The following is a 55,222-nucleotide window of genomic DNA, read 5'->3' as shown; positions in this document are numbered from 1 at the left end:
GGATCACGCCACGCAAGACGTGCTCTGGCGGCATGCGCGGATCGGAACCTTCGACAGCGTGTCGTCCGACCATGCGCCCTACCGGTTCGACGCGAGCGGCAAGTTCGCCAAGGGAGAGGCGCCGCCCTATCCCGCCATCGCCAACGGGATGCCGGGGATCGCTGCGCGGTTGCCTTACCTGTTTTCCGAAGGGGTCGTTGCGGGCCGGATCACGCTTCAGCATTTCGTGGCGCTGTCCTCGACGAATGCGGCGCGGGTGTTCGGGATGGACCGCAAGGGCGCGATCCTGCCGGGATACGATGCCGATATCGCGATCTGGGATGCCGAGGAGACGCGGGTCGTCACCGCCGCAGATCAGCATGACGCGATGGATTACACACCCTTCGAGGGGATGCGCCTGACCGGTTGGCCGGTGCATGTGATGAGCCGGGGCGACACGGTGATCGAGGGGCGCACCCTCAAGGCGGAGCGGGGCAGGGGCCGGTTTGTCGCCCGCGCGCCCTATGCCGTGCCACCGACGGCCCCAGTCGTCCCGGAAATGGACCCTGCGACGAATTTCGGCGCGGCGATCCGGCCATGACGCGGATCCTCGTCATCAATCCCAATTCCTCGGCAGGGGTGACGGAGGGTTTGCGCGACGCTTTGGCGGGGTTTTCCGGCGCGACCTTTGACTGCATCGACATCCCGGAGGGGCCCGCCACGATCATGACGGAGGAGGATGTGAGCCGCGCGGGCCTGCATGTGGCCGAGCGGATCAAGGCCGATCCGGGGGCGGATGCCTATGTGATCGCCTGTTTCTCGGATCCCGGTCTAGACCTTGCGCGCAGCCTGACGGCCAAGCCCGTGATCGGGATACAGGAGGCGGGGATCCTGACTGCGCTGGCGCGCGCGGACCGTTTCGGGATCATCGCGCTTGGGCCGAAATCCATCCCCCGGCACATGCGCAAGATGCGGGCCATGGGGGTTCTGGGGCGGCTGGCGGGGGAGTTGGACCTTGGCGGGGTCGGTGCGGAGGAGGCGGGCCGCTCGGACGCGGTCTTTGCCCGGACGCTCGAGATCGGCGAGCGGTTGCGCGACATGGGGGCGGGGGCGCTGGTGCCGGGGTGCGCCGGCTTCGCGCCGCGCCGGGCTGCATTGGAGCGCGCCTTGGGGATCGCGGTGATCGACCCGGTGCAGGCGGCCTGCGCCATGGCGCTTGGGGCGGTGCAGCCCTAGATCCCTACGTCGCCGGGTTTGCCGCCTTTACCGGGCGAGGCCACCGCGTAGTGCGCGCACCACGCTGCTCATCGCAAAGATCAGCGCGGCGACGCAGACGATGGAGGGGCCGGCCGGCGTGTCGAGGACAAAGGCCGCGCGCAGGCCGATGACGGTGGCGGCGGCGCCGATCCCCGCTGCGATCAGCGCCATCGCCTCGGGCGTGCGGGCAAGGGGCCTTGCGGCGGCAGCGGGAATGATCAGCATCGCTGCGATCAAAAGCACGCCCACGACCTTGATCGCCACAGCGACCGTTACGGCCAGCGCAAGGGTCAGGGCCAATTGTTCCCGCTTCGGGTCGATGCCGCTGGCATAGGCCAGCTCCTCGTTCAGCGTGGCGGTCAAGAGGGCTGACCAGCGCCATGCGATCAGCCCCGCCACCAAGATTGCCCCGCCCCAGATCACCGCCAGATCGCCGCGCGAGACCGACAGGATATCCCCGAAGAGATAGGCCATCAGGTCGATCCGGATCCCCGACAGGAAGGACACGGCAACAAGCCCGAAGGCGAGCGCCGAATGGGCCAGAACGCCCAGAAGCGTATCCATCGCATAGCCCCGCCCGCTGAGGGTGGAGACGGTCAGCGCCATCAGGAGCGCGATGGCGACCGCGCCGGGAAAGATCGAGATCTCGAGCGCCAGCGACAGCGCGACGCCGAGGATCGCGGCATGGGCCGTCGCATCGCCGAAATAGGCCATGCGCCGCCAGACGACGAAACTGCCCAAAGGGGCGGCGGCGAGGGCGACGCCGATCCCTGCCAGTGTCGCGCGGGTCATGAAATCATCGAGCATCACTCGGCCGCCTCGGTTTTCTCGTGGCTGTGGGCGTGATCATGGTCGTGGTGGTGGTGGTGGCCGTGCGGGTCGTCTGGCCCGTGGCTGTGGTCATGTTCATGCCGGTAAAGCGCCAGCGCGCCGCCTGTGCCCGTGCCAAAAAGTGCCCGGTATTCCGGGGCGGAGGACACATGTTCCGGCGTGCCGTGACAGCAGACATGCCCGTTGAGGCAGATCACCCGGTCGGAGGCTGCCATGACGACGTGCAATTCGTGGCTGATCATCAAGATCGCGCAGCCGGTGTCGCGCCGCACCTCGTCGATGGTGCGGTAGAAGGCGGCCGATCCCGGCTGGTCCAGCCCCGCGGTCGGCTCGTCCAGCATCAACAGATCTGGGCGCGCGACGAGGGCGCGGGCCAAGAGCACGCGCTGCATCTGTCCGCCCGACAGATCGGCCATCTGCCGGCGGTCGATGCCCGGCACCCCCGCGCGGTCGAGTGCCTCGGCAATTTGCGCGGGCGCGGCACCGCCGGGCAGGCGCAAGAACCGTTCGACCGTGATCGGCAAGGTCGGGTCCACATGCAGGCGCTGCGGCACATAGCCTAGACGCAGGCCGGTCTTGCGCCGGACAGTGCCACCGGCAAGCGGCACGGCCCCAAGGATGGCGCGCAGAAGCGTGGTCTTGCCCGACCCGTTGGGGCCGACGATGGTGACGATTTCGCCCGGCTCGATGGCAAGGCTGACATCGCGCAACACCTCGGTCGCACCGAAGCGGACGCCCAGATGATCGACGGACAGAAGGCTCATGTGTCGGCCTTTTCAGCGCAGACGGGGCAAAGCCCCACCGCCTCGATCACGGTGCGCTCGATCTGGAAACCGGTGGCATCGGCGGCATCGCCCAAGGTGCCGCCCGAGGATGGGCCGGTCTGCGCCTCGGCCACGGCGTCGCAATTGCGGCAGATCAAAAAGGCGGGCGCATGGGTCGCGCCGGGATGGGCACAGGCGATGAAGGCGTTCATCCGTTCGATCTTGTGGGCGAAGCCGTTGGCGACAAGAAAATCCAGCGCGCGATAGGCGACGGGCGGCTGCGCGCCGAAGCCTGCCGCATGGAGCCGGTCGAGCAATTCATAGGCCCCCATGGCGCGGTGTTCGCCAAGCAGGATTTCAAGCGCCGCGCGCCGCACGGGTGTGAAACGCAAGCTGTTTTCCGCGCAATGCGTGTCAGCAGCCGCAAGGGCCGAGGCTACGCAATGCCCGTGGTCATGCGCGTCGAAGCCCAAGGGTTCGGCCAGAGGGGCGATGTCGGAGGCGCGGCCTCTTGTCATGTTATTTCATTTCAAGTAGTGGCAATGTGACGTTATAAAATCACGAGGCTTCGCCGATGTCCAGAAAGCTCTTTCCGTTCCCGTTAAAGCTCTTTCCGTTCCCGTTGTTGTTCGGCCTGATGGCAGGGACCGCCATGGCCGAGGTGCCCCGCGTCGCCGTCGATGTCGCGCCGGTTCATTCGCTCGTCGCGCGGGTGATGGCGGGTGTCGGGGAACCCGGACTGATCATCCAGCCCGGCGGGTCGCCCCATGAATACAACCTTCGCCCGTCAGAGGCGGCCTTGCTGCAGGAGGCGGATATCGTGGTCTGGGTCGGGCCCGATCTGACGCCGTGGATGGAGGATGCGGTCGCCACGCTGTCGGGTGATGCCGCCGTCCTGACGCTGATGGAGGCGGAGGGGACTGCTTTGTTGCCGTTCCGCGAGGGTGCCCTGTTCGAAGCGCATGACCATGGTGGGGAAGAGCACGGGCATGAGGACCATGGTCACGACGACCACGCTCATGACGACCACGGGCATGACGGCCACGCGCATGACGACCACGGGCATGACGAGCACGCGCACGACGACCACGGCCACGACGAGCACGCGCACGATGCTCATGGCCACGATGATCATGGGCATGACCATGTCCATGGGGCCAGTGATCCCCATGTCTGGCTATCGCCTGCCAATGCCGCGCTCTGGCTCGACCTGATCGCGGCGCGGCTGTCGTCCGCCGATCCGGCAAATGCGGGGGCCTATTTCGCAAATGCCGCCGCCGGGAAGGCCGAGATCGACGCCCTCGTGACCGAGATCGCGGCGATCCTCGACCCCGTGCGCGGCGGGCGCTTTGTGGTCTTCCACGATGCCTACCAGTATTTCGAGGCGGAATTCGGCTTTCCGGCCTCGGGGGCGATTTCGCTTTCGGATGCGAGCGACCCAAGCCCCGCGCGGATCGCCGAGATCCAGGCGCGGGTCGCCGAAGAGGGCATCGCCTGCGTCCTGTCGGAGCCGCAATTCAACCCCGGTATCGTCGCCGTGGTGATGGAGGGCACGGCGGCCCAAACGGCGGTCATCGACCCGCTGGGCAGCGCGCTTGCGCCCGGGGCGGAGCTTTACCCCGCCATGATGCGCGCCATGGCCGAGGCTCTGGCAGGCTGCCTGTAGCGCTCAGCCCGGCAACGACAGCTGGGTCCAGCCATCGGGCCCCGCCACCGAAAGCGCCTCGCCCCGCAGGCACAAGAGATGGGCCTCGGTGCCGGGGGCGATCCGGTTGGACCGTCCCGTCAGCAGGCGGTGCGGCGTGTCGAAGGCAAGCGGCAGGATATCGGTCAGCGCCACGCCGGTGGCCTGTGCCATATGCCGCGCGGCGCCGATCAGGGTGATATCCGCCCCGGCCAGCGTCCCGTCGGCCAGAGTGAGCCGCCCGCCCGCTCGCGTGATCTGCCGCCCGGACAGGGTGAAACCCGCGTCCCCGGTTCCCGCAACGGCCATGGCGTCGGAGACAAGGATCAGGCGTGTGCCCGCAGCGCGATGGGCCAGCCGCAAGCCTGCGTCATGCACATGGACGCCATCCGCGATCAGTCCGATCCACGGCGCGTGATCAAAGGCCGCGCCGACCATGCCGGGTTCGCGGTGGTGCAATCCCGACATCGCGTTGAAAAGATGCGTCGCCATCCGCGCGCCTGCTTTGTAGGCCGCCTCTGCCATGGCGTAGCCCGCGCCGGAATGGCCGAGCGATACGATCACGCCCGCTTCGGCCAGCGCGGCGATCTGGCTGGGCGTCGCTTGCTCCGGGGCCAGCGTGATCAGGAGATGCGGCAAGCGGCCTGCCGCTTGGGTGTAGAGCGACAGATCGGTCTTGGTCAGCGGGCGCAGGTGGCGCGGATCATGCGCGCCCGCGATCGCGAGATGCGGCCCTTCGAGATGGAGGCCGAGGATGGCGGGATCTTGCGCCGCAGCCTCTGTCAGGAGGTCGAGGATACGGGCGGTTTCGGCCGCGCTGTCCGAGATCAGCGTGGGCAGGATGGCAAGCGCGCCACCCGCGCGATGGGCCGCCGCGAGGCGCGATACATCGGCAGCGGTCCGGCAGTCGCCCAGCATCAACCCCGCGCCGCCATTGACCTGAAGGTCGATGAGACCGGGACAAACCAGCGCCCGTTCCCCGTCTTGCGAGAGATCCGTGCCTGTCTCGCCCCCCGCGCGCGGGCGCAGTTCGGTGACGCGACCCTCCGCCATGCCCAGCGCCATGTCGTGGCGAAGGCCCTCACCGTCGAGAATGTCTAGCCCGGTCCACAGTGTCACGGCAGTCCTCGCGCCAGCCGCAACGCACCGTCGAGCGGGCGGCCAAGTGCAGGCCTCAACCCGGATGTCAGAGCCTCGGGCAGGTGTGGGGCCAGCATCTCACCCAAGCCTCCGGTCAGGACCAAGGGCGCGTTCGGTTGGTGACCCAGATCGGTCAAGCCTTCGGTCAGCTCTTTAAGGATAGCCGCGTGAATGCGGGCTGCCATGGCGCTTTCGGGATGGGCCATCACGATCCGCACGAGTTGCGCGAAATCGCCCGGTGAGGCGGTCGCCGCCCAAAGCACCGGATGCGGCGGGCAGGCGTCGATCAGCGCCTCGGCCAGCGGATCGGGGGGCAGGCGGCCATCGGCGACTCGCAATGCCAAAGACAAAGCCTTGCGCCCGGCCCATGCGGCGGACCCTTCGTCACCCAGCCTGAAGCCCCAGCCGCCGATGTGCCGGGTCACGCCGCCCGCTTTGCGGATGAAGAAACTCCCGGTGCCAAGGCTTGCCAGCGTTCCGTCCGCACCTTCGAGTGCGCCTTCGAGTGCCGTGACGCTGTCATCGACCACATAGGCCAGATAGGGCAGGCGGGTGGCAAAGGCATCGGCTGCACCGGGCAGACGCCCGCCCGCAAGGCCCGCGCAGATGCGCGCTTGCGGCAGCGCCTCGAACCCGAGGTCACGCGCGGCCAGCGCCTCGGTCAGGGCGAGGCGGATCGCGGCCTCGGCCGCCGCCGGGTCGGTCACGATATTGGCCGGGCCGCCGCGCGTCTCGACGATCGGGCCACCTGCCACGGACAGCGCCACCCGGCATCCCGTGCCGCCCCCGTCGATCCCGATGTCGATACGATCTGCCATGGTGCCAGCCTATGGTGCCCGTCAGGCCAGGGAAACCGCCTTGCCGCTTCGCGCGCTTTCCTGCGCCGCGCGGCCCATGCGGACGGCGGCCGCACCATCGGCCAGCGTCACCTCGGGGCGGGCGCGGCCATGGATGACTTCGCGGAAGCGTTCATGCTGGTAGAAGGTGGAGCCGTTGTGATCCCCCGCCGCCAGAAGCCGCGGATCGACCGGCACGGCATGGTCCACCGGGCCCGTAGGGTTGCGCGGGCTGACGATGACGCGCGGCACGGGCGCGGGGCCAAGATCGGCGTTCCAGAACCGGGTCGGGCCGGGCACCAGCGCCTCGATCTTGCCCTTGGGACCTGTGGCCGAAATCTCTTCCTGATAGCGGGAGCCTTCGGCGAACATGCACAATTCCAGCATGGCGCGGGCGCCGCGGGCGAACTCCACGATGACATAGCCATGATCCCAGATATCGGGCGTTTCGCCGCCATAGCGTTCGTCCAGATGGTTCACCGCCTGTCCTGCGCTGGCCATGACGCGGATCGGGTCATCGGCAAGGATCAGGCGCATCAAGTCGAAGAAATGGCAGCATTTCTCGACCAGGGTGCCGCCGGTGTTGCGGTTGAACCGGTTCCAGTCCCCGACCTTTTCGAGAAAGGGAAAGCGGTGCTCGCGGATGGTCAGCATCTTGATCCCGCCCGTCGCCCCTTCGGCCATGTCGCGCAGGACCTGCACGGGCGGCATGTAGCGGTATTCCATCGCGACCCAGATCGGCGCGGGGTAGTCGCGGGCGATCCGGTCCAACGCCGGCAATTGCGCCTCATCGGTGTAGAGCGGTTTTTCCACCAGCACGGGCAGGGGGCGGTGGCGCGCGATGTCCTGCAATTGGCAGACATGCATGTGGTTGGGCGAGGCTATGACCAGCGCATCCAGATCGTCGCGTGCGAGCAGCGCCGCGATATCGGGGCAGCGCACCGCTTGCGGCATCAGCGCCAATGTCGCAGCCGCCATCTTGTCATCGGGTTCGACAAAGCCCGTGACCGTGGCGCCGGGCAAAAGCGCGATGTTGCGGATATGCTCCTGCCCCATCATGCCGGAACCGATGATGCCGTAGCGTGTCATGCGTGTCTCTCTTTTCGTCGCATCACGGAAGCCGGGCGACATAGGCCGCGCGGTCGGGGTCGAACCATGTGCTGGAGACCTCGGCTGGTCGCCCATCTGCGTCGAAAGCGCGGCGGCGGGCAAGGGCCATCACGCTGCCCGGCGGCGCGCCCAGCCTGTCGCCCGCCCAATCGGGCAGCGGCCCCGCGCCCAGCCGATCTTCGGCTCGCGCGATGGTCAGGCCCAGAAGCTCGCTGTAACTGCGGTAAAGCGATTCCGAGATCGTGTCGGGCGTCAGCTTTCCCGAGAAGCGTCCATCGAGCCAAATATCCTCGATCGCGACCGGCACATTGTCGAGAAAGCGCAGGCGGCGGATGTTCCAGGCCTGCGGCACGGCACTGCCCAGATAGGGAAGATCGGCCGGTTTGTCGCGACGCACCAGCGACAGCAGTTCGGCCGTGGGCAGCCCTCCGCCCTCGGGCCGTTCCAGCCGGAACAGCGCATAGACCCCCCGGCTGGTATCCCCTGCGAGGATCGTGTTGCCCGATCCTTGGCGGCGGCCCAGCAGTCCGCGCTCGGTCAGGATCGCCAGCGCCTTGCGCAGCGTCGTGACCGTCACGCCCAGATGGGCCGCCATGCTGCGTTCGGGCGGCAGCCGGTCGCCGGGCCGCAGACGGCCCGCCACGATGTCGCGGGTCAGCCGCTCGGCGATCCGCAGATAGGTGGGCAGCGCGCCGCGCATCCGGTCACGACCTATATTGATCTACCATTGATATACGATGCCGCGAGCGCTAACCCTTGTCCAGATCAAAGGTGTTCAGACCAAAGGCTTGGGAGGGCCTTGTTCATGAGTATCGTCCCCGTCACATCTGCCGATCTCGATGCCGCCGAGGTCAGCTGGTTCGCCGCACTCTGTTCGGATGATTACGCATATCTCGGCGTACCCGACGGCAAACTGCGGTCAAGCTGGGCGCATTGTTCGGGGATCGTGAAACGCGCCGAGGCGAACGGCTTTCGCAACATCCTCTGCCCGTCCTCCTACCAAGTGGGGCAAGATACGCTGAGCTTCGTCGCGGGCTGCGCGCCGATCACCGACAGGATCAATTTCCTTGCCGCCGTGCGCTGCGGCGAGATGCAGCCGATCATGCTGGCGCGCACCATTGCCACGCTCGATCACATGCTGGACGGGCGGCTGACGGTGAATATCATCTCTTCCGATTTCCCGGGCGAGGTGGCCGACAGCGCCTACCGCTACCAGCGCTCGCGCGAAGTGGTGGAAATCCTCAAACAGGCCTGGACGCGCGACACGATCGATTACGAGGGGCAGGTCTACCAGTTCAAAGGTTTGACGACCGATCCCGCGCGCCCCTACCAGATCGGCGGCCCGCTCCTCTATTTCGGGGGCTATTCACCCGATGCGCTGGAACTCTGCGGGCAGCATTGCGACGTATACCTGATGTGGCCCGAACCCAAGGACCAGATCGCCGACCGCATGCGCGCCGTGAACGCTGTGGCCGAACGCTATGGGCGCACGCTCGATTACGGTCTGCGCGTCCACATGATCGTGCGCGACACCGAGACCGAGGCGCGGGACTATGCCGAACATCTCGTCTCGAAGCTCGATGACGAGCTGGGTAAGCTGATCCGCGACAGGGCGTTGGACAGTGGATCGCTGGGCGTGAGCCACCAAGCCAAGGCGCGGGAGCTTGCGGATAAATTCGGCTATGTCGAACGGCATCTGTGGACCGGGATCGGGCGCGCGCGCTCGGGCTGCGGCGCGGCGCTGGTGGGGTCCGCCGACCAGGTGCTCTCGGAAATCGAGGCCTACCGCAAGATGGGCATCCGGGCCTTCATCTTCTCGGGCTATCCGCATATGGACGAATGCGACCATTTCGGGCGGCTGGTGATGCCGGAGCTGAAGACCTGCTCTCTGCCCCATGCCTATGGCCGGGTTCCGGCCCATGCGCCCGCGACGCCCTTGGGAACAGGAGAAAGACGCTGATGACCTCTCACGTGGAACGGATCAAGGTCGGCCCGCTGGACCTGTCGCGCATCGTCTATGGCATGTGGCGCCTTGGCGATGACGCCGACACCTCGCCCGCCCATGTCGAGGCCAAGATCGAGGCCTGTCTGGCGCAGGGCATCACCACGATGGACCAGGCCGATATCTATGGCGGCTACACCGCCGAGGCGATCCTGGGCGATGCCTTGCGCGCGGCACCGGGCCTGCGCGACCGCATCGAGATCGTGACCAAATGCGACATCATCGCGCCTGTCGGCCGCTATGCCGAGGCGCGGGTGAAATACTACGACACCTCCGCGCGCCATATCACGGCTTCGGTCGAACATTCCTTGACCGCCATGGGGATCGACACGATCGACCTTCTGCTGATCCACCGGCCCGATCCGCTGATGGATCAAGAGGAAACGGGCCGCGCCCTCGACACGCTTGTCGCGGCGGGCAAGGTGCGGGCGGTGGGCGTTTCGAATTTCAAACGCCATGACTGGAGCCTGCTGCAATCGGCGATGGAAACGCCGCTTGCCACCAACCAGATCGAATTGAGCGTGCTGCACCACACACCGTTCACCGATGGTGAGGTGGCGTGGATGCAGGAGAAATCCGTGCCGATCATGGCTTGGTCGCCGCTCGCGGGCGGGCGGCTGTTCGGGGCGGAGGGCAGCGCCGTTAAGGCCGTGCTCGACCGCATCGGGCAGGACCAGGGCGTGGCCGCCGATGCCGTGGCGGTGGCCTGGCTGTTGCGGCATCCGGCTCGCATCCTTCCTGTGATGGGCACCAACAGCCTTGCGCGCATCGCGACGCTGGGCGATGCCGCGCGGGTCACGCTCGACCGCCAGACATGGTTCGAGATTTACACCGCCGCCTTGGGGCGTGAGGTCGCGTAGGCCTCCCTTGGCGGCTCCCTGCTTCATCTTCCCTCAAATACAGAATTCCCCGGCCGACACCCGGCGCGGTCGGGCATGGGGCGCGCGCCTTTGACACGGTCAATCTGATGTGAAGCGGTGTCGCATGCTATTGGCGGGGCGGTGTGATAGGCCTAAGCTTCCGGCATGATCGTAGAACTCGGACATTTCGCCCTGATCCTCGCCTTCATGGTGTCGATCTTCCAGATGATCGTGCCGCTGGTCGGCGCGCAGCGTGGCAATGCCGCGTGGATGGCCGTGGCGGACCCCGCCGCGACCACTCAATTCCTGCTGACGGCCTTCAGCTTTGCCGCGCTTACCTATGCGTTCGTCACCTCGGATTTCTCGCTCAATCTCGTGACCGCGAATTCGCATACCGACAAGCCGATGCTCTACAAGATTTCGGGCGTCTGGGGGAACCACGAAGGGTCGCTGCTGCTTTGGGTGTTGATCCTGACGCTGTTCGGGGCCTGCGCATCATGGTTCGGGGCCAACCTGCCACCGACGCTGAAGGCGCGGGTTCTGGCGGTCCAATCCTCGGTCGCGGCGGCCTTTTTCGCCTTTATCCTTTTTACCTCCAACCCGTTCATCCGGTTGGAAATTCCACCCTTCGACGGGCAGGATCTGAACCCGCTGCTGCAAGACCCGGGCCTCGCCTTCCACCCGCCCTTCCTCTACCTCGGCTATGTCGGGCTTTCGATGGCCTTCTCTTTTGCCGTCGCCGCCCTGATCGAGGGGCGGGTCGATGCCGCATGGGGCCGCTGGGTTCGGCCGTGGACGCTGGCGGCTTGGGTTTTTCTGACCATCGGCATCGGGCTCGGCTCGTGGTGGGCCTATTACGAGCTTGGTTGGGGCGGGTTCTGGTTCTGGGATCCGGTCGAGAACGCCTCGCTCATGCCGTGGTTGATCGCGGCGGCTCTTCTGCACTCGGCCATCGTGGTCGAAAAGCGCGAAGCGTTGAAAAGCTGGACGATCCTTCTGGCCATCCTCGCCTTTGGCTTCTCGCTCATCGGGACCTTCATCGTGCGCTCGGGTGTGCTCACAAGCGTGCACGCCTTCGCCAATGACCCGGAACGGGGCGTTTTCATCTTGATGATCCTCGCGTTCTTCATGGGTGGCGCGCTTCTGTTGTTCGCCTTCCGTGCCGGTACGATGGAAGCAAAGGGGGTCTTTTCCACCGTCAGCCGCGAAAGCGGGCTGGTGGTGAACAACCTGCTGCTGGCGGTCTCCACCTTCGTGGTTTTCATCGGCACGATCTGGCCGCTCATCGCGGAAATGATCTGGGATCGGACCCTGTCGGTCGGCCCGCCCTTCTTCAACGCGGCCTTCACGCCCTTCATGTTCGGCCTTGCCGTCGCCCTTCCCATCGGTGCGATGTTGCCGTGGAAACGCGCGGGACTTGGGCGCGTCGTGACTGCGCTGGTGCCCGCGATGGTGCTTGCGGTGGCCATCGGGCTTTTGGCCTACGCGGTCTTCACCGGGAGTTCGGCACTTTCGCCCATCGGGATCGCGCTGGCGGTCTGGCTGATGGCGGGCGCGGTCGTCGACCTGTGGTCGCGCACCGGGCGCGGCGATCTTGCCGGGCGGTTTGGGCGCCTGTGGCGCCTGCCGAGGGCCGATTGGGGCAAATCCGTTGCCCATGCGGGCGTGGGCATCACCATGTTCGGCGTCGTCGCCCTGACCGGTTACCAGACCGAGGATATCCGCGTCGCCCAACCCGGAACGCCCTATCAGGTCGGGCCCTACCAGATCGAGCTTTTGTCGGTCGAACAGAACGTCCAGGGACCGAACTACATCTCGACCATGGGTCATGTCGCGGTGCGTGAGGCCGATGGCACCCAGATCGCGCTTTTGCATCCAGAGCGGCGGATCTACCCGGTGGCTGGTATGCCGACGACGGAAGCCGGCATCGACAACGGGTTCACGCGCGATGTCTACGTGACCTTGGGCGAGCCGCAGGCCAGTGGCGGTTGGGCCGTGCGGGTCTGGCTGAAGCCCTTTGCCAATTGGATCTGGGGCGGCACCATCATCATGGCGCTTGGTGGCTTCCTGAGCCTGAGCGACCGTCGCTACCGGTTTGCTGCGGGTGCCACCAAGGCACGGGCGGCGATGGACGGGGTGCCCGCGGAATGAGGGCGCTTTTGCTTGGCGTGATGCTGGCGCTGGCCAGTCCGGCGCTGGCCGTGCAGCCCGACGAAGTGCTGCCCGATCCGGTGATGGAGGAACGGGCGCGCGATATCTCGGCCGGGCTGCGCTGCCTTGTCTGCCGGAATGAATCGATCGACGAATCCAACGCCACGCTGGCCCGCGACCTGCGGCTTTTGGTGCGCGAACGGCTGGTGGCGGGGGACAGTGACGCGGAGGTGGTGTCGTTCATCGTCGACCGCTATGGCGAATATGTCCTTTTGCGTCCGACGCTTACGGGCTCGAACATTGTCCTGTGGCTGGCGCCTGCGGTGCTGTTGCTGTTGGGCGGGGGGCTGTCGCTCGTCTATGTCCGGCGCCGCGCGCAAAGCGCTGCACCGACCGAAGCGGCGTTGAGCGTCGAGGAAGAAGCGCGGTTGAAAGACCTCTTGCGCGAGTAAGTGACGCCGCGTTTGCGCTTTTCCGGAGAGGGTCGCGCGTCTAGTCTGCTGCGACGCAAGCAGGGAGCGGCGGATGGAGTACCAGACGATCACGCGGGTGGACCGCGACGGGATGGCGGTGATCACGCTCAACCGGCCCGAGGTAATGAATGCGCTGAATGCGCAGATGCGCGCCGAAATCACCCATGCCCTTGAAGATGCAGGGAAAACCGCGCGGGTCGTGGTGCTGACCGGGACGGGGCGCGCGTTTTGTTCGGGACAGGATCTGGGCGACAAGGCGGCTGTTTCCGACATGAACCTCGAGCGGACGTTGCGGGATGAATACATCCCGATGCTGATGGCGATCGTGGACTGTCCGGTGCCGGTGATCGCGGCCGTCAATGGCACGGCGGCGGGGGCGGGGGCGAACCTTGCGCTGGTCTGCGATATCGTGATTGCCGCGGAAAATGCCTATTTCATTCAAGCTTTTACGCGGATCGGGCTGATCCCGGATGCAGGCGGAACATGGGTTTTGCCGCGCATGATCGGGCTGCAGCGGGCGATGGGCGCTGCGTTGTTCGCGGAGCGGATCAGCGCGGCGCAAGCAGCACAATGGGGCATGATCTGGGAGGCGGTTCCCGAGGCGGAGTTCGACGCGACCTGGTTGGCGCGGGCCGAGCATCTGGCCACGGGGCCGACCGAAGCCTATCGCAAGATCAAGAAGGTGATGCAGGCGAGCGCCGGGAATTCCCTTGAAGAACAATTGCTTCTGGAAGGGCAATTGCAGGGCGACTGCGGGCGCACGCGGGATTTCAAGGAAGGCGTTCTGGCCTTCATCGAGAAGCGGCCGGCGCGGTTCGAGGGGCGGTAGGGCCGGTTCGGGGCTCTGGCGATTTTTGAATAGGGGGCTCTGCCCCCGGCGCGCTTTGCGCGCCTCCCCCGGGATATTTTTGAAACAGAGAAGGGCAGGGCGTTAACCTTGATGCGGGGTTAACGGCGCGGGGCGTTTCTTGCCGGGAGGTTAAGATCGCGCGGCGAAGCTTGTCGAAGGGTTAATTGCGCAGGCGCGGCCTTGGAGGGTTGAGGAAGGGTAAAGGCCGGGTTGGGGCCTTTACCTTTTTTTCATGTGGTTCAGCGCTCGGGGATGAGGCCGCGCGGGCTGAAGCGCAGGACGAGGAGCAAGATGATGCCCATCGTCAGAAGCCGCATATGGGCGACCGACTCCATGAGGTGACCGCGGAGCCAGCTGTCGGCATCCATCCCCGCCGTGATGCCCTGCATCAGGAGCGCGCCGAGCGGTTCGACCTGGATCCAGAGCCACCAGATCAGGAAGCCGCCCAGAACCGCGCCCCAGTTGTTGCCCGAACCGCCGACGATCACCATCACCCAGACAAGGAAGGTGAAGCGCAGGGGTTGGTAGGTGCCGGGAACGAGCTGGCTGTCGAGCGTGGTCATCATCGCGCCCGCCATGCCGATGACGGCAGATCCCAGCACGAAGACCTGAAGGTGGCGCGCTTTCACATCCTTGCCCATGGCCGAGGCCGAAACCTCGTTGTCGCGGATCGCGCGCATCATCCGGCCCCAAGGCGAATTCCACGCCTTTTCGGAAAGCCAGATCAGCGCGAGCAGCACCACGATGAAGAGCGAGGCGTAGCAGAGTTTGACGAAGATCGAGGAGAAGGTGATGACATCGGCCCCGATCCGGTCGGCAAGCTCGATGAACCACGGCGTTTGCTGGAGGTTCACCTCGTAGGGGACGGGTCGGGGAATGGTGGTCACGTTCTTGACGCCGCGCGCGAGCCAATCCTCGTTCTTCATCACGGCGATGATGATTTCCGCGATGCCGAGCGTCGCGATGGCGAGGTAATCCGAGCGCAGGCCAAGGGCGGTCTTGCCGATGAGCCAAGCGGCCCCTGCGGCGAGCACGCCGCCCATGGGCCAAGCGAGGATCACGGGCAGGCCGAGGCCACCGAGATAGCCGGTGGCGGCGGGGTTGACCGCCTCGACCCGTGCCACGGCGGGATCGAAAACGGCGCGGAAGAGGAAGAAGCCGCCGATCAGGATGACCAGCATCGCGAGCGTGCGCATCAGCCCCGCGGCCATGCGGGAATAGGCGAGGATCGCCAGAACGATGGTCGCGGCGCCGAGAACGAGGCCGAGCAGGATCTGGATGCCGCCCGCCGCCCATGCCTCGTCCACCGGGTCCATGGAGACGAGGACGGCGGCGAGGCCGCCCAAGGCCACGAAGCCCATCACGCCCACGTTGAACAGGCCCGCATAGCCCCATTGCATGTTCACGCCCAAGGCCATGATCGCGCTGACGAGCGCCATGTTGAAGATCGAGAGCGTGGTGTTCCACGATTGCAAGAAGCCCGTGCCGACGAAGAGGAGGCCGACGAGGACGAAGAGCAGGATGGCGCGGGTGTCGAGGCTGCGGGTCATACCGATTTCCCCTTCATGATGCCGGTGGGCCGGAACAGGAGGACGATGAGCAGGATCGCGAAGCTGACCGCGAATTTGTAATCGGTCGACAGAAGCTGCAGCAGGCCTTCGGGCTGCCAGTCGCCGGGTGCGAGATATTCCACGACCTTGCGGAAAGCATAGGTCACGCCGACCTCGGAAAAGGCGATGAGAAAGCCGCCCAAGATCGCGCCGACCGGGTTGCCCAAGCCCCCCACGATGGCGGCGGCGAAGATCGGCAGGAGAAGCTGGAAATAGGTGAAGGCTTTGAACGATTTGTCGAGGCCGTAGAGCGTGCCCGCTGTGGTGGCCAGTGCCGCCACGATCAGCCAGGTGATCATCACCACACGCTCGGGGTTGATGCCGGACAGGAGCGCCAGATCCTCGTTGTCGGAAAAGGCGCGCATGGATTTGCCGGTGCGGGTGCGGTTCAGGAACCAGAACAGAAGCGCCACGGCGATAACGGCGACGACGATGGTGATGCCCTGCGAGGTGCGGAAGGCCAGACCTTCCTCGAGCCCGGTCATGTCGCGGAAGGTGCGGGCCGAGATGATGAAGCGTTCGCCATCCGCGAACCGCTGGTCATCGACGCCGATGATGAAGCGCACGATGCCGTTCATGATGAACATGACGCCCAGCGAGGCGATGACATAGATCACCGGCTTGGCCTTTTTCGCGCGGTAGAAGCGGTAAACGGCGCGGTCGGTGCCGACGACGAGGAGGCCCGTCACAGCGATGCCGACGGGCAGCGCGAGAAGCGCGGTGGGCAGCGGGCCGATCCCGTCCATCCCCATGCCTTGAAGGCCCCAGGTGCAGAGGATCACCACCATCGTGCCGAAGGCCATGGTGTCGCCATGGGCGAAGTTGGAAAAGCGCAAGATGCCGTAGATCAGCGTCACACCCAGCGCGCCGAGCGCGAGTTGTGCGCCATAGGCCGTGGCCGGGATGATGACGAAGTTGAGCAACGTCACGATGGCGTTGAGGATGTCCATTCAGGTCATCTCCTCGCAGGTTCCGAAATAGGTGATGGCGGCGGCGGAGCCGTCGAACATGTGCAAGGTCAGGATCGCGGTGCGGTCCACCTCGATCGTCAGAAGCTCGGCGGTGCCGGGGTGCCCCGTGCCCGCATAGGTGGCGGGCAGGGCGGCCGCGGGGGTCAGGCGGGCGACGGGGGTCGCGCCCATGGCCGTGCGCAAGAACAGGTCGCCCGCATGATCGGCGGCGATCACCTGTGCCTGAAAGCCCGCTGTTTCGCAGCCTTGGGCCACGTCGCATTCGACGGTGAAGCTGCAGGCCCAGGGTTCGGCGAGGGCGGGCGTCGCGGCGAGGCAGAGGAGGGCGGCAAGGCAGCGCATGCGCGTCAGCCGCCCAGGAAGCTGCGGCGGACCTGTTCGTCGGCCAGCAGTTCCTTGCCGGTGCCGGTATGGGCATTGCGGCCCTGCACCAGCACATAGCCGCGATCGGCGATCTCGAGCGCTTGGCGCGCGTTTTGTTCGACCATGAGGATCGGGATGCCGGTGCGGCTGACCTCGATGATGCGGTCGAACAATTCGTCCATCACGATCGGGGAGACGCCGGCGGTGGGTTCATCGAGCATCAGCACCTTGGGCTGGGTCATCAGCGCGCGGCCCACGGCGACCTGTTGGCGCTGGCCGCCCGAAAGCTCGCCTGCCGGTTGGTAGCGCTTGTCCTTGAGGATTGGGAAAAGCTCGTAGACCTGTTCCATCGTCGTGCGGATGTCGTCACGGCGGATGAAGGCGCCCATCTCAAGGTTTTCTTCGACCGTCATGGAGGCGAAGATGTTGTTGGTCTGGGGCACGAAGCCCATCCCCTTGGCGACGCGGGCCTGGGGCGAGAGGTCGGTGATATCCTCGCCGTCGAGGCGAACGGAGCCTTCGCGGACGTTGAGCATGCCGAAGACGGCCTTCATCGCGGTGGATTTGCCCGCGCCGTTGGGGCCGACGATCACGGCGATTTCGCCGGGGTTCACGGCGATGGTGCAGGCGTGCAGGATGTCGGGGCCGGTGCCGTAGCCGCCGGTCATCGTGTCGCCGATCAGGAAGGCCTGGCTCGTGTTCATCGCGTGCTTGGTGCCGGGGGTCGCGGTCAGGGTGCCGCCGCCTTGCTTGGCGATCGACCAATCCTTGTTGCCGCGATCGTTCTGGTAGGGGTTGGAAGTGTCGCTCATGCGCCGGCCTCTTCCAGCTGGTCCTTGTTCTTGAGGCCGGTACCCAGATAGGCCTCGATCACGGCTTCGTCGGCCTTGATCTCGTCGATGGTGCCCTGGGCGAGGACCTTGCCCTCGGCCATGACGATGACGGGGTCGCAGAGGCGGCCGATGAAATCCATGTCATGTTCGATGACGCAAAACGTGTAGCCGCGTTCCTTGTTGAGGCGGATGATCGCGTCGCCGATCGTGTTCAGGAGCGTGCGGTTCACGCCCGCGCCGACCTCGTCCAGAAAGACGATCTTGGCGTCGACCATCATGGTGCGGCCAAGCTCGAGCAGTTTTTTCTGACCGCCCGAGACCATGCCCGCAGGGTGGTCGGCGAGATGTTCGATGGTCAGGAATTCGAGAACCTCGTCGGCCTTGGCGCGCAGGGCGCGTTCCTCGTCCGCGATGCGTTTGCGGCCGAACCAGGTGTTCCAGAGCGTTTCGCCCGATTGACCGGCGGGAACCATCATCAGGTTCTCGCGGCAGGTCATGGAATGGAATTCATGCGCGATCTGGAAGGTGCGCAGGAGGCCCTTGGAGAAAAGGACATGGGGCGGCAGGCCGGTGATGTCTTCGCCATCCATCACCACGCGGCCCGAGGTGGGGGGCAGAACGCCCGCGATGACGTTGAAGAGCGTGGTCTTGCCCGCGCCATTGGGGCCGATCAGCGCGGTGATCGAACCCGTCTCGATCGTGAGGCTTGCGCCGTCGACGGCGTGGAAACCGCCGAAATGCTTGTGCAGGTCGTGAACGGTGATCATGCGGCATGGCCCCCTTGGGTGCGAAACAGCCCGGTTCGGGACCGGGCTGTCTGCCTGTCAGTGATGGTGCTCGGCGATCAGCGGAAGCCGACCACGGTCAGGGCGCCGCCCTGGATCTCGATCTCGCGGTAGTTGCCGGCGCTTTCGCCGCCACCGATGAGTTCCACAGCCGAGGCGCCGACATAGTCGATGTCCTGACCTGCGGCGAGGAGTTCCAGACCGCGTGCCAGTTCGCCGGGCAGGATCGGCTCGCCCGGGGCGTTGGCCACATCCATCACGCTGCCCGCGTATTCGGAGGGCACGGTGGAGCCCGACGCCTGCATGGCGAGCAGGATCAGGGCCGCGGCGTCATAGGCTTCGGCGGAGAAGGGCGAGGTGCCGTCATAGCCTGCAGCCGATGCCATGGCCTGGTAGAGGGCCGCGCCTTCGCTGTCGGTGCCGGGGTTCTGGCCAAACGAGCCGTCGATGTCGGAGCCGAAGTTGTCCACGAGCGTCTGGCTGACCATGCCGTCGGGGAAAACGAAGGTTTCGAAGGCGCCCGAGTCGAGCGCCGCCTGGATGATGCCCGAGCCGCCCTGGTCGACATAGCCCGCAACGACGAGCGCATCGCCACCGGCGGAGGCCAGTGCGCCCACTTCGGCCGAGTAATCGGCGCGGCCGTCTTCATGCGCGGCAACGAGGGTCACGGTGCCGCCCAGTTCGGTGAAGGCCGCCTGGAAGCTGTCGGCGAGGCCGAGGCCGTAGTCGTTGTTGGTGTAGGTCACGGCGACGGTGTCGATGCCGCGCCCGAGGATGATTTCGGCCATCACCACGCCCTGACGCGCGTCGGAGGGTGCGGTGCGGAAGAACAGGCCATTGTCCTCGGCGGTCGAGAGCGCGGGCGAGGTGGCGGAGGGCGAGATCATGACCATGCCGTTCGGAACGGCCACGTTGGTCATGATGGCGGTGGTCACGCCCGAGCAATCCGCCCCGACGATGCCCGCGACACCATCAGAGGTGATGAGGCGTTCGGCAGCGGCGGTTGCGGCGGAAGCGTCGATGCAGGTCGAGTCGCCGCGGACCGGGGTCACGGTCGTGCCGCCCAGCAGCATGCCCGAAGCCGAAACTTCGGCCATCGCCATCTCGGCGCCCATGGCCATGCCCGGTGCCAGCGATTCGAGCGGGCCGGTGAAGCCGAGGATCACGCCGAGCGAGATGCTTTCCTGCGCCTGCGCCGCGCCGGTCAGCGCCAGAGAGGCCGCAGAGGCCAGAAGGATTTTTTTCATTGATGGTCTCCCAGGTTGGACAGTTTCTGTCTTATGGCGTGGCACGGTAGCGGCAGGCAAAGCCGAAGAAAAGAGCAATCCGCGTGGCACGGCCTCAATCGCGGCTTGTCCTGCTGAGCCCGGGGTCTGGCGGGACGATGGCCTGCGAGACGCGCCGTTTCGGGCGAATGTCCTGCACGGGTTTTGGCCTGATCGGGGGCTGACGGCGCTGCGGGTGCGGCCTTGCCTTCGGGCGGGGTTTCATCGGATGGTCACGCCTGCGCCGCGCGGGGATCGCGGGCGCGTCACGAGGTGGGACCGCGAGGGGACAGATGGACGCCACGATCCTGTTGCATTGGGCCGAGTTTGCCGTGCGCTGGCTGCATGTGATCACCGCCATCGCGTGGATCGGGTCGAGTTTCTATTTCATCGCGCTGGATCTGGGGTTGAACCGCAACATCCAAGGCCCTGCCGATGGCGAGGAATGGCAGGTCCATGGCGGGGGATTCTACCATATCCAGAAATACATGGTGGCACCTGCCGCGATACCCGAGCATCTGACGTGGTTCAAATGGGAAAGCTACGCCACGTGGCTGTCGGGGGTGGCGCTGCTCGCGCTGCTCTATTGGGTCGGGGCAGAGATGTACCTGATCGACTGGCGTGTGATGGAGCTGTCGGTCTGGCAGGCGGTGGCGATATCGGCCGCGTCGCTGGTGGTGGGCTGGGTCGCCTATGATCTGCTCTGCAAGTCCAAGCTGGGCGAGAATCCGACGCTGTTGATGGTGCTGTTGTTCGCCATCCTCGTGGTGCTGGCCTGGGGCTATACGCAGGTCTTTTCGGGGCGGGCGGCGCTGCTGCATCTGGGCGCGCTGACCGCGACGATCATGACGGCCAATGTGGCGATGATCATCATTCCCAACCAGAAGATCGTGGTGGCGGACCTGAAGGCGGGGCGCACGCCCGATCCCAAGTATGGCAAGATCGCCAAGCTGCGCTCGACCCACAACAATTACCTGACGCTGCCGGTCATCTTCCTGATGCTGTCGAACCATTACCCGCTGGCCTTTGCGAGCGAATGGAACTGGCTGATCGCGGCGCTGGTGTTCCTGATGGGGGTGACGATCCGGCATTTCTTCAACACGATGCATGCGCGCAAGGGGATGCTCTGGTGGACATGGGGGGCGACGGCGCTGATTTTCGCGGTGATCGTCTGGCTGTCGGCTCTGCCGTTGTCGGGGGATGACGCGCAGGCCGAGGCGCGTCTGTCACCGGGGCTGGAGCGGTTCGCGGCCCATGCGGAATTCCCGGCGGTGGCGGATCTGGTCTATGGCAATTGCGCGTCGTGCCATGCCTCCGAGGTGATGATGGCGGGGCTGGCTGCGGCACCGGGCGGTGTCGTGCTGGACCGTGACGATCTGATCGCGCGGCAGGCGCAGGCGATCTACCTGCAGGCGGGCGCAAGCCATGCGATGCCGCCCGGCAATTTCGCCTTTCTGACCGAGGAGGACCGGGCGTTGATCCGCCGTTGGTACCGTGAGGCCGTGGGCGGGGCGCTTTAGGGCATGTTGCGCAAAAGTGGGAACCGGTTTTGCGCATCCAGAACATGCGGAATCAGAAGATCAAAGCGCGGCGCGTGACTGCGCAGCGACGCGACGCGCTTTGGAACAAATCGGGCAGGGGAGGACACGATGCCGGCACCGAAGAACGTGTTGAAACAGGCGATGGCCGAGGGACGGCTGTTGCGCGGGCTGTGGCTGGCGCTGGGGTCCGAACCCGTGACCGAGATCGCGGGGCGGGCCGGGTTCGACTGGTGCCTTGTCGACGGGGAACACGCGCCCTTTGACCCGGCGATGATCCGGCGACAGATCATCACGCTGGAAAACACCGGGACGCCTGCCGTGGTGCGGGTCCCGGGCAACGAAGAGTGGATTCTGAAACAGGTGCTGGATGTGGGCGCGCAGACGGTGATGGTGCCCATGGTCAACACCGCCGAGGAGGCGCGGGCCGCCGTGCGCGCCTGTCTTTATCCGCCTGAGGGCATCCGGGGCGATGGCGGCTACACGATGCGGGCGAGCGGCTATGGCGCGGTGGCCGGCTATGCCTCGAGCGCCAATGCCGAGATCTGCGTGATCGTGCAGGCGGAAACGCGGGAGGCCTTGGACAATCTGGCCGAGATCGCCGCCGTTGAGGGCGTTGATTGCGTGCTTTTCGGCCCCGCCGATCTGGCCGCCGATCTGGGCTATCGCGACAACCCGACCGCGCCCGAATTCTGGGAGGAGATCAAGCGCGGGATCGGCGTGATCCGTGCGGCAGGCAAGGCTGCGGGGATCTTTGCGCCCGCGACCCGCAATGCCGAGATGGTGGCGGCGGGTGTCACCTTCCTCAGCCTCGGGGCGGATGCGGCGTTGATGACGGCGACCTTGGGGGCCCTTGCGCGGAGCGAGACGTGATCACGCTGGAGGGTGACGGGGCGAGCCTTGGGATTGACGACATCGTCGGGAATATCCCGTTCTGGCGGGTGGAGGGGCGCGAGATCCTCCACGCTGCGCCGTGGCGGGAGGAGGCAGAGGTGCAGGGCGATCCGGCCATCCCGCTGGTGAACAAGCGGCTGGCGGGCGATTTCCTTTGCATGCCATTCGGGCGCGACGATGTGACGGGCGGACCGATCCACGGGGCGACCGCAAATGCGCCATGGGAGGTGGTTGAGACGGGTGCGGCCCATGCCCATCTGCGGCTGTCTGTGCCGGTGCAGGGCGCGGTGGTGGACAAGCATCTGCGGATCGATGGACCAGTGCTCTACCAACGCCATGTTGTGACGGGCGGGCAGGGCGCGGTCAATTTCGCCCATCACCCGATGGCGCGGATGGCGGCGGGGGGGCGGCTGTCCTTTTCGCCCAAGCGCGCGGTCCTGACCGACCCGGTGGCGCAGCGGGAGGGGCGGAACCTCTGGGCGCTGGGGCAGAGCGTGCCGGGGCTTACGCTGGCGCGGGTGGGCGGCGGCGAGTGGGACCTGCGGCACTATCCCGAGCATGAGATGGTCGAGGATTTCTGCACGCTGGTGGAGGCGGAGGGCGCGCGGATCGGTTGGACCGTCCTGATGCGCGAGGCCGAGGACGACATGCTGGTCGTGGTGAAGGATGCACGGGTGATGCCGGTGACGATGCTTTGGGTGTCGAACGGCGGGCGGGAGTTTTCGCCGTGGAACGACCGGCACAGGGGTGTTCTGGGGATCGAAGATGGCTGTGCGGCGGGGGGGCTGGGGTTCGCAGCCTCCTTGTCGGACAATCCCTTTGCCGCGATGGGTGTGACCACGGCGCTGCCCCTTGGAGGCGTGCAGGTGATCCGCCACGCCATGGTCGCGTTGCCCCGCCCCAAGGACTGGGTGGAGGTGGCGCAGGTCGCGGTGGCAGGCGATGCGCTGACCCTGACCGAAGCGGGCGGGGCGCGCATGTCGGTGGCTTTCGACGGGGGATTCTTTCCATGATCCTCGGACTGGAGGGGCAGATATGATTCTCGTCGATGCCGATGCCTGTCCGGTGAAGGAGGAGATCTATACCGTCGCCTTTCGCCACAAGGTTCCTGTGCGGCTCTTCGCGGGCCAATACCTGCGCCATCCCGATCATCCGCTGATTTCCATGACCATGGCGGGCGATGCCTTTGACGCCGCCGACGACCTGATCGCGGAGGCGGCAGGGCCGGGAATGCTCGTCATCACCGCCGACCTGCCGCTGGCCGATCGCGCGATCAAGGCGGGCGCGCAGGTGATGACGCATCGGGGCGAAGCGCTGACTTCGGCCAATATCGGCGGCAAGTTGGCGACCCGCGATCTCTTGGCCGATCTGCGTGGCGGGCTGGAGGGACAGACCCTTGGCGGGCCGCGCCCCTTTTCCAAGACCGACCGCAGCGCCTTTCTTCAGGCGCTCGACCGGGCGCTGCGCACGCTCGGGGCTTGATGGAACCGGGTCCATGCGGTATCTGCGCGCCTTCGCCATCCCGGAATTGATCCCATGAGCTTTACCCTCGCCATCGTCGGCCGCCCCAATGTCGGCAAATCCACGCTGTTCAACCGGCTGGTGGGCAAGAAGCTTGCGCTGGTCGACGACCAGCCGGGCGTCACCCGCGACCTGCGCGAGGGGGCGGCGCGGTTGGGCGATCTGCGCTTTACCGTGCTGGACACGGCGGGGCTTGAGGATGCGACCGACGACAGTTTGCAGGGACGGATGCGACGGCTGACCGAACGCGCGGTCGAGATGGCGGATGCAAGCCTGTTCCTGATCGACGCGCGCGCGGGCATCACGCCCAATGACCAGCTCTTTGCCGAAATCCTGCGCCGGTCCGGGCGGCCCGTGATCCTTGGCGTGAACAAGGCCGAGGGGCGGCAGGGCGAGGCGGGGGTTCTGGAAGCTTTTGCCTTGGGTCTGGGCGAGCCCATCGCGCTCTCGGCCGAACATGGCGAGGGGATGGGCGAACTGGCTGTGGCGCTGGCACCGATGATCGAGGCGGCCGAGGAAAAACTGGCCGAGATCGAGGAGGCCGAAACCGATGTGGACATCGATGCCGATGGGGACGGGGTGGATGAAGAACGCCGCATAACCCCCTCACGTCCCTTGCAGATTGCCATCGTGGGGCGGCCCAACGCGGGCAAGTCCACGCTGATCAACCGCATCATCGGGCAAGACAGGCTGTTGACCGGCCCCGAGGCCGGGATCACCCGCGATGCCATCGCCGTGCCCTTCACCTGGGACGGAACGCCGATGCGGATCTTCGACACGGCGGGGATGCGCAAGAAGGCCAAGATCTCGGAAAAGCTGGAAAAGCTGTCGGTCGCCGATGGCTTGCGCGCGATCAAGTTCGCCGAGGTGGTGGTGGTGCTGCTCGATGCGGCCATCCCGTTCGAGACGCAGGATCTGCGCATCGCCGATCTGGCCGAGCGCGAGGGCCGCGCCGTGGTCGTCGCGGTCAACAAATGGGACCTTGAGGACGAGAAGCAGGACAAGCTGCGCGCGCTCAAGGAAATGTTCGAACTGCACCTGCCGCAGCTGCGCGGCGCGCCGTTGGTGACGGTTTCGGCCAAGACGGGCCGGGGATTGGACCGGTTGCAGGCCGCGATCTTGAAGGCGCACGAGGTCTGGAACCGCCGTGTGACGACCGCGCAGCTCAACCGTTGGCTCGGCGCCATGATCGAGGCGCATCCGCCGCCGGCCCCCTCGGGACGGCGCATCCGCCTGCGCTACATGACGCAAGCCAAGACACGGCCGCCCGGTTTCGTGGTGATGTGTTCGCTGCCCGAGAAGCTGCCCGAAAGCTATTCGCGCTATCTGGTCAACGGGTTGCGGGACGATTTCGACATGCCCGGCACGCCGATCCGGCTTTGGATGCGGTCACAGGCCGATCAGAACCCGTTCAAGGATCGCAAGAAATCCATCCCCTCGCGGCTGTCGAAACATGTCCGCAGCGGGGCGACGAAAAAGAAGGGCTGAGCTCAGGCTCAACCCTTTCTCTGTTTTTCAAATATCCTGGGGGAGCGCGAGGGGGCAAAGCCCCCTCGCATGGGTCGACCGCGAAGCGGGCGAAACCCCCTCGAGATCATTCAGGCGTTGGCTTCGCGGATCTTGTCGGCGGCATCCTTGTCGAAGGCGATGCCGTTTTCCGCAAAGAGCGTATCCAACTCGCCCGACAGCGTCATCTCGGTCACGATATCGCAGCCACCGACGAATTCGCCCTTCACGTAGAGCTGGGGGATCGTCGGCCAGTCGGAATATTCCTTGATGCCCTGCCGGATGGTTTCATCGGCCAGCACGTTCACATCGGCGAAATTGACGCCCATGTAGTTCAAAACGCCCGCGACGCGGCTGGAAAAGCCGCATTGGGGCATGGATTTCGTGCCCTTCATGAACAGGACCACGTCGTTCTCGGTCACGGTCTTGCGGATGGTGTCTTCGGCGCTCATCGGGGAATTCCCTTTCAATCGGGGGCTTTGGTGGTCAGGGCAAGGGCATGCAGCTCACCATGGCTGCCGTCCATCTTGCCTTTCAGCGCGGCATAGACCGCGCGCTGTTGCTGGACGCGGTTCTGGCCGCGAAAGCTTTCGTCGATGACCTGCGCCGCGAAATGCGCGCCATCATCGCCTTCGACGGTGATCTGCGCCTTGGGAAAGCTTTCGCGGAGCATGTCCTCGATTTCGCGGGCGGTGATCGGCATTCTCTATCCTCGGCTGTTCCTTGAGGGGAATCTATGCCTCAAGCGGGCGGGCCGCAAGCGGCGCGCTCAGGCGAAATGCGCGGCGAAGGCCGTGCGCCAGAGGGTCGACAGATCGGCAAGGGACGCCTCGGACCCGCCGATGCGGATCTTGTCGCCGCCGACCTTGCCGACGGTGGAGAGCGTCACGCCCGCCTGACCCGCCGCGACCATCAGCGCCTCGGCCTTGTCGAAATTCGTGGCGATGAGGTAGCGGCCCTGATCCTCGCCATAGAGCATGGCGTTGTCGCTGGGCTCGAGCGTGAGGCCCACATCGCCCGCAACGGCCATTTCGAAGGCGGCCAGCGCCAGCCCGCCGTCGCTGAGGTCGGTGCAGGCGGTGATCCACTGGCGGTTGGCGAGGATGAATTCGCCCGCGGTACGTTCGGCCGCGAGGTCGACCGGGGGCGCATCGCCCTCTTCGCGGTTGAAGACCTCGGCCAGAAGCGCGGATTGACCCAGATGACCCCGGGTTTCGCCCAGAACCATCAGCACATGGCCATCGCGCGGCACGCCCGCGATCAGCTCCTCGGGCGAGGACAAGAGGCCGACGGCCCCGATCGTGGGGGTGGGCAGGATCGCCTGACCGTCGGTTTCGTTGTAAAGGCTGACATTGCCCGAGACGATGGGCATGTCGAGCGCCGCGCAGGCCTGCCCGATACCTTGGATGGCGCCCACGAACTGGCCCATGATCTCGGGCTTTTCGGGATTGCCGAAATTGAGGTTGTCGGTGGTGGCAAGCGGGCGCGCACCGACGGCAATGAGGTTGCGATAGGCTTCGGCCACGGCCTGTTTGCCGCCCTCGACGGGGTTCGCCTTGACGTAGCGCGGCGTCACGTCGGAGGTGAAGGCCAGCGCCTTTTCCGTGCCATGGACGCGCACAACGCCCGCGCCAAGGCCCGGCGCGCGGATCGTATCGGCCATGACCATGTGGTCGTATTGTTCGTAGACCCAGGCGCGCGAGCAGTAATTGGGCGAGGAAATCAGCGCCTTGAGCGCGTCGATGGCATCGACCTCGGGGACGGGGTCCATGTCGGCGGCGGGTTCTGTCGGCACCCAGGGGCGGTCGTATTCGGGGGCCTCGGAGGAGAGTTTGGACAGCGGCAGGTCGGCCATCACCTCGTTGCCGTGCAGGATGAGGAAGCGATCCTCGGGGATGGTTTCGCCGACGATGGCGAAATCGAGGTCCCATTTCTGGAAAATGGCGCGGGCCTCGGCCTCCATCGACGGCTTGAGGACCATGAGCATCCGCTCCTGGCTTTCCGACAGCATCATCTCGTAGGCGGTCATGTTCGTTTCGCGCTGCGGCACATGGTCGAGCGTGAGCTTGATGCCGAGATTGCCCTTGTCGCCCATTTCGACGGCCGAACAGGTCAGGCCCGCGGCCCCCATGTCCTGGATCGAGATGACGGCACCCGAGGCCATGAGTTCGAGGCAGGCCTCCAACAGGCGCTTTTCGGTGAAGGGGTCGCCGACCTGCACGGTGGGGCGCTTTTCCTCGATCGTGTCGTCGAATTCGGCGCTGGCCATGGTGGCCCCACCAACGCCGTCGCGGCCGGTTTTCGCGCCCAGATAGACCACGGGCATTCCGACGCCCGAGGCCGCCGAGTAGAAGATGCTGTCGGCCTCGGCGAGACCGGCGGCGAAGGCGTTCACGAGGCAATTTCCGTTATAGGCGCGGTGAAAGCGCACTTCGCCGCCCACGTTGGGAACGCCGAAGCAATTGCCGTAGCCGCCCACGCCCTCGACCACGCCATGGACGAGCTGGCGGGTTTTGGGATGGTCCTTTTCGCCAAAGGACAGCGCGTTCATCGCCGCGATGGGGCGTGCGCCCATGGTGAAGACATCGCGCAAGATGCCGCCCACGCCGGTCGCCGCACCCTGGTAGGGTTCGATGTAGGAGGGGTGGTTGTGGCTTTCCATCTTGAAGACGACCGCCTGACCGTCGCCGATATCGACGACGCCCGCGTTTTCGCCCGGGCCGCAGATCACCTGCGGGCCCTTGGTCGGCAGGGTGCGCAGCCATTTCTTGGAGGATTTGTAGGAACAATGTTCGTTCCACATGGCCGAGAAGATGCCGAGTTCCGTGAAGGTCGGTTCGCGCCCGATGATCTCGAGGATGCGCTCGTATTCATCGGGTTTGAGCCCGTGGGCGGCGATCAGATCGGGCGTGATGGCTGGCTCGGTCATGGCATGTGTCCCCCGTTTGGCCGCTCTTTACGGCAGGAGGGCAGCAGGGGGAAGGGGCAGCGCCGCCGCGCAGGCCCGATCAGAGCGCGCGCCGGAAGGTGAGCGAGGTGGGGCGGTCGTAGCCGGGATGGGCGGTTTTCGCGGTCACGACGAAGCCCATGGCGGCGAAGGCTGCGTGGTTTTCCACCAGTTCTACCCGGCTTTGCAGCACGAGGGCGGGCAGCGACAGGGCGCGGGCATGACGGGCCGCGGCCTCGACCAGCGCGCGGGCGTGGCCCTGTCCGCGCTGCGCTGCGGCGACGGCCAGCTTGCCGATATAGTAGTGATCGGGCGCGGCCGCGCCGAACAGGCAGGCGATGGGGGTGCCGTTTTCGCGGATCAGGAACAGATCCTCGGTCGTGGATTTGGCGCGGAGATCGGCGAGCGAGAGGCGCGTCATGGAGGAAGGCGGGTCGATCCGGTCGGCCATATAGGCGAAAGCCGTGGACAATAAGGCGTGGAGCGCCGTGAAATCGTTGAAATCGCCCGGATTTGTTTCGACGTTGGAAACAGTCATCGCGCCACCCTGTCGATCTGCCAAAAAAAGGCCGAGACGAATCTCGGCCGAAGTCCAACAGGGAGGTAATGGAACGGTGATCTCTCACCCGTGTTCCATTGATGCCGAAATATGCGGCAGTTTAGAGTCGTTCAAGGCAAAACCTGCCGCAGCGCCGCAAAGCAGATATGCCTGTGGCGCATAACACACAGACACGGGCAGGTGGGTTGCGGGCTTTCGGGGGGATCAGGTCAGCGGAACGGCATCGCTTTCCTTTTGGCGGCGGCGGTAGGCGATGACCTCCTCGGCGACGAAATCGCGGAACACCTCGACCCGTTTGGATTGGCGCAGTTCCTCGGGATAGGCGAGGAAGACGGGCACCTCGGCGGATTGCACATCAGGAAGGACGCGCACGAGGTCGGGGAAATCCTGCGTCAGGTAATCGGGCAAGACGCCGATGCCCAGATCGTGGATCACGGCCTGAAGCACGCCGAAGTAGTTGTTCACCGTGAGGCGGGAGCCGATGGTATGGGCCATCAACTCGCGCACGAGGATCGCGCCGGCGCTGACCTGGGCCGAGGTGGCGTTCTGGCTGATGAGGCGGTGGGTCGCGAAATCCTCCAGTGTCTGGGGGGTGCCGTTGGCCTCGAGGTAGCGGGGGGTCGCGTAAAGGCGCATGTTGATCGTCATCAGGCGGCGGCGGATCAGGTCGGCCTGGCTGGGTTCCTTCATGCGGATCGCAACGTCGGCCTCACGCATGGGCAGATCGAGCAAGCGTTCCTCGAGCATCAGGTCGATCTTGAGGTCGGGGTATTTCTCGTAAAGCGCGGGCAGGCGGGGCGCGAGCCAGAGCGAGCCGAACCCGATCGTCGTGGTGACGCGCAATTCGCCGAAGACTTCCTCTTCGCTGTCGCGGATGCGCGCGGCGGCGGCCTCGAGGCGTTTGGACATGTGGCGCGTGGCGTCAAAGAGCAGTTCGCCCTGCTCGGTCAGGATCAGGCCGCGCGCATGGCGGTGGAAGAGGGTGGTGTTCAACCCTTCTTCGAGCGCGCGAATCTGGCGGCTGACGGCGGATTGCGACAGGTGCAGCGTGTCGCCCGCATGGGTCAGGCTGCCCGCATCGGCGACCGCGTGAAAAATCCGCAGTTTGTCCCAATCCATCGCCAACCTCCAATCGCCGCTGCGTATCTATGCAATCCCCCAAAGCGCTTGCAAAGACCTTTATCACGGAGTTCCAATGGTTTCATGACCCAAGGGCACCCACTGCCCGAAAAAGCGTCGACAGGTCAACATTAATGACCTATACTTCGTCGCATATACAACGACCACGGCCAGCACGGGAGGGCACGCCATGGGGGTGCAGCAAGTATCGCTGGAGGACCGGTTCGATCTGACGAAATCGCCGGTTCTGTTGAACGGGACGCAGGCGCTGGTGCGGTTGATGCTGGTGCAAAAGGCGCGCGACCGGGCGGCGGGGCTGAACACGGCGGGGTTGGTCACGGGCTATCGCGGATCGCCGCTTGGGGCGGTCGACATGCAGATGGCGCGAGCGAAAAAGCATCTGGAAGCCGCCGATATCCTGTTCCAGCCGGGATTGAACGAGGATCTGGCGGCCACCGCGCTGTGGGGTAGCCAGCAGGCCGAATTGCGCGGCGAGGGGCGGTTCGACGGGGTTTTCGGCCTGTGGTACGGCAAGGGTCCGGGCGTGGACCGGTCGGGCGACGTGATGCGCCATGTGAACATGGCGGGCACATCGCGCCATGGTGGCGTGCTGATGGCAATGGGCGACGACCACACCGGCGAAAGCTCGACCGTGTGCCACCAATCGGATTGGGCGTTGGTCGATGCGCATATGCCGGTGATCAGCCCGGCGGGCGTGCAGGAAATTCTCGATTACGGACTTTATGGCTATGCGCTCAGCCGGTTTGCGGGTGTCTGGGTCGGTCTGAAGACCATGAAGGACACGGTCGAGGCGACGGCGGTGGTCGATGGCAGCGCGGACCGGATGCAATTCGTTCTGCCCGATTTCCCCATGCCCGAGGGCGGGTTGAACATCCGCCTGGGCGATCACTGGATCCCGCAGGAGGAACGGCTGGTCGAGCACAAGCGCTACGCCGCCGAAGCCTTTGCCCATGCCAACGGCATCGACCGGCGGGTGCATGGCAAGGCCGGGGCCAAGATCGGGTTTGTCGCCGCAGGCAAGAACTGGCTGGACCTGATGTCTGCCATGGCGACCTTGGGCATCGACGGGGCGGAGGCCGAGCGGTTGGGGGTGACGACCTACAAGGTCGGGCAGGTCTGGCCGTTGGACATGACGGGCTTTTCCCGATGGGCCGAGGGTCTGGACCTGATCGTCGTCGTCGAGGAAAAGCGCAAGCTGATCGAAGTGCAGGTCAAGGAAGCGATTTTCGACGACCGCCGGGGGCGGCGTGTCTATGGCCAGCGCAAGGGGGCGGAAAGCCTGTTTCCGGCGCATTTCGCGCTCGACCCTGCCGATATCGCCATGAAGCTGGGGCGCATCCTGATCGAAGAGGGGCGCGATACCGACCGGATCTGGGCAGGCTTGGCGCGGGTCGAGGAAGCCGCACGGGCGGGCAATGCGCCCGATCTGGCCGCGCGCACCCCGTGGTTCTGTTCGGGCTGTCCGCACAATACCAGCACCCGCCTGCCTGACGGCGCGCGGGGCGGGGCCGGGATCGGCTGCCATTTCATGGTGAAATGGATGGACCGCAACACCGAGGCCTTTACCCATATGGGCGGCGAGGGCGCGAACTGGATCGGGGAGGCGCCGTTTTCGACGCGCAAGCATGTGTTCCAGAACCTCGGCGAGGGGACCTACAACCATTCCGGCATTCTGGCCATCCGGGCCGCTGTCGCGGCCAAGGCGAACATCACCTACAAGATCCTGTTCAACGATGCCGTCGCCATGACGGGCGGCCAGCACAACGAGGGCGATCTGGACCCGGCGCGGATCGCGCGCGAGGTGCAGGCGATGGGTGTCAGGCATATCGCGCTGATCCATGATCCCAAGGAAGAGATCGATTGGTCGGCCTATCCTGCGGGGCTGGAAAAGCACCCGCGCGACGACCTGATGGCGGTGCAGGAGCGGTTTCAGGAGATCGAGGGCGTTTCGGCGATCATCTATGTCCAGACCTGTGCGGCGGAGAAGCGGCGGCGAAGGAAGCGCGGCAAGTTCCCCGATCCGGATCGGCGCGTCTTCATCAACACCGATGTCTGCGAGGGCTGCGGCGATTGCGGCGTGCAGTCGAATTGCGTGTCCATCGTGCCGGTGGAGACGGAGCTGGGCCGCAAACGCGCCATCGACCAATCGTCGTGCAACAAGGATTTCAGCTGCCTCAAGGGCTTCTGCCCCAGTTTTGTGACGCTGGAGGGGGCGAAGATCCGCAAGCAGGCGACGGCGGCGGTGGATCTGTCGGATCTGCCCGCGCCAGTTTTGCCCGCCATCGCTGGCACCCATAACGTGCTGGTCACGGGCGTGGGCGGCACGGGTGTGGTGACGATCGGGGCGGTGATGGCGCAGGCAGCGCAGATCGACGGCAAGGGCGTCGGCATGATCGAGATGGCGGGATTGGCGCAAAAGGGTGGTGCCGTCTGGATCCATCTGCGTCTGGCCGAGCGGCCCGAGGATATTTCGGCCATCCGCGTTGGATTGGGCGAGGCCCATGCCGTCATCGGCGGCGATCTGGTGGTGACGGGAGGGGCCAAGACGCTGGGCCTGATGTGGACGGGCCAGACCGGGGCTGCGGTCAACAGCCACGAGATCATCACCGGCGATTTCACAAGGGACACGGAATTCCGCATTCCGGGCAAGGAGTTGCAGATCGCGCTTGCCGCAAGATTGCAAGATCGGCTGGCGGTGTTCGACGCCACCGAATTGTCGCGCATCCTGTTGGGGGATTCGATCTATTCCAACATGATGGTCTTTGGCGCGGCCTGGCAGATGGGGTTGATCCCGCTCAGCCACGAGGCGATTTCGCAGGCCATCGTGCTGAATGGCGCGGCGGTGGAGCGCAATGCGCAGGCCTTCGATATGGGACGCTGGGCGGCGCTGAACCCGGAGGCGGCGCGGCGCATGGTGTCGGCGGAGGTCGTGGAAAAGCCCAAGTCGCTTGAGGAAAAGATCGCGTTCCGCGCCGATCACCTGACGGCCTACCAAGGCCCGCGGTTGGCGCGGCGCTATCTGCGCATGGTGGAGAGCATCGCCGATCGGCGCCTGCAAGAAGCGGTCGCGAAAGGCTATCACAAGGTTCTGGCCTACAAGGATGAATTCGAGGTGGCGCGGCTGCATCTGGCGACCGAGGCCAAGGCGCGCGACAGTTTCGAGGGGGATTTCAGGATGAAATTCCACCTGGCCCCGCCGCTCTTGCCGGGGCGGGATGGCGCGGGCCGGCCGAAGAAGCGGGAATTCGGCGCTTGGATCATGCGGCTTTACCCGGTTCTGGCGAAGATGAAGGTGCTGCGCGGGACATTGGTAAACCCCTTCGGGCATACCGCGGAGCGGCGGATGGAGAGGGCCTTGATCGCGCAATATGAGGCCGACATGGCCGAATGGCTGCCGAAAGCCGGTGCGGTCGATCCCGATGCGCTGGTGGCGCTGGCCGAACTGCCGCTGCAGATCCGGGGCTTTGGCCCGGTGAAGGAGGCCAATGCCGCGAAAGCCGCCGTGCGGCGGGAGGAGATCCTGACGCGGTTGCGGGCGGGGCCTGAACTGGCGGCGGCGGCGGAATAGGGGGCTCTGCCCCCATCGCCTTTGGCGACTCCCCCGGGATATTTTTGAAACAGAGAAGGCTCTTAACGGGTTGTTAGGGGTGAGAGCCTAGTCTGGGCGCATCGAAACCGGAGCAGGGAGGGGCGAACCCATGCTGTCGGTTCGATCCATCGCGGAAGACATCGTGGCGCGCGAAGGGGGCTATGTGAATGACCCGGACGATCCCGGGGGTCCGACGAAGTTCGGGGTGACGATCCATACCGCGCGGCATCTGGGGCTGGATCTGGACCGGGACGGGGATGTGGATGCCGCCGATGTTCGGCGGATCAGCCGGGAGCAGGCTGTCGAGATTTTCATGCGGGACTATTTCGAGCGGCCCGGGATCGGGCTGCTGCCCGAGGCCTTGCAGGCTTCGGTCTTTGACATGCAGGTCAATGCCGGGGCGCAGGCGGTGAAGATCTTGCAACGGCTGCTGCGCGACATGGGGCTTGAGATCGCCGTCGACGGGGTGATCGGGCCGCAGACGGCGCGGGCCGCGGAGGTGGCGATGGAGATGGCGCCGGGGCATCTGGTCGATGCCTATGGGATTGCGCGGCGGAATTTCTACTATGCGTTGGCCGACCGGCGGCCTGCGAGCCGGAAATACGCAAGGCGGCGCGATGGCGGAAAGGGCGGTTGGATCACGCGGGCCGAAAGCTTCATCGCGCCGCGCTATCATCTGAGCGAGGCGGAGCATCGGGCAAGGGTGGCGGCATGGGGTTGATCGGGCGGGCCATGGGCGTGGGGCAGGCGGCAGGCGCCATCGGGGAGGCGGCGCAGGGATTGTCGGAGGTGTTCGTCGCCAATGCGACGCGGGCGATGGAACTGGATGCGGAGATCCACCGCGCCACGATGGAGACGGCGGCGGCGGAATTCCAGCATGCCGGGCCGGGCCTGTTCGACCGGGCGATCAACGGGGTGAACCGTTTGCCGCGCCCGATGCTGGCCTTGGGAACCCTTGGGCTGTTTGTCTATGCGATGGTGGACCCTGCGGGATTTGCCCGGCGCATGGTCGGACTGGAGGCGGTGCCGGAGCCGCTTTGGTGGCTGCTTGGGGCCATCGTCAGTTTCTATTTCGGCGCGCGGGAATTGCATTACACGCGCGGCGCGCCGCATCTGGCCGCTCGGGCCAGCGGGCTGTTGCGGCGCGGCGGTCTGCGGCAGGCGCCTGCCGAAGATCCCGTGGCGCTCAATCCTGCGCTGTCGGCGTGGAGGAACGGGGCGGATCAGCCCGCGAGCAATTCGGCGCGCGAGACCTCGCCCATGTCCCAGTAAAGGCCCGCCATCAGGCCCACCGCCTCGGGGAAGATCGCGTGGGGCAGGTGTTCGTTCGGGGCATGCTGCGAGCATCCCGGGTAGGAATGGGGCACCCAGACGGTGGGAATGCCGAGGATTTCCGTGAAGATGTCATTGGGGAGCGAGCCGCCAAGCGAGGGCAGAACCACGGGCGCGGACCCGTGGGTGCGCGCAAGCGAAGCGGCCGCGAAGCGCGCAGCCGGGTGGTCGACCGGCGTGGCGGAGGCGCGGAATTGTGATCCTTCGCGGGTGATGGTGACATCGGGATGGCCCATAGCGTCGAGATGGGCGCGCAGCGCCTCTTCCAGCTTGGTGTCATCGATGCCGGGCACATAGCGCAATTGCACCACCGCCTCGGCCTGATCGGGGATGGCGTTGACGGGCTGGGCGATGTTGCCGGCGGAAAAGGCGAGGATTTCGGCCGAATTCCAGGCATGGATGCGTTCGGCGGGGGTAAGCCCCTCGGCGCCCCAATCGGCGTCGACCTCGCCCCCTGCCGGGGTAAGACCGGCAAGGGCATCGCGCGCCGCTTGGGGCACGCCCGCGGGAACCCAGCCCGGCACCTGGAGCGCGCCGTGGCGCGTGGCGATGGTGGAGAGCGCATGGGCAAGCTCGAGGGCGGGATTGCGCAAGGCGCCGCCGAAATTGCCCGAATGCCGCCCGCCCTCGCGCCGTTTCAGGCGCAGGCGGAAGGTGGCGCCGCCGCGCGCGCCCAGAAAGATCGTGGGTTGGTCTGCGGCAAGGCGCGGTCCGTCGGAGGCGACGAGCAGATCGGGCGTGATCCGGGCCTTGAGCGTTCCACAGAGCTTGGCGAGGCCGGGAGAGCCGATTTCCTCGCCCATCTCGATGATGACATGGGTGTTGAAGCCCAAGGCCCCGCGCGCGGCGAGAACCGCCTGCATCGCAGTCATGTTGACGAGCATCTGCCCCTTGTTGTCGGCGATGCCGCGTCCGTACCAGCGGCCCGTGGCGGCGTCTTCGGTCAGGGTCCAGGGGTCGCGGTTTTCGGCCCATTGGCCGGTCATGGCGGGGACCGTGTCGCCATGGGCGTAGCCGAGGATGGTGGGGCGGTCGGTGCCTTCGATGCGGCTGGCGAGGAGGAAGGGGCGACCTTCGGAGGTGAAGCCCTGGGTTTGGAAGCCCATGGCGGTGAATCCCTGCGCGACATGGGCGAGATAGGCGTGCAGCGGCGCGTCGGGGGATTTGGAATCGGTGGGAAAGGCGATCAGGTCGGCCAAGGCCCCGCGAAAGGCATCATCCGCGGCGAGGCTGCGGGCAAGGGTGACGGCGGCGTCGCGGGCGGTAGCGTCGAGCATGATGGTCCTTTCTGGCAGGCGCGCTCTTGATAGGGCCGGGGCGCGGGGCTGGCAACATGGGGCGGGGCGACGGTTTGTTGCCGTGGCAGCGCTTTTCAGGGCGTGCGCCGCTTGCGGATGCCCAGAAGGCGGGCCGCGACCGGAGCACCGAGGATGATGAGGAAGACGCGGGCGACATGGTGCAGGACGACATAGCCCAGATCCGCGCCCACGACGATGGCGAGGATCGCCATTTCCGCCTGTCCTGCGGGCACGAAGGCGAGAAAGCCGTCAAGCGGCGGGGCGAGGCCGAAGAGGATGATCGCCTCGGTGAAGAGTGCGGCCATGCCTGCCACGATCACCACGAAGAGGAGGCCCGCCACCACATCGCGGCGCACCTCGGCCATGGTGATGCCGACATAGCCCGCGCCGAGGCCGAGGCCGATGAAGAATTGCGCGGCAAGGATCGCCTCGGCGGGCGGGCGGACATGGATGATGTCGGCAAGCGACAGGGCAGCGGTCAGAACCATGGGGCCGATGATCGGGGCGCCGAAAAGCCCGATACGCTCTGCCCCTTTCCAGCCCAGAAGGGCCGCGACGACCATGATGGCCAGTTCATGCGGCGGCAGGGAACTGGCGGGCGCGCCGATGGGATTGTCGAGGGCTGCATCGAAGAGATGGACGAGCAGGAAGGGCGTGGCCATGACGATGACGATCACGCGGGTGGCGTGGACAAGCGTCAGACTGCGGACATTCGCCCCGGCCTCCTGCCCGAAGAGGGTCATGTCGGCGAGCCCCCCGGGCATGGCGGCATACCATGCGGTGGGAAGATCGTAGCCGTAGAACCGGCGGAAGAACGGCACGCCGATGGCCGCGATGGTCACGACATAGAGCGGCACCATGGCCAGAGTGATCGCCATCTGCGGCAGGCGGGCGACGAGGTCTGGGGTGATGGAGGCCCCGATGGCGACGCCGAGAATGGTGCGCATCACCTTGCCTGTCACGCCCGCGTCGCGGACCGGCACACCCGCAAGCGCAGCGACAAGGCAGGCGAAGAGCGGCCCGAGGAGGAAGGGCAGGGGCAGGGTGAGCGCGTGGAAGAGGCCGGTGCCGACGAGGCCGATGGCGATGGTCAGGACAAGGCGTGGGGCCTTGGGGCCAAGCGACAAGCGGCGCATCGTGCGCGTTCCCTCAGGTCTGTTCTCCGCCGTTCACGGCGATCATCTGGCCGGTGACGAAGCGCGCCTCGGGCGTGGCGAGGAAACCTGCGACGGAGGCGATGTCACCCGGCTGGCCCATGAAGCCCGCGGGGATCGTGGCGGTGCGCTTGGGGTCGTCGGCCGTTGCGGTATCGGCGCGGATCTGGCCGGGCGAGATCACGTTGGCGGTGATGCCATGGGGCGCGAATTCGGTCGAGAGCGCCTTGGTCAGGCCCCAGACGCCATGTTTGGCCGCCGAGATCGGCGCGCCCTCGAAATAGCCACGGATGGCTTTCATCCCGGCGAAATTGATGATGCGGCCCCATTTGCGGTCGACCATGCCGGGCAGAAAGGCCCGCGCCGTCCGGTAGGCCCCGGTCAGCGCCACGTCGACGACGCCGTGCCAATCGTCCTCGGTCATTTCGAGGAAGGGTTTGTGGGGGCGCCGGGCGGCGTTGTTGACGAGGATGTCGATGGTCCCGAAGCGGTCGAGGGCGGCGGCGCTGATATGGGCCACATCTTCGGCGCGGGCCATGTCGCCCATGGCCACGAGCGCCTCTGCCCCGGTCGCGCGGATGAGGCTTGCGGTTTCCTCGCAGGCGGTGACGTTGCTTGAGCCGTTGACCACGACATTGCAGCCCAGTTCGGCCAGACGCAGGGCGACGGCGCGCCCGATATTCTGGCCCGATCCCGAAACGAAGGCGGTCTTGCCTGTCAGAACCTTGTCGCTCATCGCGTCGTCTCCCCCGTGAAGCAGTCATGAAATCAATGTCTTGGCGGTGGCTTGCCCCCGCTGCGCCGGACCTTGTGGCCAAGGGTGGCGCGGTCTTTCGGTACTCCTGCGCGGCGGGGTATTCAACAGAATATTGTTGACAATCTACAATTCGTGGCCTGATCTACGGCCATGGATCTGAAGCATGACATCCGGGAATCCCTTGCGCGGCGGCGGCAGCGTCCGCTTGTGCTCGAGGTGCGCGATGCGCTGGAAGAGATGATCCTGGTGGGCGAGATCGCGGCGGGAGAGCGGCTGAACGAGGCGGCGCTGGCCGAGCAGTTGGGGGTCAGCCGTGGCCCCGTGCGGGAGGCCGCGCGGTCGCTGGAGCGCGAGGGGCTGGTGGAGGCCGTCGCGAACGAGGGCGTGTATGTGCGCCGCCTGTCGCCGCAAGATGGGCTGGAGCTTTACGACCTGCGGGCGATGATCGCGGGCTACCTGTGCGCCGCCGTGGCGGAGCGGGGGGATGCAGCGGTCGCGGCGGAGTTGGAGGACTTCCACGCCGCGATGGGACGCGCGATGGAGGCGGGTGACGAGGCGACCTATTTCGACCTCAACCTTTCCTTTCACGACCGGATCGCGGAGGCAGCGGCATTGCCCCGCGCCCGCGCGCTCTATGTCTCGCTCGGCAAGGAAGTGCGGTTGATGCGGCTGAAGGTGCTGACCGGCCCGGAAGCCTTGCGGCAATCCTACAGGGAACACGCCCGGATCGTGGAGGCGATCGTCGCGGGCGATGGGGAGGGTGCGCGGGTGGCAGGTGCCGCGCATCACGCGAGCGGCAAGCAAAGGCTGCTCGACAGGCTCCGGCAGGAGAGGGGCGCGTGCCACGCTCAGGCCGGTCATGCGGATCCAGCCCCGGGAGAGGGGCGGGCCGTGGAACCGAAAACCGATCTAGGGAGGATCACATGACCAACTTCGACACGACACTGCGCCTTGGTGCGATGACGCTTGCGCTGGCCGCACCGCTTGCGGTGGCCACGCCTGCCATCGCGCAGGAATACCCCGACCCGGGCCAGACGCTGGATTGGACCATCGCGTTTGGCCCCGGTGGCGGCAACGATATCATGGCGCGGACCATCGTCGACATTCTGAACACCTATGACCTCTACCCCGGCGATATCGCGGTCGAGAACCGCGCGGGCGGTTCGGGGGCCGTGGGCTGGGGTTACCTGTTCGGCCAGTCGGGATCGGGCTATGGCATCTCGACCACCTCGGGCAGTTTCGTCACGACGCCGCTGCAGGCCGACACGCCATGGGAACCCGCAGATTTCACGCCCGTGGCGCTCTTGGCGACCGATGATCTCGTGCTGGTGGTCAACGGGTCGTCCGAGATCCAGAACATCGACGAATTCATCGCCTATGCGCAGGCCAACCCGATCACGATCGCGGGCACCGGCACGGTGAACGTCGACTTCATCGTGCCGACGCTGTTTGCACAGGCGGCAGGGTTCGAATTCGAATATGTTTCGTTCAACTCGATGGCGGATCAGACCACCGCCCTTTTGTCGGAATCGGTGGATGCCATGGTCGGCAACCCGGGCGAGATCCTGGGCCTGATCGACAGCGGCGATCTGCGCGCGCTGGTCTATTCGGGCGCGTCCACCCCGGCGGCTCTCGAAGGGGTGCCGACGATGGGCGACGTGGGCCACGACATCGGCGTGTCGATGCCGCGCGGCCTGATCCTGCCGCCCGATGCCCCGGCGGAAGCACAGCAGTTCTGGATCGAAACCATGCAGCGCGTGGTCGAGACGCCGGAATGGGCCGCCTACATCGAGAACAACACCCTGACCCCCACCGTTCTGTACGGTGAGGAGTTCCGCACCTTCCTGAGCAACACGCAAAACGGCTTTGCCGAGGTGCTGCGCTCGGTCGGCGCGATCCAGTAAGGGTTGCGATCCTGAAGGGCCGGGCGCGGATCGCGCGCTCGGCCCCCGTTTCTTCTGATGCATCGGGGTGGATATGCGCATCGTCTTTCTGGTCGCGGTTCTGGGCGCGGCGATCTTTTACAGCTACATCGCCTTTGCCGATCTGAACTTCATGACGCGGACGGGTCGGTTGGGTCCGGGGTTCTTTCCGCGCATCGTCGGGCTGACCATGGTGGCCATGACGCTGTTGGCCATCCTCGACGCCCTGCGCGACAGGGCGCGGGTGAACGCCGGGGGCGCGCCGGGGGCCGATGACGCGCCCGACGGGCGGTGGCGCGATTTCGTGCTGCTGGTGGCCATGGCGCTTGGCTATGCCGTGCTGATCCGGCTGTTCGGGGGCCTCGTGTCCACGGTCCTGTACCTCGGGCTTGCGCTGGCGCTGCTGAACCCCGGCAGGCATCTGCAAAACGCGCTTGTGGCGATCATCTTTCCCGCTTGCGTCTACCTGTTGTTCGACCGGGTGCTGAACGCCAACATGCCGCCCGCCCTCATCGATCTGCCGTTCTGACGGTTTCGACCGTCCCAGGGAGCCAGAAATGGACATCTTTTCCGATCTCGTGATGGGCCTGTCCATCGCCATCACCCCGATCAACCTGCTCTACCTGCTGATCGGCGCGATGGTGGGGATGATCGTGGGCGTGATCCCCGGCTTTGGCCCATCCGCCGGCCTTGCGATCTTGTTGCCGATCACCTTCGGCATGGATCCGGTGGGCGCGATCATGATGCTGGCCGCGATCTATTATGGGTCGATGTATGGCGGCACGATCACCTCGATCCTGCTCAACACGCCGGGCGAAAGTGCGACGGTCGCCTCGACCTTCGACGGCTATCCGCTGGCCAAGAACGGGCGCGCGGGGCCCGCGCTGGTGATGCAGGCCGTGGCGTCTTTCGTGGGCGGCACGGTGGGCGTGATCCTGATCACTATCCTTGCGCCGATGTTTTCGCAGGTCTCGCGCAGCTTCGGGCCGCCGGAATATTTCCTGCTCGCCATGATGGGGATGCTGACGCTCCTCGTCATGATCGGCTCGAACTGGAAACTGGGCGTGATCTCGGCGCTGATCGGCTTTGCGCTGGGGACTGTCGGCGTCGATCTCGAGACGGGGCAAGGGCGCTATACCTTCGGCTCGGCCGAGTTGATCGGCGGCATCTATTTCATTCCCATCGCCATCGGTCTGTTTGGCTTGGGCGAGCTCTTCTATGCCTTCTATTCGGGGATGCACCGGCACGGGTCGGGTGGTCTTGTGCAATATAGCAAGGAACAGAGGTTCTGGCCCACGGCGGAGGATTACATCTCGACGCGCTGGACGATGCTGCGCGGGTCGGTTCTGGGCTTTGTCGTGGGGGTGATCCCCGGCGCGGGGGCGACCATCGCCTCGCTGATGGCCTATTCCACCGAACGCTCGCTGTCCAAGCATCCCGAACGCTTCGGCAAGGGCGAGATGGCGGGTCTGGTCGCGCCCGAGACGGCGAACAACGCCGCCTCTTCGGGCGCGATGATCCCGCTGTTGACGCTGGGTATTCCGGGCTCTGCCTCGACCGCCGTCTTGCTTGCGGCCTTCCTGCTGTGGGGGCTGCGGCCCGGCCCGCTGTTCATGGAGCAGAACCCGGAAATGGCTTGGGGTCTGATCGCGTCGATGTATCTGGGCAACATGGTCCTTCTGGCGATTTCGATCTTTGCCATCCCGCTCTTCGTGCAGATCATCAAGGTGCCCTATCGCATCCTTGGCCCCTGCATCGTGGTGATCTGTGCGCTGGGGACCTTTACCGTCCACGCAAGTTTCATCGAGCTGTACCTGATGTTCGCGGCAGGGATCGTGGGCTTTTTCATGCGCCTTTACGGCTTCTCGCCCGCAGCCCTCGTTCTCGCGCTGGTTCTTGGACCGCTTGCCGAGGAGGCGTTGCGCCAGACGATGACGATCTCGCGCGGGTCTTTCGGGATCTTCCTCGACCGGCCGGCATCGGTCTGGATCATCTGCGTCACGGCTGCGCTTTTGGTGTTGTTGCCGCTTTTGGGGCGGATCGGATCGGGGGCCGGCAAGGCCGAGAAGGCGGGCGGCTGACGCCATGCCGGTTCTGACGGAACAGGAGGCGCGGGCGTTGGTCGCCCGCGCCTTTGCGCGTGGGGGGGTGTGCGCCGAGGTGGCCGAGGCGGCGGCGCTGCATCTGACCTTGACCGAGATGATGGGGATCACGACCCATGGCCTGTCGCGCGTCACCTCCTACCTCGGGCGGATCGCGGCGGGGGGGATCGATGCGGAGGCCGTGCCCACGATCACGGCCTTGGCACCTGCGCTGCTTCAGGGCGATGCGGGCGCAGGCTTGGGCGCGGGCGTGGTGCAAATGGCGCTGGCCCGCACGATGGAGGCGGCGCGCGAGACCGGGGTAGCGGCCTGTTTCCTGCGCAACGCCACGCATTTCGGAGCCATCGCGCCCCTGGGCTTCATCGCCGCCGAACAGGGTTTCGCCAGTTTCATCACGGCCAATAGTGCGCCGATGCTGGCCCCACCGGGCGGGCGCGGCGTCGCGGTGGGCAATGCGCCGACGGGGATCGGCCTGCCCCATGCCGGGGGGCGGCATGTGATCCTAGACATGGCGCTGTCGGTGGCGGCGCGGTCGAAGCTGCGTGGCGCGGCGGAGCGGGGGGAGACCATTCCCGAAGCTTGGGCGCTGGATGCCGAGGGGCGGCCCACAACGGATCCGCGCGCGGCGCTCAAGGGCGTGTTGCAGGCCATCGGCGGGCGCAAGGGCGCGGCACTGGCCGTGACGCTGGACCTTATGGCGGCCGGGCTGGCTGGTGCGGCGATGCTGAGCGATGTGGGCGACAACCATGCCGATCCGTCGCGGCGGCCCGATGTGGGGCAGATGATCCTCGTCATCGATGCCACGCGGCTGATGCCGCCCGAGGATTTCGCCCGAAGGCTCGACCATGCGGCAGGGATCGTGGGGGCAGTGCCGCCCGTGCCGGGGGGCGCCGCCCCGCGCCTGCCCGGCGCGCGGGCCATCGCGTCGCTCAGGCGGGCGCGGGTCATGGGGATCGACCTGTCGGCGGGCCTGTTGAACGAATTGGAACTGGCGGCGGGTTGAAACGCCCGCCGGAGCCCGTCAGGCGGCAGCACCCTCGGTGATCTCGCGCATCGCCTGAAGGAATTGCGCCACCTCGGCCTCGGAATTGTAGTGGCACATGGACACGCGCACCGCACTGCCCATCCCGAGCGGCGTCAGGATGTTGCCCGAATAATGATCGGCCTTGCGGGTGTGGGTGCGGATGCCGCGATGGCGCAGCGCCGTGACCACATCGGGCGCGTCGATACCGTCAACGGTCAGGGACACGAGCCCCTCGCGCCTTGGATTGTCGAGACCGCCGATGATGGTGACGCCGGGCAATTCGGCCAGCCCTTTCAGGTTGCCGGTGCCATGCAGCATGGCCTGGACCAGATGCGCCTCGTGGGCGTGGATCGCTTCACCCGCCGCCACGATGCGCGCGCGGCGGTCGGTTTCGTCGGAGACCTCGCCCCCCAGCCAGTCGAAGTAATCGACCACGTCGGAAAAGGTCACGTAGGCGCCGGTGTCGCGGGTGCCGAATTCCCACGGGTTGCCGGGCGCGTCGATCAGGTGTTCGTGGCGGATTGCGTGGAGCCTGTCGCTGACCCACGCCACACCGTAGCCGTGGCGGGAGAACACCTTGTAGGGGGAGACCACATAGCCGTCGATGTCGTAGCTGTCGATGTCGAGCCGCCCATGGGCCGCGTGCTGGATGCCGTCGACGATGATGATGCAGTCTGGCGCGACCTTGCGGATGGCGCGGGCGATGCTGGCCACATCGGTGCCCATGCCGGTCACGGGCGAGGTGTGCAGGATCGTGGCAACCCGTGTATCGGGTGTAATTTCAGGGAGATAGGCGTCGGCGGTCACGCAGCCCGTGGCGTCGTCATGGGCCACCAGCACATGCGGCTTGCCCGCTACTTCGGCCCAATGATGCGCGGCGCTGCGAGTGGCGGGATGTTCGAGAGTGGAGCCGAGGACCCGGCCCGGAGCGGTCCCCACGATGGCGGTGCGGATCAGACGGAACAGGAGTTCCGTGCCGCTTTCGCCGACGAAGAACTGGCCCTGCGGCGCGTTGAAGAAGACGCGCATATCCGCCTTGGCCTTGTCGATAAGGGCGACGAGAGCATGGGCGGCCGGGTTGTCGCGGCCCTGATTGTCGGGAATGGCCGCGAATTTGGCCGAGGTGTCCACGACCGATTTCAGCGTCAGCGCGCCGCCCGCGTTTTCGAAAAACACCCGCGGTCCTTCGAACGGGCAGGTGTCGACATGGGCGAAACGCTCGCGTACGGCCTCGATCAGGCCGGGTTTTTCGGTCAGCATTTCGGGGTCTCCTTCAACTCTCAGCCGGGCATTTTCCATGTCGCGGTGGCGTGCGCCGCCAGTTTGCCATCCTCGGCGAACAGCTTGCTTTCCATGAAGGACAGGCTACGGCCGCGCCGGGTAAAGCTGCCCTCCACGGTCACGGTGCCACCCATAACGGGGCGCAGGAATTGCACCTTCATCTCGATGGTCGCGCCGGGGCCCGCGACCTTGGCCACCAGATGGCCCATGGAAATATCCATGGCGCTGGCCATGATGCCCCCGTGCAGCGCGCCCTGCGGGTTGCGCAGGAGATCGGTCATCGGAAAGGTCAGGCGGCAGATCTCCTTGTCAGGATCGTCCGCCGCCTCGGGCAGGTAGGCAAAGGACAGGTCGAGAAAGCGCGCCAGAAAGAAGCGTTCGAACACCTGTTCATGGGTGTCGAGTGCATCCTTGAGGCGCGCGGAGGCGCTGGCTTGATCGATCTTGCCGGCCATCTCAGGCGCCGATGAAGTTCGGCTTGCGCTTTTCCATGAAGGCGCGGCGGCCCTCGATATAATCCTGACTGTCGAAGCAGGCCTTCACGCGCGCATCGCATTCAGCCAGATCGCGCTGGCTTTCGGGGGTGACGGTCTGGCTTACGATGTATTTGACCGAGGCGACTGTCATCGGCGCGTTTTCCGCGATCATCTGCGCGGTTTCGAGCGCGGTTTCGCCCACCTTGTCATCGGGCACCACGCGGTTCACGAGGCCCATCACCCGCGCTTCCTCGGCGGTGAAACGGCGGGCGGTGAAGAAGATTTCCTTGGCAAAGGAGGGGCCGACCACGTCGACCAACCGCCTGATGCCGGGGAAGCCGTAGCCAAGCCCAAGCTTTGCCGCCGGGACGGCGAATTGCGAACCCTCGCCGCAGATGCGCAGATCACAGCACAGCGCCAAAGCCACGCCGCCGCCGACGCAGAAGCCGTCGATCTGGGCGATGGTGGGTTTGGGGAAGGCTTCGACCATGTCATAGACGCGCTTGGTCGTAGCGTTGTAACGGGCCACGCCCTCTTCGCTGGCGCGTTCGCTTTCGAATTTCGAGATATCGGCGCCCGAGACGAAGGCTTTGCCACCCGCGCCCGACAGGATCAGGATACGCACCGAAGGGTCGGCCTGAAACCGGATCATGGCAGCCTCGACCGCTTCCCACATCTCGAGCGAGACGGCGTTGCGCTTTTCGGGCTGGTTGAAGATGATCCGGGCGATGTCGCCGCTCTGCTCGGTCAGGATCTTGTCGGTCATGGTCTGTCTGTCCCTTTGGTCTTTCAGATGGCCCCTGCGGCCTTCATTTCGGCGATCTCGGCCTCGGAATAGCCCACCTCGGTCAGGATCTCGGCGGTATGCTGTCCGGCCAGCGGCGGGGGCTTGGCGATATGGCTGGGTGTGCGGCTCATGATGATGGGTTGGCCCACCAGTTCGGTCTCGCCCCGTTCCTGGCTGACGACGGGCTGGGCAAGGTCGAGGTGGCGGACCTGCGGATTGGCGAAGACTTGGCTGATATCGTTGATCTCGCCCGCCGGGACGCCCGCATCGTTGAAGGCATCGATCCAGTCGGCGGTGGACCGGGTCGCGGTGATCGCCTCGATCTCGGCGTTCAGGGCATGGCGGTGTTCTGACCGGGCGCTGGCGCTGGCGTAGCGCGCGTCGTCTTTCCAGTCGGGGCGGCCCATCACGTCGCAGAACTTGCCCCAGATCACATTGCCGGTCACGGCGATGTTCATGTGCCCATCGCTGGTCTTGAAGACGCCGGTGGGGATCGTGGTGGGGTGGTTGTTGCCGGCTTGCTTTGGCACGACGCCATCCATCAGCCAGCGCGCGGCCTGAAAATCGAGCATGAAGACCTGAGCCTGCAACAGCGAGGTCTGCACCCATTGGCCACGGCCCGATTGCTGACGCTCGAACAGCGCGATCAGGATGCCTTGGGCCGCGAAGAGCCCCGCGCAAAGATCGGCGATCGGAATGCCCACACGCATCGGGCCGCTGCCCGGTTCGCCCGTGATCGACATGAGGCCACCCATACCTTGCGCGATCTGGTCGAAGCCCGGGCGGTCGGCCAGCGGGCCATCCTGCCCGAAGCCGGAAATCGAGGCGTAGATAAGGCTGGGGTTGGTCTTGCTCAGGCTGTCGTAATCGATGCCGAGCCGCGACTTCACGCCGGGGCGGAAGTTTTCCACGATGATGTCGGCGGTATCCGCAAGCCGCTTGAACGCCTCGAGACCGGCGGGGGATTTGAGGTCGAGCGTGAGCGAGCGCTTGTTGCGGTGCAGGTTCTGGAAATCGGGACCATGGCGGGGGCCGCCAAACTGCGCCTCGTCCACCGGGGCTTCGATCTTGATGACATCGGCGCCCCAGTCGGCGAGTTGGCGCACACAGGTCGGGCCCGAGCGTACCCGCGTCAGATCCAGTACGCGCAAGCCCTGAAGGGCGGTGCTGGCGGGGGCGGTTCCGGCCTCGTCTGCCTCGCGTGCTGCGGTCTGTCCGGACGGCGGTGTCATGCGCTCTCCCCCTTGGTGTCGTTCTATAAAGTGATGTATGTCATCTGCTGATCCATGACAATAAAAATGTTAATTGTTGACAAAATATGACGCGAAAGGTCAGGTGCGCGCATGATGAACGGAGCGAAATCCATCGGGCCGAGGCGGGCGACGCTGGCGGTCGAGGTGCGGGGCGAGATCGAGCGGATGATCGTCGACGGCGAACTGGCCGCGGGCGAGAAGCTGAACGAGCTGGCGCTGTCCAATGCCATGGGCGTGAGCCGCGGCACGGTGCGTGAGGCGATCCGGTCGTTGGCCGACAGCGGGCTGATCGACCTGATCGCCAACCGGGGGGCCTTCGTTCACGAGACCACGCTGGACGAGGTGCGCAACCTCTACGAATTGCGCGGCGCGATCTTCGGCATGGCCTGTGCCGCGGCCGCGCGCCGGGTGGGGGCGGGGATGGAGGCAAAGCTTGTCGCGGCGCTCGACCGCAACCTCGACCAGATGCGCGCGGTTCACGCCAAGATGGATACGGCGCGCTACTACGCGCTCAACATCGAGTTTCACGACCTACTGTTGCAGGGTGCGGGCAATCCCAAGGCCAAGGTCATCTATGACAACCTGGTCAAGGAAATGCACCTGTTCCGGCGCAAGGGCCTGTCGGTGGCGACCAATATCGCCAAGTCCATCGAGGAACATGACCGGATCGTGCGCGCCGTTGCCAACGCCGATGCCGAAGCCGCGCGGCTGGCCGCCCTCGACCATATCACCGGCGGTTTCGCCCGCTACACCACGATGATCGACGTAGCGCCCGCCACCGCCGTCTGAGGTGGCGCGGGCCGGACCTGAACGAGGGACCAGAAAGATGACAAATCCGTTGCATGACGCGCTGTTCGCCCCGCACGAGGGCTCGGACAAGGTGTTCTTGCACCTGCCCGATGGGGCGGGCGTGAGCTATGCGCAGTTTCTGTCCATGGCGGACCGCACGGCGAATGCGCTGGCAAGCCTCGGGGTAGGCCCCGGTGACCGGGTGGCGGTCCATGTCGAGAAATCGCCGCAGGCGCTTGCGCTTTATGCTGCCTGCATCAAGGCCGGTGTCGTGTTCTTGCCGCTCAACACTGCCTACACGGCCAAGGAGCTGGACTATTTCGTGGGCGACAGTGGCGCGTCGCTGTTCGTCTGTGACCCGGGCGAGGCGGACGAGATGGCGCCGATCGCCGCCGCTGTCGGCGCGGTGCTCAAGACGCTGGGGGCCGATGGTACGGGCAGCCTGAGCGATCTGGCCGCCGGACAGCCCGACGGGTTTGCGGCCGTACCCCGCGCGCTCGATGATCTTGCGGCGCTGCTGTACACCTCCGGCACCACGGGCCGGTCCAAGGGCGCGATGCTGACGCAGGGCAACCTGTTGTCGAATGCGCAGGCGCTGGTCGAGTGCTGGCGGTTCAGCGAAGACGATGTGCTGCTCCATGCCTTGCCGATTTTCCACGCGCATGGGTTGTTCGTGGCCACCAACGTGACGCTGCTGGCAGGTGGCGCGTTGATTTTCTTGCCGAAATTCGAGCTGGAATCTGTCCTGCGCCTGTTGCCGAAGGCCACGACCATGATGGGTGTGCCGACCTTCTACACCCGTCTTCTGGACGATCCCCGGTTTGACCGCGATCTGACGGCGCATATGCGGTTGTTCGTGTCAGGCTCCGCGCCGCTGCTGGCCGAAACGCACAAGGCTTTCGAGGCGCGGACCGGCCACCGGATCCTGGAGCGCTACGGGATGACGGAGACCTCGATGAACACCTCGAACCCCTACGAGGGCGACAGGCGGGCGGGGACCGTGGGCTTGCCCTTGCCGGGGGTGGAGCTGCGGGTCTGCGACCCCGAAACCCGTGCCGAAGTGCCCAAGGGCGAAATCGGCATGTTGCATGTGCGCGGCCGCAACGTGTTCAAGGGCTACTGGCAGATGCCCGAGAAAACGCGCGAGGAATTACAGGAGGATGGCTGGTTCATCACCGGCGATCTCGCCCGGATCGACGCGGACGGCTATGTCACCATCGTCGGGCGCGGCAAGGACCTGATCATTTCGGGCGGCTACAACATCTATCCCAAGGAGATCGAGCTGTTTCTGGACGATCAGCCCGGTGTCCTTGAAAGCGCGGTCATCGGTGCGCCGCATCCCGATTTCGGGGAAAGCGTCGTGGCCGTTCTTGTGGCCGAGGCGGGCGAGACCATCGACCTTGCCGCGATCGATGCGGCCGTGCGCGCGGATCTGGCGGGCTTCAAACGTCCGCGCCATGTCGTGGTGATGGAGGCGCTGCCGCGCAACACGATGGGCAAGGTGCAGAAGGCCGAATTGCGCCAGCGCTTTGCCGGGGTGTTCCAGCAAAAGGCCGGGTGAGGGCGCGCGCGGTGTGACCGCGCGCCCGGTTTCAGCGGTCGAAGGGCAAGAAGCCCTCGTTCCCGGCGCGGGTCAACACGACGCCGTTGCGGCGCACCTCGACCACCTGCCAGGATGCCAGGCGTGCCCCCGGGACCAGCACTGCTGTCTGGCTTGGCCCGGTGCGGACCAGCGCCTGACGTGCCGTGCCCGTGCCCACGATCGCCAGAACCTCGAGACTGGAGGGACCGTTGGGCGCGATGACCTCGAGCCGCGCGGTGGGCGGCTCTGCCGCGGGTGCCGGGGCGGAGGCGAGGGTCACGGCCGGGACAGGGCTGGGGATCGTGTTGCCCGCTTGCAAAGTCGCGGGACGGGCTACGGGACGCTGCGTCGGTTGGGCTGCGGCTACCACATCTGGCGGGGCCGCAGAAACGACTGGGGCGGGCGTGGCCAAGTCCTGTGGCGGCGGTGCAGGGTTTTCCGCGCGCGCGGCGAGGGGGGGAGTGACCGGCCGTGGGCGGGGCGCCACCCGGTCCGCGATGCGAGGCGCGAGGGTGATGGCCGGAGCGGGCGCGGCTGAAGCGGTCAAGACGAGCGATGTGGCAGTGTTTGCTGTCTGAACCGGGGCGGGTTCGGGGTCTGGCAGCACGGGCCCTGATGCGGGCTCTGTGAGGAGAATGGGCGCGGGCGGGGGTTCTGACAGAGAAGGCTCTGCTGCGGGCAGGGCTGTTTCTGCCGCCTGCGGAAGGGCGCGCGGTGTGGGTGCAGGTGGCGGTGCCGCAGCGGTAAGCGCCATCCCTGTCAGCATCTCCGTCTCCGGCATCGCGGGAAAGGCCGCGGCGGACCGCATCGGGGCGGGGTCCATCCAAGCCGTGGGCGCGGCGGCGAGCGTGGCGTCAGGCCGGACAGGGTGCCGTGGTGTGATGCTGAGCGGTTCGGGTGTTACGCTTCGCCGCCCATGCGCCGCGGAGGCCGATTGGGTTACAAGGATAGGTGTTTCCGCGGGAGAGGCCGTAGGCGCGACCGGACTGTCCGCAGGATCGCTGGCCGTGACCCGCCCGGGCGATATCGCGGCGGGGCGCGCCGAGGCGTTGAGGGTTTCCGTTGCGACGGCGAGTGGCGCAAGCTGCGGGATCGGGGCAATGCTTGGGACGTCCGGGGAATTGGACGTCAGGATCACTGGCGCGGCGCTTTGCGGGCCAAGACGGTCCGTCAGCACATGACCCACAACGGCGAGAATGCCGAAAATGCCCGCGACGGCCAAGGGCGCGGGCCGCGCGAAGCGGTGCCAATCGAGGTGGGAGAAGCGGGCGAGCATGGGCCGCGCGAACCGGCGCAGACTGCGCCCCATTTCGGCCGGGACGGCCGTCACACGCCGACCAGTCGCCCGCATCCGGGCCGAAAGGCGACCGGACAGGGCCACGACCCGTATCCGGGCGCGATGGATGGTTGCGCGCAACGCGAGCCCGGCGGGTGTGCCGGTCACGGCGGCTGGGGCGATAGGGGTGGCGATGGGTGTCGGGACGACGATTGGGACAGTGGTGGGGGTGGGGGATATCTCAACGGAGGTCCGGTCCGCGATCTGCTCTGCTGTGGGGGCAGGCGGTGCTTTTGCGACCGCCGTGTCCATTTGCACGGTAACAGGTGCTGGTTCCGACGGCTGCGGGTTCCGCGAGGCAAGCGGCGCATCGTCATTGCCCTCGGGCATGATCGCCCGAGCCGGTGCCGCGCCGACAGCCTCCGTTTCCGGCGCCGGCGCGCTACGGGTGTCGACCAAGGGCACGAGGATTTCGGAGACCGCGGACACAAGGCGTGTCGCCGCAGCAGGAGCCATTGCCTGACCCAGCACGGCGCGGCCCGGGATCAGCGTCGATATGGACCATGATCGCCGTGCGCGGGGCGATTGGCGGTCCTGCTGCATTTGCCGCTTGAGCAGCTCACGGCGCAGCGCTTCGGGCATTTCGGCGATCACACCATCCCTATGGCCCGGCGCGCGGACCGCAGCCACGCCGTCGGGAAGGGGCTGGTCATTCTCGATCGGCAGGGTGACGGTGTCCTCTGAATCCGGTGTGGGGATCACCACCTCGACCGGATAGAGGCCGAAGGAGCGGGCGAAGGCGATCACCTCGTCGATCACCAAGCGTTCGACCGCGATGCGATAGGGACGATCCACCGGGCCGGTGGTGACGACGTGAAGGTCGAAGGCGCCTGCGCCGTCGAAATCCTCGGTCTGGCTTTCCGGCACGCCACCCGGCGTGTCGGCGCTGCACAGCACAAGGTCGCGGGGCAGGACCAGGGCCACACAGGCGGCAGGCCCACCTTTGCTGACCCGCGCGCCGAAAAGGCGGATCCTGAACGCCAGCGCTTCCTCGTCGAAAGCCAGCCGGTCGGTGTAAGCCGACAGGGCCGGATCGACCGGAACGCAGGTCACATCGTCCCGGCTGAAGTGAAGTCTTCCCTGAATCTGCATCGCAACGCCCTTTCGGCGCGACGGAATTCCGCCGCGTCCTGTTTTATCTCACCTCGGTTCATCGTCCCGAACCCATGGCCCCGAGAGGCTGGATCAGAGCAACAAAAACGGAAGATACAGGGCGATCGCGATGAGCAGGATGTTCCGGCTGCGTTCGACCGTGAAAACATCTTCATCGAGAAGGAATTCCACGTCACCTGCCTGCCCCTCAAGCGAGGGCGGTGTATCGACATGGGAGATTGCGGTTAAATCCTGGCCTGTATTGTGCGGTGCAAGGATGTCGAAATTTCCGCAGGACGCGAGAAACCCCAACAGCACAAGCACCATCATTTTTCTTGTTTTCATTGCTCGCCCCATTCGGTCACGATTTCTTGCCTCATGTGTTCTAGGCACATGTTGTAGACATTCAGCATGCTGTTCTGCATCAGCACCGGAAAGCTCGCCTCTCGGTTCGCCATCTCGCAGGCGTCCTCGACCGGCATGAAGGCCGCGCAACCGCCCAGCCCCGCCGCAACGAGCGTGAGTGCGGCCAGTCGGTTCGCCTTGCGAAGTGTCATGCGGGGGGCAGTGCCCCGGGTCGCGAAATCAACCATTGCTTTGCGCGCTCCACACTTCTTGTTGGGCCCGGATCACGCGCAGCGCGTCGCGCTGGCGCTCGATCTCGGCCCGCACCTCGGCCTGCTCCTCGGGCGACAGCGCGGTTTCCTCGAGCAATTCGGTGATCAGCATGGCGCGCATCTCGACGGCTTGGCGCACGGTGGCGATGGAGCGGGTCACGTCACCGCGGGTTTCGGCATCGAGGGGGGCGGCGGGCGTTGCGTATTGCGTCACCGCACGGCTGACCAGTTCCGCATCTTCGGCGGTGCGCGCTGTGGCGTCGCGCGATGCCTCCAGAATGTTTTCGATGATCTGCTGTCGGTTCAGGAATTCCTCCCGCTCTTGCAGCAATTGTTCGGCGGCGGTCACGGAATAAGCCGTGCCGAAGGCCGCCCCCAGCGCCGCGCCGATCACGGCCCCGCGCTCTCCGTCGATTAACGCGCCCAGAACGATCCCTCGCAGCGCACCCGCGAAAAAACCTTGCGCGCGCGCCTGTTCAAATACCTCGTCGTATTCGGCGCGCCGTTCTGCCAGCAGCGCCGTTGCATCGGCTTGCGCCACGCCGACCGCGGGTTCCGCCGCCTCGGATGTGAGCGCCCCGGAGGTGGGTGTGCAGGCAGAGGCGAGGACCAAGGTGGCGACGATCAGGCAAGCGGCTCGTTTCATGGAACTCTTGTTTCTTGTTGGGGCCGGGCGCGCTCGCTGGCCAGAATTGATACACCTGCCCGGGATCGGGCAGCCGGCTGCAAATCGGGATCCGGTTCGGCCGATCGAGCGCGCCGCCGTGCCCAATGACGCCATCCTGCAGGGGGCTGCGTTGCCGAGCGATCTTGTGGAAAAAACTGGCGCGCGACAGCCCGATGCGGAGGCGCGATGTCCGCCCGTTCGCGCACAGCACGCGACGAAACAACCGGTCGCGCGGGGGCATCGCACGTGGTCGTCACGACTTGGAGACCCAGAACACTCATCACATCGTCACGACCCGAATTACGGAAGCTGCACTATCGATAGCGAACGGGCTCTTTCTAGGAAACGATGACGTGTGATTTCAAGCGAAAAAACATCAATATTTGCTCGAGTCGTGGGCAAACGGCAACAACCCCTAGGGTTTTGGCCCCCGCGGGGCGGGCCAGGGCCGGCAGGTGGACCGCAATGGTGGGCATGCGCGTGCGAGCATCGATCGCGGTCGGGCGCCCGATGGGTGGGGATGGGATGCGGGGCGCCGGGGCGACGAAACCTTAGGACGAGTCGGGCCTCCATCCGCGCGTCGATCGGTGATGTTCGGGCGGGATTTTCGGGCTGCTTGGTGTCGAAAATCGCGGCCGAATGAGATCGCATACGGCCGTCCAATAAATCAACTTTAGTTTTTTTATATGCGCCTTGGATAAGTTCCCATCGCACAAGAGCCAAATAGAGTGATCTTTCGAAATGCCCTTGTGCATGTTAATTATTATGGACTTTCACTCGGGTTTTTTTAGGAAATCTTTATGGCCGACGACGATAAGAAAGATACCAGCCCGGGCGAAGAAAATCAGTCCGAAGGCAATATCTTCGATCAGCTCACGTCGCTACAGGATGTCGGCGATCAGGACCTCCCCGAATTCGAGGGTGAAGCGGGCTCGTCCGGCGAGGATGCCATTTCGCCCGAGGCTCCCAATACACCAAGCCTTGCGGATTTCCGGCGCGGTGGCGAAACCGACGTGAACACGCGCAAGATCGCGAACAGAAGGCGGGCTGAGGAAGAGGAATCCGATACCGACGAAACCGAAGACGACGGACGCGGGGGCGGTATCGGAGGCGAGCTGAACCTTGGGTCATTGTCGCTTGGCCAGCCAGGCAATGTCTTTGTCGAGGGTCTGGGGGGGAGCGATGGCGATCTTCCCGACGTCCCCGGTGCGGCCGGTGGCGGCGACGAAGGTGGCGGTCGGACGAATGCGGCTGGTCCAGGCAACGGCCCTGGTGGCGCGCGTTCGCAGGGTAGCCAGGGAGAACCTCAGGCTCAACCCGCTCAGCCCGCAGCGCCGGCATTCCCCGCCGACGTGGTTCGGTTCTCGGGCGATATGGTTCCTTCGACACCGCGCGATAACGCTGCGGGGCCGCAACGGGATAATCCGTCTTCGCAACAGCCCAACCCGCCGGAGGCACCCCCCGCGACTCCGGGCCGCCCGACCGGGAGCGTGACGCTGTGGGCGGACACGGTCGCGGAGGGCTCCACGATCACGATTTTGGCGCGGGTCGATGCCGCGCCTTTGACGGATCTGGTTCTGACGCTGTCGAATGGTCAGACGATCACGATTGAAGCGCGCGAGACGAGCGGTTCCGTCACCTTTGCCAATCCCAACACCGAAGATGCACTGGTCGATGCGGGTACGCTGAGCTTCAGCGTGACGGGAACCACGGGCGGGAATTATCGGGCGCTCGACACCTCTGGCGCGACGGTCAGCGTCGCGGTGAGCGATACCGAGACGACGAGCAGCGTGACGCTGTCGGCCGATCCTGTCTCCGAAGGTTCGGCGATCACGATCACCGCGAATGTCGACAATGCGCCGGGCACGGATCTGGTGCTGACGCTGTCGAATGGTCAGACAATCACGATTGCGGCGGGTCAGACGAGCGGTTCGGTCACTTTCGCCAATCCCAATACCGAGGATGGGCTGGTCGATGCAGGCACGCTGAGCTTCAGCGTGACGTCGACGAGCGGCGGGAATTACGAGGCGCTGGACACTTCTGGGGCGTCGGTCAGCGTCGTGGTGAGCGACACGATCGACACGGTGACGGTGTCGATCACGGCCGATGGCGATGTGAGCGAGGCGGAGGCCGCGAGCTTCACGGTGAGCGTGAGCCAGGCGCTGGCCGATGATCTGGTCGTGACGCTCTCCAATGGCGAGACGGTGACGATCGCGGCGGGTGCGACGAGCGCGAGCTACAGCGTGGCGGCGCAGGGCGATGATGTCTATGTGGACGGCTCCGAGGTCGTGCTCT

53 protein-coding genes (1 of these 53 cut by a window edge) are annotated in these 55,222 nt (G+C 65.8%); 24 read left to right on the top strand and 29 right to left on the bottom strand.

Annotated features, from left to right (window positions below):
- Both hydA and QQK63_RS07375 read left to right on the top strand, forming a co-directional pair.
- Positions 1 to 580 carry the 3' end of a dihydropyrimidinase gene (gene hydA, locus QQK63_RS07380; protein ID WP_277823138.1) on the top strand. The gene continues 878 nt to the left of window position 1, outside the view, so the window shows 580 of its 1,458 coding nt (coding positions 879–1,458); its start codon lies off the left edge, out of view; its stop codon occupies positions 578 to 580.
- Positions 577 to 1,215, top strand: a complete 639-nt coding sequence (locus QQK63_RS07375) for an aspartate/glutamate racemase family protein (protein WP_277823136.1) — start codon at positions 577 to 579, stop codon at positions 1,213 to 1,215. The genes hydA and QQK63_RS07375 overlap by 4 nt, the downstream gene beginning before the upstream one ends.
- 27 nt (positions 1,216 to 1,242) lie before the next feature.
- Here QQK63_RS07375 and QQK63_RS07370 read toward each other — a convergent pair whose 3' ends face one another.
- Genes QQK63_RS07370 through QQK63_RS07360 form a run of 3 tightly spaced genes read right to left on the bottom strand, consistent with a single transcriptional unit; the run spans position 1,243 to position 3,349 of the window.
- The gene (locus tag QQK63_RS07370; protein ID WP_277823134.1) at positions 1,243 to 2,043 is read right to left on the bottom strand and encodes a metal ABC transporter permease; all 801 of its coding nucleotides are present in this window, start codon (positions 2,041 to 2,043) and stop codon (positions 1,243 to 1,245) included.
- Positions 2,043 to 2,831, bottom strand: a complete 789-nt coding sequence (locus QQK63_RS07365; RefSeq protein ID WP_277823132.1) for a metal ABC transporter ATP-binding protein — start codon at positions 2,829 to 2,831, stop codon at positions 2,043 to 2,045. The genes QQK63_RS07370 and QQK63_RS07365 overlap by 1 nt, the downstream gene beginning before the upstream one ends.
- Entirely contained in the window at positions 2,828 to 3,349 is a 522-nt protein-coding gene (locus QQK63_RS07360) for a helix-turn-helix domain-containing protein (RefSeq protein WP_277823130.1), read from the bottom strand. Before QQK63_RS07360 ends, QQK63_RS07365 begins: the two co-directional genes overlap by 4 nt.
- Positions 3,350 to 3,405: 56 nt before the next feature.
- Here QQK63_RS07360 and QQK63_RS07355 point away from each other — a divergent pair, with 56 nt between their 5' ends.
- Positions 3,406 to 4,497 (top strand): zinc ABC transporter substrate-binding protein, encoded by a 1,092-nt coding sequence (locus tag QQK63_RS07355; RefSeq protein ID WP_277823128.1) that lies wholly within the window; start codon positions 3,406 to 3,408, stop codon positions 4,495 to 4,497.
- Between the two features lie 3 nt (positions 4,498 to 4,500).
- Here the strand turns inward: QQK63_RS07355 and nagA are convergent, their stop codons facing one another.
- Genes nagA through QQK63_RS07335 form a run of 4 tightly spaced genes read right to left on the bottom strand, consistent with a single transcriptional unit; the run spans position 4,501 to position 8,301 of the window.
- Positions 4,501 to 5,634: an N-acetylglucosamine-6-phosphate deacetylase gene (nagA, locus tag QQK63_RS07350; protein ID WP_277823126.1), complete on the bottom strand. Its 1,134-nt coding sequence runs from the start codon at positions 5,632 to 5,634 to the stop codon at positions 4,501 to 4,503.
- Positions 5,631 to 6,473, bottom strand: a complete 843-nt coding sequence (locus QQK63_RS07345; RefSeq protein ID WP_277823124.1) for a glucosamine kinase nucleotide-binding domain-containing protein — start codon at positions 6,471 to 6,473, stop codon at positions 5,631 to 5,633. The genes nagA and QQK63_RS07345 overlap by 4 nt, the downstream gene beginning before the upstream one ends.
- Positions 6,474 to 6,494: 21 nt before the next feature.
- The gene (locus tag QQK63_RS07340; protein WP_277823122.1) at positions 6,495 to 7,580 is read right to left on the bottom strand and encodes a Gfo/Idh/MocA family protein; all 1,086 of its coding nucleotides are present in this window, start codon (positions 7,578 to 7,580) and stop codon (positions 6,495 to 6,497) included.
- Positions 7,581 to 7,602: 22 nt separating this feature from the next.
- On the bottom strand, positions 7,603 to 8,301 hold the full coding sequence (locus QQK63_RS07335; RefSeq protein ID WP_277823120.1) for a GntR family transcriptional regulator: 699 nt from the start codon (positions 8,299 to 8,301) through the stop codon (positions 7,603 to 7,605).
- A 105-nt stretch (positions 8,302 to 8,406) separates the two neighbouring features.
- Here QQK63_RS07335 and QQK63_RS07330 point away from each other — a divergent pair, with 105 nt between their 5' ends.
- From QQK63_RS07330 to QQK63_RS07310, 5 genes are all read left to right on the top strand, one after another.
- Positions 8,407 to 9,561: an LLM class flavin-dependent oxidoreductase gene (locus QQK63_RS07330; RefSeq protein ID WP_277823118.1), complete on the top strand. Its 1,155-nt coding sequence runs from the start codon at positions 8,407 to 8,409 to the stop codon at positions 9,559 to 9,561.
- A complete protein-coding gene (locus tag QQK63_RS07325) occupies positions 9,561 to 10,463 on the top strand; it encodes an aldo/keto reductase (RefSeq protein ID WP_377135389.1) in 903 nt (300 codons plus the stop codon). Before QQK63_RS07330 ends, QQK63_RS07325 begins: the two co-directional genes overlap by 1 nt.
- A gap of 165 nt (positions 10,464 to 10,628) precedes the next feature.
- Positions 10,629 to 12,614 carry a heme lyase CcmF/NrfE family subunit gene (locus tag QQK63_RS07320; RefSeq protein ID WP_277823116.1) on the top strand — a complete coding sequence of 662 codons (1,986 nt, stop codon included), beginning with the start codon at positions 10,629 to 10,631 and terminating at the stop codon, positions 12,612 to 12,614.
- Positions 12,611 to 13,066, top strand: coding sequence for a cytochrome c-type biogenesis protein (locus QQK63_RS07315; protein ID WP_277823114.1), 456 nt, complete (start codon positions 12,611 to 12,613; stop codon positions 13,064 to 13,066). Before QQK63_RS07320 ends, QQK63_RS07315 begins: the two co-directional genes overlap by 4 nt.
- Positions 13,067 to 13,139: 73 nt before the next feature.
- Complete coding sequence (locus tag QQK63_RS07310; RefSeq protein ID WP_277823112.1) at positions 13,140 to 13,916, top strand: enoyl-CoA hydratase-related protein; 777 nt, start codon at positions 13,140 to 13,142, stop codon at positions 13,914 to 13,916.
- A gap of 260 nt (positions 13,917 to 14,176) precedes the next feature.
- On the opposite strand, the gene QQK63_RS07305 is transcribed toward QQK63_RS07310, so the two are convergent.
- From QQK63_RS07305 to QQK63_RS07280, 6 genes are all read right to left on the bottom strand, one after another.
- Positions 14,177 to 15,487, bottom strand: coding sequence for a branched-chain amino acid ABC transporter permease (locus QQK63_RS07305; RefSeq protein ID WP_277823110.1), 1,311 nt, complete (start codon positions 15,485 to 15,487; stop codon positions 14,177 to 14,179).
- The gene (locus QQK63_RS07300) at positions 15,484 to 16,497 is read right to left on the bottom strand and encodes a branched-chain amino acid ABC transporter permease (protein WP_277823108.1); all 1,014 of its coding nucleotides are present in this window, start codon (positions 16,495 to 16,497) and stop codon (positions 15,484 to 15,486) included. Before QQK63_RS07300 ends, QQK63_RS07305 begins: the two co-directional genes overlap by 4 nt.
- On the bottom strand, positions 16,498 to 16,860 hold the full coding sequence (locus QQK63_RS07295) for a hypothetical protein (RefSeq protein ID WP_277823106.1): 363 nt from the start codon (positions 16,858 to 16,860) through the stop codon (positions 16,498 to 16,500).
- Positions 16,861 to 16,865: 5 nt separating this feature from the next.
- Complete coding sequence (locus QQK63_RS07290; RefSeq protein ID WP_277823104.1) at positions 16,866 to 17,693, bottom strand: ABC transporter ATP-binding protein; 828 nt, start codon at positions 17,691 to 17,693, stop codon at positions 16,866 to 16,868.
- A complete protein-coding gene (locus tag QQK63_RS07285) occupies positions 17,690 to 18,481 on the bottom strand; it encodes an ABC transporter ATP-binding protein (RefSeq protein WP_277823102.1) in 792 nt (263 codons plus the stop codon). The genes QQK63_RS07290 and QQK63_RS07285 overlap by 4 nt, the downstream gene beginning before the upstream one ends.
- A 77-nt stretch (positions 18,482 to 18,558) precedes the next feature.
- Positions 18,559 to 19,746, bottom strand: coding sequence for an ABC transporter substrate-binding protein (locus QQK63_RS07280; protein WP_277823100.1), 1,188 nt, complete (start codon positions 19,744 to 19,746; stop codon positions 18,559 to 18,561).
- A 311-nt stretch (positions 19,747 to 20,057) separates the two neighbouring features.
- Here QQK63_RS07280 and QQK63_RS07275 point away from each other — a divergent pair, with 311 nt between their 5' ends.
- From QQK63_RS07275 to der, 5 genes are all read left to right on the top strand, one after another.
- Complete coding sequence (locus QQK63_RS07275; RefSeq protein WP_277823098.1) at positions 20,058 to 21,284, top strand: urate hydroxylase PuuD; 1,227 nt, start codon at positions 20,058 to 20,060, stop codon at positions 21,282 to 21,284.
- A 129-nt stretch (positions 21,285 to 21,413) separates the two neighbouring features.
- A complete protein-coding gene (locus tag QQK63_RS07270; RefSeq protein WP_277823096.1) occupies positions 21,414 to 22,175 on the top strand; it encodes an HpcH/HpaI aldolase family protein in 762 nt (253 codons plus the stop codon).
- Positions 22,172 to 23,209, top strand: a complete 1,038-nt coding sequence (locus tag QQK63_RS07265; RefSeq protein ID WP_277823094.1) for an aldose epimerase family protein — start codon at positions 22,172 to 22,174, stop codon at positions 23,207 to 23,209. The genes QQK63_RS07270 and QQK63_RS07265 overlap by 4 nt, the downstream gene beginning before the upstream one ends.
- 22 nt (positions 23,210 to 23,231) lie before the next feature.
- Positions 23,232 to 23,678 (top strand): YaiI/YqxD family protein, encoded by a 447-nt coding sequence (locus QQK63_RS07260; protein ID WP_277823092.1) that lies wholly within the window; start codon positions 23,232 to 23,234, stop codon positions 23,676 to 23,678.
- Between the two features lie 54 nt (positions 23,679 to 23,732).
- A complete protein-coding gene (der, locus tag QQK63_RS07255; protein ID WP_277823090.1) occupies positions 23,733 to 25,205 on the top strand; it encodes a ribosome biogenesis GTPase Der in 1,473 nt (490 codons plus the stop codon).
- Between the two features lie 110 nt (positions 25,206 to 25,315).
- Here the strand turns inward: der and grxD are convergent, their stop codons facing one another.
- The 5 genes from grxD to QQK63_RS07230 form a co-directional block, all read right to left on the bottom strand.
- Positions 25,316 to 25,675: a Grx4 family monothiol glutaredoxin gene (grxD, locus tag QQK63_RS07250; RefSeq protein WP_277823088.1), complete on the bottom strand. Its 360-nt coding sequence runs from the start codon at positions 25,673 to 25,675 to the stop codon at positions 25,316 to 25,318.
- 14 nt (positions 25,676 to 25,689) lie between these two features.
- Positions 25,690 to 25,926: a BolA/IbaG family iron-sulfur metabolism protein gene (locus QQK63_RS07245; RefSeq protein WP_277823086.1), complete on the bottom strand. Its 237-nt coding sequence runs from the start codon at positions 25,924 to 25,926 to the stop codon at positions 25,690 to 25,692.
- Between the two features lie 66 nt (positions 25,927 to 25,992).
- Positions 25,993 to 28,152, bottom strand: coding sequence for a phosphoribosylformylglycinamidine synthase subunit PurL (gene purL / locus QQK63_RS07240; protein ID WP_277823084.1), 2,160 nt, complete (start codon positions 28,150 to 28,152; stop codon positions 25,993 to 25,995).
- A gap of 79 nt (positions 28,153 to 28,231) precedes the next feature.
- Complete coding sequence (locus QQK63_RS07235) at positions 28,232 to 28,708, bottom strand: GNAT family N-acetyltransferase (protein WP_277823081.1); 477 nt, start codon at positions 28,706 to 28,708, stop codon at positions 28,232 to 28,234.
- Between the two features lie 225 nt (positions 28,709 to 28,933).
- Positions 28,934 to 29,848 (bottom strand): LysR family transcriptional regulator, encoded by a 915-nt coding sequence (locus tag QQK63_RS07230; RefSeq protein WP_277823079.1) that lies wholly within the window; start codon positions 29,846 to 29,848, stop codon positions 28,934 to 28,936.
- A 190-nt stretch (positions 29,849 to 30,038) separates the two neighbouring features.
- On the opposite strand from QQK63_RS07230, the gene QQK63_RS07225 reads away from it, so the two are divergent.
- From QQK63_RS07225 to QQK63_RS07215, 3 genes are all read left to right on the top strand, one after another.
- On the top strand, positions 30,039 to 33,437 hold the full coding sequence (locus QQK63_RS07225) for an indolepyruvate ferredoxin oxidoreductase family protein (protein WP_277823077.1): 3,399 nt from the start codon (positions 30,039 to 30,041) through the stop codon (positions 33,435 to 33,437).
- 130 nt (positions 33,438 to 33,567) lie between these two features.
- The gene (locus QQK63_RS07220) at positions 33,568 to 34,179 is read left to right on the top strand and encodes a holin-associated N-acetylmuramidase (RefSeq protein WP_277823076.1); all 612 of its coding nucleotides are present in this window, start codon (positions 33,568 to 33,570) and stop codon (positions 34,177 to 34,179) included.
- Positions 34,170 to 34,730, top strand: coding sequence for a holin family protein (locus QQK63_RS07215; RefSeq protein ID WP_277823074.1), 561 nt, complete (start codon positions 34,170 to 34,172; stop codon positions 34,728 to 34,730). The genes QQK63_RS07220 and QQK63_RS07215 overlap by 10 nt, the downstream gene beginning before the upstream one ends.
- On the opposite strand, the gene QQK63_RS07210 is transcribed toward QQK63_RS07215, so the two are convergent.
- The 3 genes from QQK63_RS07210 to QQK63_RS07200 all read right to left on the bottom strand — a co-directional run bounded on the left by QQK63_RS07210 (position 34,682) and on the right by QQK63_RS07200 (position 37,978).
- Positions 34,682 to 36,067, bottom strand: coding sequence for a M20/M25/M40 family metallo-hydrolase (locus QQK63_RS07210; RefSeq protein WP_277823072.1), 1,386 nt, complete (start codon positions 36,065 to 36,067; stop codon positions 34,682 to 34,684). The two genes, QQK63_RS07215 and QQK63_RS07210, sit on opposite strands and share 49 nt — an antisense overlap.
- Before the next feature lie 95 nt (positions 36,068 to 36,162).
- The gene (locus tag QQK63_RS07205; protein ID WP_277823070.1) at positions 36,163 to 37,224 is read right to left on the bottom strand and encodes an AbrB family transcriptional regulator; all 1,062 of its coding nucleotides are present in this window, start codon (positions 37,222 to 37,224) and stop codon (positions 36,163 to 36,165) included.
- Between the two features lie 13 nt (positions 37,225 to 37,237).
- Positions 37,238 to 37,978 carry an SDR family NAD(P)-dependent oxidoreductase gene (locus QQK63_RS07200; protein WP_277823068.1) on the bottom strand — a complete coding sequence of 247 codons (741 nt, stop codon included), beginning with the start codon at positions 37,976 to 37,978 and terminating at the stop codon, positions 37,238 to 37,240.
- A 171-nt stretch (positions 37,979 to 38,149) separates the two neighbouring features.
- On the opposite strand from QQK63_RS07200, the gene QQK63_RS07195 reads away from it, so the two are divergent.
- The 5 genes from QQK63_RS07195 to QQK63_RS07175 all read left to right on the top strand — a co-directional run bounded on the left by QQK63_RS07195 (position 38,150) and on the right by QQK63_RS07175 (position 43,026).
- Positions 38,150 to 38,926, top strand: coding sequence for a GntR family transcriptional regulator (locus QQK63_RS07195; RefSeq protein WP_277823066.1), 777 nt, complete (start codon positions 38,150 to 38,152; stop codon positions 38,924 to 38,926).
- Positions 38,923 to 39,903: a Bug family tripartite tricarboxylate transporter substrate binding protein gene (locus QQK63_RS07190; RefSeq protein ID WP_277823064.1), complete on the top strand. Its 981-nt coding sequence runs from the start codon at positions 38,923 to 38,925 to the stop codon at positions 39,901 to 39,903. Before QQK63_RS07195 ends, QQK63_RS07190 begins: the two co-directional genes overlap by 4 nt.
- A gap of 73 nt (positions 39,904 to 39,976) precedes the next feature.
- Positions 39,977 to 40,450, top strand: coding sequence for a tripartite tricarboxylate transporter TctB family protein (locus tag QQK63_RS07185; RefSeq protein ID WP_277823062.1), 474 nt, complete (start codon positions 39,977 to 39,979; stop codon positions 40,448 to 40,450).
- A gap of 28 nt (positions 40,451 to 40,478) precedes the next feature.
- On the top strand, positions 40,479 to 42,002 hold the full coding sequence (locus tag QQK63_RS07180; protein WP_277823060.1) for a tripartite tricarboxylate transporter permease: 1,524 nt from the start codon (positions 40,479 to 40,481) through the stop codon (positions 42,000 to 42,002).
- 4 nt (positions 42,003 to 42,006) lie between these two features.
- Positions 42,007 to 43,026 (top strand): Ldh family oxidoreductase, encoded by a 1,020-nt coding sequence (locus QQK63_RS07175; RefSeq protein WP_277823058.1) that lies wholly within the window; start codon positions 42,007 to 42,009, stop codon positions 43,024 to 43,026.
- A gap of 18 nt (positions 43,027 to 43,044) precedes the next feature.
- Here the strand turns inward: QQK63_RS07175 and QQK63_RS07170 are convergent, their stop codons facing one another.
- From QQK63_RS07170 to QQK63_RS07155, 4 genes are read right to left on the bottom strand one after another with little or no spacing between them, the layout of a single operon-like run.
- The gene (locus QQK63_RS07170; RefSeq protein WP_277823056.1) at positions 43,045 to 44,307 is read right to left on the bottom strand and encodes an aminotransferase class V-fold PLP-dependent enzyme; all 1,263 of its coding nucleotides are present in this window, start codon (positions 44,305 to 44,307) and stop codon (positions 43,045 to 43,047) included.
- Between the two features lie 20 nt (positions 44,308 to 44,327).
- The gene (locus QQK63_RS07165; protein ID WP_277823054.1) at positions 44,328 to 44,783 is read right to left on the bottom strand and encodes a PaaI family thioesterase; all 456 of its coding nucleotides are present in this window, start codon (positions 44,781 to 44,783) and stop codon (positions 44,328 to 44,330) included.
- A 1-nt stretch (position 44,784) separates the two neighbouring features.
- Complete coding sequence (locus QQK63_RS07160; RefSeq protein WP_277823052.1) at positions 44,785 to 45,570, bottom strand: enoyl-CoA hydratase; 786 nt, start codon at positions 45,568 to 45,570, stop codon at positions 44,785 to 44,787.
- A 23-nt stretch (positions 45,571 to 45,593) separates the two neighbouring features.
- Positions 45,594 to 46,823 (bottom strand): CaiB/BaiF CoA transferase family protein, encoded by a 1,230-nt coding sequence (locus QQK63_RS07155; protein WP_277823050.1) that lies wholly within the window; start codon positions 46,821 to 46,823, stop codon positions 45,594 to 45,596.
- A gap of 111 nt (positions 46,824 to 46,934) precedes the next feature.
- Between QQK63_RS07155 and QQK63_RS07150 the strand changes: the two genes are divergently transcribed.
- Positions 46,935 to 47,633: a GntR family transcriptional regulator gene (locus tag QQK63_RS07150; RefSeq protein WP_277823048.1), complete on the top strand. Its 699-nt coding sequence runs from the start codon at positions 46,935 to 46,937 to the stop codon at positions 47,631 to 47,633.
- Positions 47,634 to 47,670: 37 nt separating this feature from the next.
- Positions 47,671 to 49,194 (top strand): malonate--CoA ligase, encoded by a 1,524-nt coding sequence (locus QQK63_RS07145; protein ID WP_277823046.1) that lies wholly within the window; start codon positions 47,671 to 47,673, stop codon positions 49,192 to 49,194.
- Between the two features lie 31 nt (positions 49,195 to 49,225).
- Here the strand turns inward: QQK63_RS07145 and QQK63_RS07140 are convergent, their stop codons facing one another.
- From QQK63_RS07140 to QQK63_RS07125, 4 genes are all read right to left on the bottom strand, one after another.
- Entirely contained in the window at positions 49,226 to 51,643 is a 2,418-nt protein-coding gene (locus QQK63_RS07140) for a hypothetical protein (protein WP_277823044.1), read from the bottom strand.
- A 93-nt stretch (positions 51,644 to 51,736) separates the two neighbouring features.
- On the bottom strand, positions 51,737 to 51,988 hold the full coding sequence (locus QQK63_RS07135; RefSeq protein WP_277823041.1) for a hypothetical protein: 252 nt from the start codon (positions 51,986 to 51,988) through the stop codon (positions 51,737 to 51,739).
- Positions 51,985 to 52,200 (bottom strand): hypothetical protein, encoded by a 216-nt coding sequence (locus QQK63_RS07130; protein ID WP_277823039.1) that lies wholly within the window; start codon positions 52,198 to 52,200, stop codon positions 51,985 to 51,987. The genes QQK63_RS07135 and QQK63_RS07130 overlap by 4 nt, the downstream gene beginning before the upstream one ends.
- Positions 52,201 to 52,228: 28 nt before the next feature.
- On the bottom strand, positions 52,229 to 52,906 hold the full coding sequence (locus tag QQK63_RS07125; protein WP_277823037.1) for a hypothetical protein: 678 nt from the start codon (positions 52,904 to 52,906) through the stop codon (positions 52,229 to 52,231).
- 821 nt (positions 52,907 to 53,727) lie between these two features.
- Here QQK63_RS07125 and QQK63_RS07120 point away from each other — a divergent pair.
- Positions 53,728 to 55,222 (top strand): immunoglobulin-like domain-containing protein (locus tag QQK63_RS07120; RefSeq protein WP_284283190.1); only part of this gene is annotated, 1,495 nt, incomplete at its 3' end.

It is taken from the genome of Roseicyclus marinus, assembly GCF_030163795.1.
GTDB classification, from domain to species: domain Bacteria; phylum Pseudomonadota; class Alphaproteobacteria; order Rhodobacterales; family Rhodobacteraceae; genus Roseicyclus; species Roseicyclus marinus.
Note: the sequence above shows the minus strand (reverse complement) of the source record. Positions and strands in the feature narration are given on the sequence as shown.

What these genes read in the sequence shown, in the direction of transcription:
- QQK63_RS07375 (WP_277823136.1), top strand. Translation starts at nt 577, where the DNA reads ATGACGCGGATCCTCGTCATCAATCCCAATTCCTCGGCAGGGGTGACG.
- QQK63_RS07370 (WP_277823134.1), bottom strand. Translation starts at nt 2,043, where the DNA reads ATGCTCGATGATTTCATGACCCGCGCGACACTGGCAGGGATCGGCGTC.
- QQK63_RS07365 (WP_277823132.1), bottom strand. Translation starts at nt 2,831, where the DNA reads ATGAGCCTTCTGTCCGTCGATCATCTGGGCGTCCGCTTCGGTGCGACC.
- QQK63_RS07360 (WP_277823130.1), bottom strand. Translation starts at nt 3,349, where the DNA reads ATGACAAGAGGCCGCGCCTCCGACATCGCCCCTCTGGCCGAACCCTTG.
- QQK63_RS07355 (WP_277823128.1), top strand. Translation starts at nt 3,406, where the DNA reads ATGTCCAGAAAGCTCTTTCCGTTCCCGTTAAAGCTCTTTCCGTTCCCG.
- QQK63_RS07345 (WP_277823124.1), bottom strand. Translation starts at nt 6,473, where the DNA reads ATGGCAGATCGTATCGACATCGGGATCGACGGGGGCGGCACGGGATGC.
- QQK63_RS07340 (WP_277823122.1), bottom strand. Translation starts at nt 7,580, where the DNA reads ATGACACGCTACGGCATCATCGGTTCCGGCATGATGGGGCAGGAGCAT.
- QQK63_RS07335 (WP_277823120.1), bottom strand. Translation starts at nt 8,301, where the DNA reads ATGCGCGGCGCGCTGCCCACCTATCTGCGGATCGCCGAGCGGCTGACC.
- QQK63_RS07330 (WP_277823118.1), top strand. Translation starts at nt 8,407, where the DNA reads ATGAGTATCGTCCCCGTCACATCTGCCGATCTCGATGCCGCCGAGGTC.
- QQK63_RS07325 (WP_377135389.1), top strand. Translation starts at nt 9,561, where the DNA reads ATGACCTCTCACGTGGAACGGATCAAGGTCGGCCCGCTGGACCTGTCG.
- QQK63_RS07320 (WP_277823116.1), top strand. Translation starts at nt 10,629, where the DNA reads ATGATCGTAGAACTCGGACATTTCGCCCTGATCCTCGCCTTCATGGTG.
- QQK63_RS07315 (WP_277823114.1), top strand. Translation starts at nt 12,611, where the DNA reads ATGAGGGCGCTTTTGCTTGGCGTGATGCTGGCGCTGGCCAGTCCGGCG.
- QQK63_RS07310 (WP_277823112.1), top strand. Translation starts at nt 13,140, where the DNA reads ATGGAGTACCAGACGATCACGCGGGTGGACCGCGACGGGATGGCGGTG.
- QQK63_RS07305 (WP_277823110.1), bottom strand. Translation starts at nt 15,487, where the DNA reads ATGACCCGCAGCCTCGACACCCGCGCCATCCTGCTCTTCGTCCTCGTC.
- QQK63_RS07300 (WP_277823108.1), bottom strand. Translation starts at nt 16,497, where the DNA reads ATGGACATCCTCAACGCCATCGTGACGTTGCTCAACTTCGTCATCATC.
- QQK63_RS07295 (WP_277823106.1), bottom strand. Translation starts at nt 16,860, where the DNA reads ATGCGCTGCCTTGCCGCCCTCCTCTGCCTCGCCGCGACGCCCGCCCTC.
- QQK63_RS07290 (WP_277823104.1), bottom strand. Translation starts at nt 17,693, where the DNA reads ATGAGCGACACTTCCAACCCCTACCAGAACGATCGCGGCAACAAGGAT.
- QQK63_RS07285 (WP_277823102.1), bottom strand. Translation starts at nt 18,481, where the DNA reads ATGATCACCGTTCACGACCTGCACAAGCATTTCGGCGGTTTCCACGCC.
- QQK63_RS07280 (WP_277823100.1), bottom strand. Translation starts at nt 19,746, where the DNA reads ATGAAAAAAATCCTTCTGGCCTCTGCGGCCTCTCTGGCGCTGACCGGC.
- QQK63_RS07275 (WP_277823098.1), top strand. Translation starts at nt 20,058, where the DNA reads ATGGACGCCACGATCCTGTTGCATTGGGCCGAGTTTGCCGTGCGCTGG.
- QQK63_RS07270 (WP_277823096.1), top strand. Translation starts at nt 21,414, where the DNA reads ATGCCGGCACCGAAGAACGTGTTGAAACAGGCGATGGCCGAGGGACGG.
- QQK63_RS07260 (WP_277823092.1), top strand. Translation starts at nt 23,232, where the DNA reads ATGATTCTCGTCGATGCCGATGCCTGTCCGGTGAAGGAGGAGATCTAT.
- der (WP_277823090.1), top strand. Translation starts at nt 23,733, where the DNA reads ATGAGCTTTACCCTCGCCATCGTCGGCCGCCCCAATGTCGGCAAATCC.
- grxD (WP_277823088.1), bottom strand. Translation starts at nt 25,675, where the DNA reads ATGAGCGCCGAAGACACCATCCGCAAGACCGTGACCGAGAACGACGTG.
- QQK63_RS07245 (WP_277823086.1), bottom strand. Translation starts at nt 25,926, where the DNA reads ATGCCGATCACCGCCCGCGAAATCGAGGACATGCTCCGCGAAAGCTTT.
- purL (WP_277823084.1), bottom strand. Translation starts at nt 28,152, where the DNA reads ATGACCGAGCCAGCCATCACGCCCGATCTGATCGCCGCCCACGGGCTC.
- QQK63_RS07235 (WP_277823081.1), bottom strand. Translation starts at nt 28,708, where the DNA reads ATGACTGTTTCCAACGTCGAAACAAATCCGGGCGATTTCAACGATTTC.
- QQK63_RS07230 (WP_277823079.1), bottom strand. Translation starts at nt 29,848, where the DNA reads ATGGATTGGGACAAACTGCGGATTTTTCACGCGGTCGCCGATGCGGGC.
- QQK63_RS07225 (WP_277823077.1), top strand. Translation starts at nt 30,039, where the DNA reads ATGGGGGTGCAGCAAGTATCGCTGGAGGACCGGTTCGATCTGACGAAA.
- QQK63_RS07220 (WP_277823076.1), top strand. Translation starts at nt 33,568, where the DNA reads ATGCTGTCGGTTCGATCCATCGCGGAAGACATCGTGGCGCGCGAAGGG.
- QQK63_RS07215 (WP_277823074.1), top strand. Translation starts at nt 34,170, where the DNA reads ATGGGGTTGATCGGGCGGGCCATGGGCGTGGGGCAGGCGGCAGGCGCC.
- QQK63_RS07210 (WP_277823072.1), bottom strand. Translation starts at nt 36,067, where the DNA reads ATGCTCGACGCTACCGCCCGCGACGCCGCCGTCACCCTTGCCCGCAGC.
- QQK63_RS07205 (WP_277823070.1), bottom strand. Translation starts at nt 37,224, where the DNA reads ATGCGCCGCTTGTCGCTTGGCCCCAAGGCCCCACGCCTTGTCCTGACC.
- QQK63_RS07200 (WP_277823068.1), bottom strand. Translation starts at nt 37,978, where the DNA reads ATGAGCGACAAGGTTCTGACAGGCAAGACCGCCTTCGTTTCGGGATCG.
- QQK63_RS07195 (WP_277823066.1), top strand. Translation starts at nt 38,150, where the DNA reads ATGGATCTGAAGCATGACATCCGGGAATCCCTTGCGCGGCGGCGGCAG.
- QQK63_RS07190 (WP_277823064.1), top strand. Translation starts at nt 38,923, where the DNA reads ATGACCAACTTCGACACGACACTGCGCCTTGGTGCGATGACGCTTGCG.
- QQK63_RS07185 (WP_277823062.1), top strand. Translation starts at nt 39,977, where the DNA reads ATGCGCATCGTCTTTCTGGTCGCGGTTCTGGGCGCGGCGATCTTTTAC.
- QQK63_RS07180 (WP_277823060.1), top strand. Translation starts at nt 40,479, where the DNA reads ATGGACATCTTTTCCGATCTCGTGATGGGCCTGTCCATCGCCATCACC.
- QQK63_RS07175 (WP_277823058.1), top strand. Translation starts at nt 42,007, where the DNA reads ATGCCGGTTCTGACGGAACAGGAGGCGCGGGCGTTGGTCGCCCGCGCC.
- QQK63_RS07170 (WP_277823056.1), bottom strand. Translation starts at nt 44,307, where the DNA reads ATGCTGACCGAAAAACCCGGCCTGATCGAGGCCGTACGCGAGCGTTTC.
- QQK63_RS07165 (WP_277823054.1), bottom strand. Translation starts at nt 44,783, where the DNA reads ATGGCCGGCAAGATCGATCAAGCCAGCGCCTCCGCGCGCCTCAAGGAT.
- QQK63_RS07160 (WP_277823052.1), bottom strand. Translation starts at nt 45,570, where the DNA reads ATGACCGACAAGATCCTGACCGAGCAGAGCGGCGACATCGCCCGGATC.
- QQK63_RS07155 (WP_277823050.1), bottom strand. Translation starts at nt 46,823, where the DNA reads ATGACACCGCCGTCCGGACAGACCGCAGCACGCGAGGCAGACGAGGCC.
- QQK63_RS07150 (WP_277823048.1), top strand. Translation starts at nt 46,935, where the DNA reads ATGATGAACGGAGCGAAATCCATCGGGCCGAGGCGGGCGACGCTGGCG.
- QQK63_RS07145 (WP_277823046.1), top strand. Translation starts at nt 47,671, where the DNA reads ATGACAAATCCGTTGCATGACGCGCTGTTCGCCCCGCACGAGGGCTCG.
- QQK63_RS07140 (WP_277823044.1), bottom strand. Translation starts at nt 51,643, where the DNA reads ATGCAGATTCAGGGAAGACTTCACTTCAGCCGGGACGATGTGACCTGC.
- QQK63_RS07135 (WP_277823041.1), bottom strand. Translation starts at nt 51,988, where the DNA reads ATGAAAACAAGAAAAATGATGGTGCTTGTGCTGTTGGGGTTTCTCGCG.
- QQK63_RS07130 (WP_277823039.1), bottom strand. Translation starts at nt 52,200, where the DNA reads ATGACACTTCGCAAGGCGAACCGACTGGCCGCACTCACGCTCGTTGCG.
- QQK63_RS07125 (WP_277823037.1), bottom strand. Translation starts at nt 52,906, where the DNA reads ATGAAACGAGCCGCTTGCCTGATCGTCGCCACCTTGGTCCTCGCCTCT.